This is a genomic window from Blautia faecis, from assembly GCF_027662325.1.
GTDB lineage: Bacteria > Bacillota > Clostridia > Lachnospirales > Lachnospiraceae > Blautia_A > Blautia_A faecis.
The window spans coordinates 1-57,671 of record NZ_JAQDKY010000003.1; the positions used below are offsets into that span (position 1 = coordinate 1).

General features: G+C 43.3%; 44 protein-coding genes, 1 tRNA gene and 3 pseudogenes (1 of these 48 running past the window's edge). 4 read left to right on the top strand and 44 right to left on the bottom strand.

Annotation, left to right across the window (positions count from 1 at the left end; all coding sequences use genetic code 11):
• Positions 1 to 80: 80 nt before the first annotated feature.
• The 4 genes from PGQ38_RS02445 to PGQ38_RS02460 all read right to left on the bottom strand — a co-directional run bounded on the left by PGQ38_RS02445 (position 81) and on the right by PGQ38_RS02460 (position 5,920).
• Positions 81 to 983 (bottom strand): undecaprenyl-diphosphate phosphatase, encoded by a 903-nt coding sequence (locus PGQ38_RS02445; protein WP_173719467.1) that lies wholly within the window; start codon positions 981 to 983, stop codon positions 81 to 83.
• Between the two features lie 325 nt (positions 984 to 1,308).
• Positions 1,309 to 4,524 (bottom strand): carbamoyl-phosphate synthase large subunit, encoded by a 3,216-nt coding sequence (gene carB, locus PGQ38_RS02450; RefSeq protein ID WP_187565431.1) that lies wholly within the window; start codon positions 4,522 to 4,524, stop codon positions 1,309 to 1,311.
• Positions 4,524 to 5,600 carry a carbamoyl phosphate synthase small subunit gene (locus PGQ38_RS02455; protein ID WP_195699137.1) on the bottom strand — a complete coding sequence of 359 codons (1,077 nt, stop codon included), beginning with the start codon at positions 5,598 to 5,600 and terminating at the stop codon, positions 4,524 to 4,526. Before PGQ38_RS02455 ends, carB begins: the two co-directional genes overlap by 1 nt.
• A gap of 236 nt (positions 5,601 to 5,836) precedes the next feature.
• A tRNA-Leu gene (locus PGQ38_RS02460) sits at positions 5,837 to 5,920 on the bottom strand.
• A 267-nt stretch (positions 5,921 to 6,187) separates the two neighbouring features.
• Between PGQ38_RS02460 and PGQ38_RS02465 the strand changes: the two genes are divergently transcribed.
• Positions 6,188 to 6,436 carry a helix-turn-helix domain-containing protein gene (locus PGQ38_RS02465; RefSeq protein ID WP_118579639.1) on the top strand — a complete coding sequence of 83 codons (249 nt, stop codon included), beginning with the start codon at positions 6,188 to 6,190 and terminating at the stop codon, positions 6,434 to 6,436.
• A 37-nt stretch (positions 6,437 to 6,473) separates the two neighbouring features.
• On the opposite strand, the gene PGQ38_RS02470 is transcribed toward PGQ38_RS02465, so the two are convergent.
• The 9 genes from PGQ38_RS02470 to PGQ38_RS02510 all read right to left on the bottom strand — a co-directional run bounded on the left by PGQ38_RS02470 (position 6,474) and on the right by PGQ38_RS02510 (position 18,039).
• Positions 6,474 to 6,938 carry a signal peptidase II gene (locus PGQ38_RS02470; protein WP_178090597.1) on the bottom strand — a complete coding sequence of 155 codons (465 nt, stop codon included), beginning with the start codon at positions 6,936 to 6,938 and terminating at the stop codon, positions 6,474 to 6,476.
• Between the two features lie 13 nt (positions 6,939 to 6,951).
• On the bottom strand, positions 6,952 to 7,476 hold the full coding sequence (locus tag PGQ38_RS02475) for a zinc ribbon domain-containing protein (RefSeq protein ID WP_270430746.1): 525 nt from the start codon (positions 7,474 to 7,476) through the stop codon (positions 6,952 to 6,954).
• Between the two features lie 107 nt (positions 7,477 to 7,583).
• A complete protein-coding gene (clpX, locus tag PGQ38_RS02480; RefSeq protein WP_118579648.1) occupies positions 7,584 to 9,017 on the bottom strand; it encodes an ATP-dependent Clp protease ATP-binding subunit ClpX in 1,434 nt (477 codons plus the stop codon).
• A 164-nt stretch (positions 9,018 to 9,181) separates the two neighbouring features.
• On the bottom strand, positions 9,182 to 10,867 hold the full coding sequence (locus tag PGQ38_RS02485) for a S1C family serine protease (protein WP_204453860.1): 1,686 nt from the start codon (positions 10,865 to 10,867) through the stop codon (positions 9,182 to 9,184).
• A gap of 216 nt (positions 10,868 to 11,083) precedes the next feature.
• On the bottom strand, positions 11,084 to 12,004 hold the full coding sequence (locus PGQ38_RS02490; RefSeq protein ID WP_195392036.1) for a glycosyltransferase family 2 protein: 921 nt from the start codon (positions 12,002 to 12,004) through the stop codon (positions 11,084 to 11,086).
• Between the two features lie 153 nt (positions 12,005 to 12,157).
• Entirely contained in the window at positions 12,158 to 13,558 is a 1,401-nt protein-coding gene (locus PGQ38_RS02495; protein ID WP_204453858.1) for an LCP family protein, read from the bottom strand.
• 14 nt (positions 13,559 to 13,572) lie between these two features.
• The gene (locus PGQ38_RS02500; RefSeq protein WP_173734901.1) at positions 13,573 to 14,976 is read right to left on the bottom strand and encodes an undecaprenyl-phosphate glucose phosphotransferase; all 1,404 of its coding nucleotides are present in this window, start codon (positions 14,974 to 14,976) and stop codon (positions 13,573 to 13,575) included.
• A 228-nt stretch (positions 14,977 to 15,204) separates the two neighbouring features.
• On the bottom strand, positions 15,205 to 16,161 hold the full coding sequence (locus PGQ38_RS02505; protein ID WP_204453856.1) for a glycosyltransferase family 2 protein: 957 nt from the start codon (positions 16,159 to 16,161) through the stop codon (positions 15,205 to 15,207).
• 9 nt (positions 16,162 to 16,170) lie between these two features.
• Positions 16,171 to 18,039 carry a glycosyltransferase family 2 protein gene (locus PGQ38_RS02510; RefSeq protein ID WP_187566224.1) on the bottom strand — a complete coding sequence of 623 codons (1,869 nt, stop codon included), beginning with the start codon at positions 18,037 to 18,039 and terminating at the stop codon, positions 16,171 to 16,173.
• Between the two features lie 262 nt (positions 18,040 to 18,301).
• Here PGQ38_RS02510 and PGQ38_RS02515 point away from each other — a divergent pair, with 262 nt between their 5' ends.
• The gene (locus tag PGQ38_RS02515; RefSeq protein WP_118579657.1) at positions 18,302 to 19,555 is read left to right on the top strand and encodes a D-alanyl-D-alanine carboxypeptidase family protein; all 1,254 of its coding nucleotides are present in this window, start codon (positions 18,302 to 18,304) and stop codon (positions 19,553 to 19,555) included.
• A 63-nt stretch (positions 19,556 to 19,618) separates the two neighbouring features.
• Here PGQ38_RS02515 and PGQ38_RS02520 read toward each other — a convergent pair whose 3' ends face one another.
• The 23 genes and pseudogenes from PGQ38_RS02520 to PGQ38_RS19675 all read right to left on the bottom strand — a co-directional run.
• Entirely contained in the window at positions 19,619 to 22,093 is a 2,475-nt protein-coding gene (locus PGQ38_RS02520) for a glycosyltransferase family 2 protein (protein ID WP_270430750.1), read from the bottom strand.
• Position 22,094: 1 nt separating this feature from the next.
• The gene (locus PGQ38_RS02525; RefSeq protein ID WP_204453854.1) at positions 22,095 to 23,330 is read right to left on the bottom strand and encodes a hypothetical protein; all 1,236 of its coding nucleotides are present in this window, start codon (positions 23,328 to 23,330) and stop codon (positions 22,095 to 22,097) included.
• The gene (locus PGQ38_RS02530; RefSeq protein ID WP_148461728.1) at positions 23,327 to 24,256 is read right to left on the bottom strand and encodes a class I SAM-dependent DNA methyltransferase; all 930 of its coding nucleotides are present in this window, start codon (positions 24,254 to 24,256) and stop codon (positions 23,327 to 23,329) included. The genes PGQ38_RS02525 and PGQ38_RS02530 overlap by 4 nt, the downstream gene beginning before the upstream one ends.
• A gap of 6 nt (positions 24,257 to 24,262) precedes the next feature.
• Positions 24,263 to 25,516 (bottom strand): ABC transporter ATP-binding protein, encoded by a 1,254-nt coding sequence (locus tag PGQ38_RS02535; RefSeq protein ID WP_270430752.1) that lies wholly within the window; start codon positions 25,514 to 25,516, stop codon positions 24,263 to 24,265.
• A gap of 137 nt (positions 25,517 to 25,653) precedes the next feature.
• Complete coding sequence (locus tag PGQ38_RS02540) at positions 25,654 to 26,469, bottom strand: ABC transporter permease (RefSeq protein WP_118579665.1); 816 nt, start codon at positions 26,467 to 26,469, stop codon at positions 25,654 to 25,656.
• A gap of 10 nt (positions 26,470 to 26,479) precedes the next feature.
• Complete coding sequence (rfbC, locus tag PGQ38_RS02545; RefSeq protein WP_118579668.1) at positions 26,480 to 27,034, bottom strand: dTDP-4-dehydrorhamnose 3,5-epimerase; 555 nt, start codon at positions 27,032 to 27,034, stop codon at positions 26,480 to 26,482.
• Between the two features lie 178 nt (positions 27,035 to 27,212).
• The gene (locus PGQ38_RS02550) at positions 27,213 to 28,790 is read right to left on the bottom strand and encodes a GH25 family lysozyme (protein WP_204453853.1); all 1,578 of its coding nucleotides are present in this window, start codon (positions 28,788 to 28,790) and stop codon (positions 27,213 to 27,215) included.
• Between the two features lie 261 nt (positions 28,791 to 29,051).
• Entirely contained in the window at positions 29,052 to 31,637 is a 2,586-nt protein-coding gene (locus PGQ38_RS02555; RefSeq protein ID WP_204453851.1) for a L,D-transpeptidase family protein, read from the bottom strand.
• A gap of 32 nt (positions 31,638 to 31,669) precedes the next feature.
• A complete protein-coding gene (locus PGQ38_RS02560; protein ID WP_118579680.1) occupies positions 31,670 to 31,933 on the bottom strand; it encodes an HPr family phosphocarrier protein in 264 nt (87 codons plus the stop codon).
• Positions 31,934 to 32,010: 77 nt separating this feature from the next.
• Positions 32,011 to 33,306, bottom strand: coding sequence for a CdaR family protein (locus PGQ38_RS02565; RefSeq protein ID WP_148461731.1), 1,296 nt, complete (start codon positions 33,304 to 33,306; stop codon positions 32,011 to 32,013).
• Positions 33,284 to 34,171 (bottom strand): diadenylate cyclase CdaA, encoded by an 888-nt coding sequence (gene cdaA / locus PGQ38_RS02570; protein ID WP_118579686.1) that lies wholly within the window; start codon positions 34,169 to 34,171, stop codon positions 33,284 to 33,286. Before cdaA ends, PGQ38_RS02565 begins: the two co-directional genes overlap by 23 nt.
• 44 nt (positions 34,172 to 34,215) lie before the next feature.
• Complete coding sequence (locus PGQ38_RS02575) at positions 34,216 to 35,334, bottom strand: hypothetical protein (protein ID WP_173719280.1); 1,119 nt, start codon at positions 35,332 to 35,334, stop codon at positions 34,216 to 34,218.
• On the bottom strand, positions 35,331 to 35,765 hold the full coding sequence (locus PGQ38_RS02580; RefSeq protein ID WP_173719279.1) for a hypothetical protein: 435 nt from the start codon (positions 35,763 to 35,765) through the stop codon (positions 35,331 to 35,333). Before PGQ38_RS02580 ends, PGQ38_RS02575 begins: the two co-directional genes overlap by 4 nt.
• A 92-nt stretch (positions 35,766 to 35,857) precedes the next feature.
• On the bottom strand, positions 35,858 to 36,598 hold the full coding sequence (locus PGQ38_RS02585) for a ComF family protein (RefSeq protein WP_204453849.1): 741 nt from the start codon (positions 36,596 to 36,598) through the stop codon (positions 35,858 to 35,860).
• The gene (gene recD2 / locus PGQ38_RS02590; RefSeq protein WP_270430755.1) at positions 36,495 to 38,771 is read right to left on the bottom strand and encodes an SF1B family DNA helicase RecD2; all 2,277 of its coding nucleotides are present in this window, start codon (positions 38,769 to 38,771) and stop codon (positions 36,495 to 36,497) included. The genes PGQ38_RS02585 and recD2 overlap by 104 nt, the downstream gene beginning before the upstream one ends.
• A 39-nt stretch (positions 38,772 to 38,810) precedes the next feature.
• Positions 38,811 to 38,864 (bottom strand): annotated as a pseudogene (locus PGQ38_RS20355) (DUF6783 domain-containing protein); the annotation flags it as partial.
• A gap of 126 nt (positions 38,865 to 38,990) precedes the next feature.
• Positions 38,991 to 39,980 (bottom strand): rod shape-determining protein, encoded by a 990-nt coding sequence (gene mreB, locus PGQ38_RS02595; RefSeq protein ID WP_148461733.1) that lies wholly within the window; start codon positions 39,978 to 39,980, stop codon positions 38,991 to 38,993.
• Positions 39,981 to 40,190: 210 nt separating this feature from the next.
• Positions 40,191 to 43,028 (bottom strand): excinuclease ABC subunit UvrA, encoded by a 2,838-nt coding sequence (gene uvrA, locus PGQ38_RS02600; protein ID WP_204453847.1) that lies wholly within the window; start codon positions 43,026 to 43,028, stop codon positions 40,191 to 40,193.
• Positions 43,029 to 43,187: 159 nt separating this feature from the next.
• Positions 43,188 to 44,324 carry a radical SAM family heme chaperone HemW gene (gene hemW / locus PGQ38_RS02605; RefSeq protein WP_195992025.1) on the bottom strand — a complete coding sequence of 379 codons (1,137 nt, stop codon included), beginning with the start codon at positions 44,322 to 44,324 and terminating at the stop codon, positions 43,188 to 43,190.
• Positions 44,325 to 44,380: 56 nt separating this feature from the next.
• Positions 44,381 to 44,812 (bottom strand): hypothetical protein, encoded by a 432-nt coding sequence (locus PGQ38_RS02610; RefSeq protein WP_148461736.1) that lies wholly within the window; start codon positions 44,810 to 44,812, stop codon positions 44,381 to 44,383.
• A 101-nt stretch (positions 44,813 to 44,913) separates the two neighbouring features.
• Positions 44,914 to 46,731 carry a translation elongation factor 4 gene (lepA, locus tag PGQ38_RS02615; RefSeq protein WP_148461737.1) on the bottom strand — a complete coding sequence of 606 codons (1,818 nt, stop codon included), beginning with the start codon at positions 46,729 to 46,731 and terminating at the stop codon, positions 44,914 to 44,916.
• A 138-nt stretch (positions 46,732 to 46,869) separates the two neighbouring features.
• Positions 46,870 to 48,117, bottom strand: coding sequence for a stage II sporulation protein P (locus PGQ38_RS02620; protein ID WP_226855025.1), 1,248 nt, complete (start codon positions 48,115 to 48,117; stop codon positions 46,870 to 46,872).
• Positions 48,118 to 48,259: 142 nt separating this feature from the next.
• Positions 48,260 to 48,334 (bottom strand): annotated as a pseudogene (locus PGQ38_RS19675) (DUF6783 domain-containing protein); the annotation flags it as partial.
• Between PGQ38_RS19675 and PGQ38_RS19680 the strand changes: the two are divergent.
• A pseudogene (locus PGQ38_RS19680) lies at positions 48,323 to 48,448 on the top strand (DUF6783 domain-containing protein); the annotation flags it as partial. The pseudogenes PGQ38_RS19675 and PGQ38_RS19680 sit on opposite strands and share 12 nt — an antisense overlap.
• Here PGQ38_RS19680 and gpr read toward each other — a convergent pair.
• On the bottom strand, positions 48,402 to 49,313 hold the full coding sequence (gene gpr / locus PGQ38_RS02625; protein WP_118579888.1) for a GPR endopeptidase: 912 nt from the start codon (positions 49,311 to 49,313) through the stop codon (positions 48,402 to 48,404). The pseudogene PGQ38_RS19680 and the gene gpr overlap by 47 nt on opposite strands.
• A gap of 296 nt (positions 49,314 to 49,609) precedes the next feature.
• On the opposite strand from gpr, the gene rpsT reads away from it, so the two are divergent.
• On the top strand, positions 49,610 to 49,873 hold the full coding sequence (gene rpsT, locus PGQ38_RS02630) for a 30S ribosomal protein S20 (protein WP_330382769.1): 264 nt from the start codon (positions 49,610 to 49,612) through the stop codon (positions 49,871 to 49,873).
• Positions 49,874 to 50,018: 145 nt separating this feature from the next.
• Here the strand turns inward: rpsT and holA are convergent, their stop codons facing one another.
• From holA to PGQ38_RS02665, 7 genes are all read right to left on the bottom strand, one after another.
• Entirely contained in the window at positions 50,019 to 51,005 is a 987-nt protein-coding gene (holA, locus tag PGQ38_RS02635; RefSeq protein ID WP_148461738.1) for a DNA polymerase III subunit delta, read from the bottom strand.
• A gap of 169 nt (positions 51,006 to 51,174) precedes the next feature.
• Positions 51,175 to 53,553: a ComEC/Rec2 family competence protein gene (locus tag PGQ38_RS02640; RefSeq protein ID WP_204453845.1), complete on the bottom strand. Its 2,379-nt coding sequence runs from the start codon at positions 53,551 to 53,553 to the stop codon at positions 51,175 to 51,177.
• 61 nt (positions 53,554 to 53,614) lie between these two features.
• Entirely contained in the window at positions 53,615 to 54,553 is a 939-nt protein-coding gene (locus PGQ38_RS02645) for a GerMN domain-containing protein (RefSeq protein ID WP_204453843.1), read from the bottom strand.
• A gap of 10 nt (positions 54,554 to 54,563) precedes the next feature.
• Positions 54,564 to 55,991 carry a sensor histidine kinase gene (locus PGQ38_RS02650; protein ID WP_195992018.1) on the bottom strand — a complete coding sequence of 476 codons (1,428 nt, stop codon included), beginning with the start codon at positions 55,989 to 55,991 and terminating at the stop codon, positions 54,564 to 54,566.
• Positions 55,992 to 55,994: 3 nt separating this feature from the next.
• Positions 55,995 to 56,684: a response regulator transcription factor gene (locus PGQ38_RS02655; protein WP_173734913.1), complete on the bottom strand. Its 690-nt coding sequence runs from the start codon at positions 56,682 to 56,684 to the stop codon at positions 55,995 to 55,997.
• A gap of 13 nt (positions 56,685 to 56,697) precedes the next feature.
• Entirely contained in the window at positions 56,698 to 57,534 is an 837-nt protein-coding gene (locus PGQ38_RS02660; protein ID WP_226855023.1) for a helix-hairpin-helix domain-containing protein, read from the bottom strand.
• Between the two features lie 126 nt (positions 57,535 to 57,660).
• Positions 57,661 to 57,671, bottom strand: partial view of a DMT family transporter gene (locus tag PGQ38_RS02665; protein ID WP_118579731.1) — the 3' end only. Its footprint extends 424 nt past the window's final position; 11 of the gene's 435 nt are visible here — the last part of the coding sequence; the start codon falls outside the window, past its right edge — the gene reads right to left on this strand; the stop codon is at positions 57,661 to 57,663.

Here is a 57,671-nt window from a genome sequence, read left to right on the forward strand (position 1 = left end):
TGACCAACACATTAAATAGCAAAAACGCCAGCCTGCAGATTTTCCCCTGCAGGCTGACGCCGAAATTTCTTATATGTAATTTATGCCAGTAAAGTCTTACCAATAAAGTAAACCAAAACCAGCGCACCAAGTACGATTCTGTACCATCCAAATGCCTTGAAATCATGTTTCTTGATATAGCCCATCAGGAACTTGATTGCCAGGATGGAAACTACAAACGCTACCACCATACCGATCACCAGGATCAGCACCTCTGTACCGGTAAATCCAAAACCGAATTTCACAATCTTCAGAAGGCTAGCTCCGAACATAACCGGGATTCCAAGGAAAAAGGTGAACTCAGCTGCAACGGTACGGGAAGTACCAACCAGGATTCCTCCAATGATGGTAGAACCAGATCTGGATGTACCAGGAATAACGGAAAGCACCTGAAAACAGCCGATGAGAAACGCCGTCTTGAAAGATAAATCTTCCAGACTTGTGCACTGCGGCTCTCTGCTTTTATTATAGTTTTCCACAATAATAAACAGAACACCGTAGACGATCAGTGCAATGGCAACAACCACATAGTTATTAAAATGTTCTTCAATGAAATCATCAAACGGAAGTGCGATCACAATGGTCGGCAGACATGCTACCACAATCTTAAACCACAGCACCCATTTCTCTTTATCGCAGAAGCGCTCCACAAAATTCAGGATCACCTGTGCCCATTTGGGCTTCTTCGCAATAGCCATCTGGGTTCTTCTTGGAAGCTTCTTTATGTAAAAAGGCCACAGCTTATTCCAATACAAAACAACAACTGCAAGGATGGCTCCAAGCTGGATCACAACCAGAAATACGTCCATAAAATCCTGTGAAACATTCAGATGAATAAATTCATCAACCAGGATCATATGCCCGGTGCTGCTGATAGGGAGCCACTCAGTAATTCCCTCAACAATACCCAGGAAAATTACCTTTAAAAGTTCGATAATATCCATTTCTACCCCTTTCTAACTTCAACAAAATGAGGACGGAGACCTGAACTTCTCCGTCCTCTTTAGTATATTACACAACTTTGCTTTCGTAAACTTGTATTTTGCATTTTTCGCAAAATTTAGCCTTTGTTTGTTACTGTTCACTGGTAACGTTCCGCGAGGCGTTTTTTGTGAACAAAGTTCACAGAAAACCCGAGAATTAAGTTTGCGCAGCAAACGCTACTTCTTGTGCTTGTCACAAGAAGGTTCGTCTTTCTGTGCATCGCGAAGCGCGTTACTGTGAACGGAGTGAACAGTAACCTTTGTTTAATGTCTTAGAGCGTGTTTATTACCTTCTTGCAATAGTCGCAATATCAATCAAGCTCAGCTTGTTAGCATCTGTGTTTTCCAGACTTGTTACCAGAGCCTCTGCAGTATCGAGGCTAGTAAGAACGTTTACTCCCGTCTCAATAGCATTACGTCTGATCACGAAACCATCCTTCTGATGCTCAACACCCTGGGATGGGATATCAATAACCACATCAATCTTATGACCAAGAATCAAGTCCATAAGGTTCGGTGCAGGCTGCTCCAGCTTGTTGGTACGGATCACCTTAACACCATGCTCTTTCAGAGTATTGGCTGTTCCTCTTGTGGCATAGATACGGTATCCAAGTGCCTCAAATCTCTTAGCGATCGGTACAGCGTCCTCCTGCTCTTCCGGTCTTACAGTCATAATCATGTTCTTATACTTCGGCAGACGGATTCCAGCTCCAAGGAATGCTTTGTAAAGAGCCTCATTGAAGGTCTCTGCAATACCAAGGCACTCACCGGTAGACTTCATCTCCGGTCCAAGGCTGATATCAGCGCCGCGGATCTTCTCGAAGGAGAATACTGGCATCTTGATGGCAATGTGTTTTGCCTCTGGCTGAAGACCAGGCTCATAGCCCATATCTTTCAGTTTGTATCCAAGGATTACCTTGGTTGCCAGCGGTACAATCGGGATTCCGGTAACTTTGCTGATGTAAGGTACGGTACGGCTGGAACGTGGATTAACCTCGATTACATATACATCATCCCCAAGAACGATGAACTGGATATTGATCATACCCACTACATGAAGTGCTCTTGCAAGACGTCTGGTGTACTCTGCAATAGTCTCTTTGGCTTTCTCGCTGATGGTTCTTGCCGGATATACGGAAATACTGTCACCAGAGTGGATTCCGGCACGCTCAATATGCTCCATAATACCAGGAATCAGGATGTCCTCGCCATCGCAAACGGCATCAACCTCGATTTCTTTTCCCATCAGGTACTTGTCAACAAGAATCGGATGCTCCTGTGCAATCTGGTTGATCACACCAATGTACTCTTCCACATCCTCATCGCTTACAGCAATTCTCATGCCCTGTCCGCCAAGTACGTAGGAAGGACGAACCAGAACCGGATAGCCCAGCTCATTTGCTGCTTTCTTCGCTTCTTCTGCGGTAAATACAGTGTGTCCCTTCGGTCTCGGAATCTGACATTTCTCCAGGATTTCATCGAACAGCTCACGGTCCTCAGCAGCGTCTACATTCTCAGCAGATGTTCCAAGGATCTTTACGCCCATCTTGGTAAGGGCTTCTGTCAGCTTGATGGCGGTCTGTCCACCGAACTGTACAACAGCTCCGTCCGGTTTCTCAATATTTACAATATTCTCAACATCTTCCGGTGTAAGAGGCTCGAAATACAGTTTATCTGCAATATCAAAGTCTGTACTAACTGTCTCTGGGTTGTTGTTGATAATGATAGTTTCATATCCTTCTTTTGCAAAAGCCCAGGTACAGTGTACAGAGCAGAAGTCAAACTCAATACCCTGTCCAATACGGATCGGGCCGGAGCCAAGTACCAGGATCTTTTTCTTATCCGGTGTGGCAATTGCCTCATTCTCAGTGCCTTCATCACCATATACAGAATAGTAATATGGAGTTGCAGCTGCAAACTCTGCTGCACAGGTATCTACCATCTTATAAGCAGCCTTGATACCGTAATCTGCACGAAGATCTTTGATCTCTTCTTCTGTTTTGCCTGTAAGACGGGCAATGATGTAGTCCGGGAACTCCATACGTTTTGCTTCCAAAAGAAGCTCTTTGGTAAGTTTTCTAGTCTTCAGGGCATTTTCCATTCCAACAAGGATTGCCAGCTTGTCAATGAACCAGATGTCGATCTGGGTAATGTCATGAAGCATGGACTGCGGCATACCACGGCGGATTGCTTCTGCAATCTTCCAGATTCTGCGGTCGTCCACGATTGCCAGCTCATCCAGCAGTTCCTCATCTGTAAGCTGTGTAAAATCGTAAGACATCAGACTGTCAACATGCTGCTCCAAGGAACGGATTGCTTTCATAAGAGCACCCTCAAAGTTATGGCAGATACTCATAACCTCACCGGTAGCTTTCATCTGAGTGGTAAGGGTTCTCTTAGCTGTGATAAATTTATCAAATGGAAGTCTCGGGATCTTAACAACACAGTAGTCAAGCATCGGCTCGAAACTTGCGTATGTTTTTCCAGTGATGGCATTTGGGATCTCATCCAGTGTATATCCAAGTGCGATCTTCGCTGCAACCTTTGCGATCGGGTAACCAGTTGCCTTACTTGCAAGTGCAGAGGAACGGCTTACACGAGGGTTAACCTCGATAACACAGTATTCGAAGCTGTCTGGTTTCAGTGCGTACTGAACGTTACATCCGCCTGTAATTCCAAGCTCTGTGATAATGTTCAGGGCAGAGGTACGGAGCATCTGGTACTCTTTGTCTCCAAGAGTCTGGGACGGAGCAACTACGATGGAGTCTCCTGTGTGGACACCAACCGGGTCAATGTTCTCCATGTTGCAGACAGTGATGCAGTTTCCTGCACTGTCACGCATTACCTCATACTCGATTTCTTTCCAGCCTGCGATACAGCGCTCTACCAGAACCTCTCCAACACGGGAAAGACGAAGACCATTCTCCAGGATCTCACGAAGCTCGTATTCATTGTGGGCAATTCCGCCGCCGCTTCCGCCAAGGGTGTAAGCAGGACGAAGAACAACCGGATAGCCAATGGTATTGGTAAATGCAAGACCATCCTCCACCGTGGTAACAACCTTGGAAGCTGCAACTGGCTCGCCGATTTTCTCCATGGTATCCTTAAATTCCTGACGATCTTCAGCTTTCTTAATGGTCTGGGCTGTAGTACCGATCAGTCTTACATTATGTTCTTTCAGGAAGCCTTTCTCATCCAGCTCCATGGCAAGGTTCAGACCTGCCTGACCGCCCAGGGTAGGAAGAACGCTGTCTGGCTTCTCTTTCAGGATCAGCTGCTCTACCACTTCTACGGTAAGAGGCTCAATGTAAACACGGTCTGCAATATCTTTATCTGTCATGATTGTAGCCGGATTGGAGTTCAGAAGAACAACCTCCAGACCTTCTTCTTTCAGGGAACGGCAGGCCTGTGTTCCTGCGTAGTCAAACTCTGCTGCCTGGCCGATGATGATCGGACCTGAACCAATAACAAGTACTTTTTTAATGTCTTTATTTCTTGGCATTATTTATTTCCTCCCATCATATCCATAAATCTGTCAAACAGGTAACTGGAATCCTGCGGTCCCGGGCATGCCTCCGGATGGAACTGTACAGTGAAAATATTCTTTCCAACGTATGCCATTCCTTCGTTTGTTCCGTCATTTACGTTCACAAATGCAGGATGAGCAATGTTTTTCTCCTCAAGGTCCTTGGCATCTACTACGTAGCCATGATTCTGGGAAGAGATGTAAACTCTGCCTGTTGTAAGGTCTTTTACCGGATGGTTTCCACCGCGGTGACCATATTTCATCTTATAGGTATCTCCGCCTGTTGCAAGTGCCATCAGCTGATGTCCAAGACAGATTGCAAAAATCGGAACATCGGAATCGTAAAGTTTCTTTACTTCTTTAATAATAGAAGCGCATTCTTTCGGGTCTCCAGGGCCATTGCTGAGCATGATTCCGTCTGGATGATCTCCAAGGATCTCCTCTGCCGGTGTAAGAGCCGGATAAATGGTTACCTGGCATCCGCGCTTGTTCAGGGAACGGGCAATATTACGTTTCGCACCAAAATCCATGAGGGCTACCTTCGGGCCATTTCCAGGAAGGATTTCTTTCTCACGGCAGGTTACTTTTTCCACTACTTTACCAGTTGTATATGCTTTTAACTTGGGGAGAATTGCGTTTAAGTCATAATTTTCATCCACTGTGATCATACCGTTCATGGTACCTTTCTCACGGAGGATCTTGGTAAGAGCTCTGGTGTCGATTCCTGCGATTCCAGGAATATCATGCTTAGTCAAGAAATGCTGAATGGTATCAACGCTTCTGAAATTGCTTGGAACACGGGATAATTCACGTACGATAAATGCGTCGATCCACGGTCTGGTGGATTCCTGGTCATCATAACAGATTCCGTAATTTCCTATTAATGGATAGGTCATGCATACCGCCTGTCCTGCGTAAGACGGGTCTGTCATTACTTCCAGATAACCGGTCATGGAAGTATTAAAAACGATCTCGCTGATGACTTCCCTTGCAGAACCAATGCTGGTTCCTGTAAATACATGGCCATCTTCTAATATCAGAAATGCTTTCATACAATCTCCCTTTCTTATGTCATTTTCTTTCTTATTTTATCCTAAATCTTCAAGATTGTATCATAGCAAAATGCTTTTTTCAACAAAATATGAGCAAAAAAAAATTCTGTTGTGCTTAAAAAAATTGCACAACAGAAAAAAGCTACTGGATCCGAGTCTGAATAAAAGAGACATCCTGTGCCTCACAGCCAACCTTATACGCAACTCTGGTATTCGTAACAAAAGAAAAAAAATAATGCAGGAGATGGGACTTGAACCCACACGATCTTGCGACCACAGGCACCTGAAGCCTGCGCGTCTGCCAATTCCGCCACTCCTGCATTTCTTATGTTTCAATCGCTCTCTCGCGACTGCTTGATTATAATACAACACATTCAGTCAAATGTCAACACTAATTTTCAAAAAAATTTGAAAAATTTAAAAAATATATTTTTGTATCTTTTAGGATTCCGGCATAGATTTGTTCTTAGTCCATTTTGGTCTTTTTAACTATTCCAAGGGAACCGCAATTTATAATGAAATCAACCGTTATCCACCTGTGGCTGACGGCTGATACTATTTATACTTTTACACCAGAGAAATGAAATATGACGTACAAAAGAATCAGAGAGCTGCGGGAAGATCATGATCTGACACAGAAATACATGGCTCACTATCTCAATGTGATCCAGCGTACCTACTCACGTTATGAACGAGGGGAAAGAATCATCCCTCCTGATGTCTTATGCAAAATTGCAGACTTCTATAATGTAAGTGTAGATTATCTGCTGGAACGCACAGATACAAAGCAGCCTTATCCTCCCTCACTGCTCTCCAGAAAAACAAAAGACACCTAGCGCACTGTGCCAGGTGTCTTTTGTTTTCTGTCTCAGATTATTTTTTCCTATATGAAAATAAATTTCCTGCTGCCCACAGAATGGTACCTGCAGCAATACATACGTCAGACAGATTAAATACGATCTTACGAATTTCTTTTTTCTTCACATTCAGGCTCACATAATCTGTAACATATCCTTTATTTCGACGGTCTGTGTAGTTGGCCATTCCACCACCCAGGATCATGGCAAGACCGACTCTGCTAAGCTTATTTCCGCCGTGGAGAAGCTGGTGCCAGTATTCCCCTGCCACACAGCCCATACCAGCTGCTGCAAGCTCCTGGCAATTCTCCCTGCCGATTTTTACCTTACCAAGAATCTTATCTTTATTGTGACAGTTCCGAAGGAGCAGTCTGCCTCCCAGTACTTCTTCTTTGCTTCCCTGAAGGCGGGTACTGTCAATATGTTCTTTTATCTTATAATCCAACAGAAAAATTCCGCCGGCAATTGTTAGCGAAAGCATAAATGCAGCCTCCTTATTTACCTGGAAAATCCTGACCACTTTCCTCAGTTTCTGTTGAGACCTTTTCTTCCTCTGTACCTGCCTCATTCTCTGCCTGCTTCTCTTCTGTCTCTTCTACAGGTTCTGCAGTCTCAGTGTCCACCACATCACCCTCAGCTTTCTCCGGTTCCGGAGTCGGGCATACAGAGCCACAATATGGACAAAAGGAGACACTTCTGTCTACAGATTTTCCACATGCCGGACAGATTTTCCGTCCCTTCATCTCCGCTGCTGCATCCTTATATCCATCAATAATATCCAGATGCTGCTCAATCTCTTCGCAGAACCCTTTAAGAGCTTCTTCTACTTCTGCACCTTCTTTGTACTTCTCAAAGATCACATTTCCAATGTCTGCTTTCAGTTTCTGTACCATCTGCTCTTCACTGGAAATCTTACTTTTGATCTTCTGTGCCTCATAAAGCTGACCGGCTTTTTTTCCAAGATCCTTGGTTGTCCTTGTAATTGTGTCACTTAACTCGTCAAAAAAATCGCGTGCCATAATACCATCTCCCTTTCATATAAAAAGTGTTGTAACTATTCAGTACTTTTACGGCTAAAAGCTGTCTCCTGAACAGCTGCAAAGTGATGAAACACCTGTTTCCCTGTCTACTGAGCCATCCCGATCAGGGGAATTTCCTGTCCGCGAAGCAGGATTCTCGGACCGCCTGTACCTTCAATATATTCTCTGGTAATGATCACCTGTCCAATACTGTCATCTTTCGGAATCTCATACATGATATCCAGCATATATTCCTCCAGAATGGCGCGAAGACCTCTGGCTCCAGTATGCTTCTCCAGTGCCTTGGCCGCAATCGCGTGAAGCGCATCCTCCTCATAATCCAGCTTCACCTCATCCAGGGCAAGGAGCTTCTGATACTGTTTCAAAATTGCATTCTTCGGTTCCTTCAGGATCTGCACTAACATATCCTCATTCAGTCCGTCCAGTGTATATATAATCGGCAGACGTCCGATAAATTCCGGAATCATGCCAAATGCACGGATATCATCTACTGTTACCTTCTCCAGAATATGTGGATCATTGTCATATTTGTCCTTCAGGTCTGCGTAAAAGCCGATAGATGCCTGCTTATTCAGTCTCTCCTTGATAATATTCTCCAGATCCGGGAATGCCCCTCCACAGATAAACAGAATATTTCTGGTATTTACCGTTACCATAGGAACCATGGCATTTTTGCTGTTGGCTCCGACCGGCACCTCTACCTCGCTTCCCTCCAGAAGCTTCAAAAGTCCCTGCTGAACCGCTTCACCGCTTACATCACGCTGATTGGTGTTCTTTTTCTTGGCCAGCTTGTCAATCTCATCAATAAAGACAATCCCATGCTCTGCTTTCTCCACATCATTATCTGCTGCAGCAAGAAGCTTGGAGATCACACTCTCAATATCGTCACCAATATAGCCTGCCTCTGTAAGAGAAGTAGCATCTGCAATAGCCAGCGGCACGTCCAGAAGTCTGGCAAGAGTTTTTACCAGGTAGGTCTTTCCGCATCCGGTAGGTCCGATCATCAGCATATTGGACTTCTCTATCTCAATCTCATCCATAGTGTCTGTAGCCACACGCTTATAATGATTATAGACAGCAACAGACATTACTTTCTTGGCTCTCTCCTGACCAATTACATATTCGTCAAGGCTTGCCTTGATCTTATGTGGTGCCGGGATCTTCTTAAGATCAATCTCTGGCCTGGCATCTTCTTTTTTCTTCTTTACTTTCTTCGGACGAGGAATTGCATCCTGAATACTGCCAAGATTGATCATACTCACATTAGGCATATTAAGAAGATCGTTCAGATTCAGTCCGTTATTCATCTGCTGGGTCATGGTGTCAAAGCTTTTCTGCATACAATCATTACAGATATGTATATTGTTAGGAAGCTCGATCATTTTGCCTGCCTGGCTCTCCGGACGATGACAGAGAAAACAGAATTTCTCATAATCGCTGTCATCTTCGTGATCATCGTTCTTCTCTGTTATATCGCCATCGATGATTTCGTCTTTTTCATCGTCAAAATGTTCAGTCATATAATTATTTCCTTTCCTGCTGCTGTTATCAGGCTGACCAGCAGTCTTTCCTATCTTATGTAAAAATCATTTTTGTTTTCTTATTGTACCATACTTTTCTCTGATTTAGAAATTAACTTTTTATAAAATGTGAAAAGGGGAGCCTTATCAGCTCCCCTTGCATATTACTGATTACCATCCGGTCTTGCACTCAATGTAACAGTTACTGTCGATTCCTCATACTCTCCGTTATTTAACCGTGCCACCTCAATTTCGATTTCTTCACCAGCTGAATAATACTGAAGCTTATCGTTGATATCAGCCTTACTTGAAACCTTCTGGCCATCCAGCTTGGTAATAATATCGCTTTTCTGGATTCCGGCATTATCTGCTGCCTCTCCCGGATACACATCCATAACAAATGCACCAGATGGCATATTATACATCTGGATTGCTTCTCTGGAAAGATCGGCGAATTTAACTCCCAGATAGCCAATCTGTGACTCATCTGAAACTTTATCCCTTGTCTTACGATTCATAAGTTCTTCCAGAATGGGCTGTGCCTTGGAAATCGGAATGGCATATCCGGTTCCCTCTATACTGCTTGATGCAATTTTGGCACAGTTAATTCCAATCAATTCTCCCTGCATATTTAAAAGGGCACCACCACTGTTGCCAGGATTGATTGCTGCATCTGTCTGGATCAGCTCCTCATAAGTATTGGAATCGGACTGAACAGTGCGATCCAGGGCACTTACCCAGCCAGATGTTACAGTCTGACCATAACCAAGTGCATTACCAATGGCAACCACCTGCTCACCAACAGCAAGATCATCCGAATTGCCAAGCTGGGCAATTTTAATCTGGCTCATGGTTTCTTCCGGAATGTCACTTTTTTCAACTGCAATCACCGCAAGGTCTGTATCCTCGTCAGTTCCTTTTATCTTTGCGGAAACTGCACCATCAATATTCAAGTCTCCATTTCCATTTATATAATTCTCAGTTTCCTGTTCTGCACTTACCACATCACTTCCGATAAAGCAGACACTCAGTGTAGTAGCGCCCTCCACTACATGATTGTTGGTAGCAATGAGAAGTTCATCATCATTCTCTCCGACAATAATACCAGAACCGCTTCCTGTACTGGGATATTCCATTCCATAGCCGAAAAAGCTGCGAATTTCCTGCATGCTTACTGAAGTGATTGCCACGACTGAGGGCATTGCAGCCTGGGCAACCCCTGCAACGGGACCTTTTTCATTTGCTACGATTTCTGCATTGATGCCTTCGCCTGCATCTGTGCTTTCTTCTGCCGTGGTACTTGCAGATGCTGAAGAAGTAAGTGTCTCTGCAGTTCCTACTGCAGTCTGAGTTTCTTTCTTAAAATATTTATCTGACACCATATTTACTGCCTGAAATACCAGACCTGCCACCAGACCAAAAATCACTGCCAGCGTAATGGTATTCCCTGCTTTTCTTCCAAAACCGGAAGATGCTGCCTTATCATTATGAAGTCTGTGATGTCTTCCTTTCTTCTTTTCCTCAGGATTCTTCTCCTGTTCATCAACCTGATAATGCGCATATTTGGGCTCCGAAGATTGGGACTGAAAACCGCTGTCTTTGGATGAATTTCCGGAAGTATCTGAATTGTTGCTGGAAGCGTAATAATTTCCATTGTCTGTGTTTCCTGCACCATCTGAATTTCTGCTGCTGGTATATTTGTAATGATAAGTTACATTTTCATTCAGTTCATCTTCGGGGGCCGCTGTCTGATCCGATACAACCGTTCCGGATTCATCTGTATTCTCTGGCTGTTGGGAGCCGCCATCCGATTTCTCTGGCTCCTGTCCCCAATTCCATTCATCACTCATATTCTGCTCCCTTCTATGTTCATAAACAGTGCTGCTGTTCACGTTGGAATTTGCAGCATTCTGTAACATTTTCTTTTATTTATGATACAAGTTTAGCAAGCAATTGTGTTGAAAATGTGATAGATTCATTAAGAAAAGGTGACACGAAAAAAAGTGTCACCTTTCATAGCCACAGTCCCTGTTCACGAAGTGCATAACTGTGAAAGCACTGAACAGTTACTCGTTTTTCCAATATTCACGGTTCATAGTACAAAACAGAATCACCTTTTTCGGCAGCTTTTTATATCTTTTCCCAAGAAAATATCCCATATATTTGAAGCCACTTTGCCCTGCCAGCTTGGGAACCAGCCATATATGCCCTGTTTTTATAAGATAAGCCAGGCTCTTTTTTACAAGGCGAAGTCCCTCTCCCTCTGACGGTACTCCCTCAAAAATCTCCGGATGATCTGCCTGGGAAACACCCAGATCAAAATTTCGGTGAAATTGCTGTCTGCATGAATAATTGTGTGAATGGATCACACAGGCATCTGCAGCATAGGCAATTCCATATCCCCGCTTTGCCATAGTTCCTGCATAGATCATATCTTCATTAAAGATAGCTTTTTTTACAAAACCGCCAATTTCCTCATAAATACTTTTCTTATAAGCTGCACACACATTGGAGCAAAAATAAGTTTTTATTCCATATGTGCCAGTATCTTTTTCCCATTTTATAGAAGAAGTTTCCGGATAATTAAATCTTCTGGTGTATTTTTCCAGATAAGCACAGTCCTCCCGCGCCAGTTGTCTTGCGTAGGCCGCTCCAACTTTGGAATTTGCCTGCAGTGGACGGATCAGATTTCCAATCAGATTTCTGTCTGCCGGAACTGCATCCTGAGTCATAAATACCATAATATCTGAATCAGACAGTCTTGCTCCCCGGCATCTGGTTCCACCGTGGTCAAAATCCGCCTTTTTCAAATGTACCACGTCCACTTTTGGAAATTTTTTCTCCCAGGCCGTGTTCCAGAATTTTTCTTCTGTATTCATAACAAGAATTTTTTCCACTGGATAATTCTGTGTGGAAAGAGAATCCAACAAATTTTCAAATTCTTTTCCCGGACGGTATGCGGGAATAATTATGTCAACTGTTTCCATAGTATCTCTCCTCTTTCAGGCTCTGCACGAATAAATATACTTTCGCAATATGGTAACAATGCTGGCAGAGAGCACATCCTTTTCGTGAAAAAGGGACCACTTCCTTTCGGATGGTCCCTTTAAATTTTCAATCATGGAATATTTATCTACTGATCAATATCCGCTTCCATCTTCGAAACCGCCATCGCCGGAGCTGTCTCCACTATAATCTCCGCCGCTGTAGTCTCCTCCATTATCGTAACTGCTTCCAGAATCACTTCCACTGTCATAACTGCCATCGCTATAATCGCCGCTATAGTCTCCACTATAGTCGTTTCCGCTGTCATAGCTATTGTCGTAGCTACTGTCAGAGCTGTTGTCATAGCTATTGTCGTAATCGCTTCCACCATAATCGTTATAATCATAGTTTCCGCTTCCGTCACCCTGCCATACAATATCAGAAGAATTTCCTGCTTCATTACTTGCAATCGGAGACTGGTCAACCAAGGTATCTGCACCGCCTACAAGCTCAATGATCCGGGCATTCGCCTCCACAATGTTCTGTGACGGCTGGTAATTCTCGTCAGCACCATACAGAAACTTATGAAGTTCCTTTACATTATCCTCCAGCGTGTCTGCAACAACCATGCTGGCCTTCTTCACATCCGCAAATTTGTACTTGGCTGGGAAACCGGTAGTATCCGCAATGCTATACCCCATCAAAGTCGGAATCAGGTTCAGAATCTCAGTCTTCGTGATAGATGTGGAAATCATAGGAAATACCTCGTCCATAATATTAAAAATGGTGGTAATTCCTGCTGCCTTTGCTTTGTCAACCATCATTCCGATCACACGGCGCTGACGCTCAGTACGTCCCATATCCATACTTGCAGTGTAACGGATACGACAGTAAGAAACTGACTGTACACCATTCAGATGGTATGTTCCAAGGATTTCCTCCTCGTTCTCCGGCTTGGGATCCGGCAGTTCTACTGGTGTGTAGCTTTTGCCAGTCTCCTGGGAGGTTTCTATACAATAGTCATTCATAAACACCATTTCCGCATAGGAAAGAGGAATATCAAGACCGCCAAGTGCATCTATTGCAGCTACCATTGCATTAAAATTAACAGTTACGTAATCCGTAATTTTCAGATCAAGCATGGTATTCAGCATGGAAATGGCCTGTTCCGGACCGCCATATGCGTAAGCAGCATTTGCCTTGGTGTAAGTATCATTTCCAATATCCAGAAGAGTATCACGATATACGGAAGCAAGCTTCACCTCTTTGGTATCATTATTAATACTTGCAATGATAATGGTATCACTGTTCTGTGCATCAAGCGCAGCATTCTTGGAACGCTGGTCGATTCCGAAAAGTGCATAAGTTGTATAGCCAGACATCTGTGGTGCTGTCACATTCGTAACAATCTTGCTCTCATCCAGCTGAGGTGTCTCAATCTTGTTCAATCTGGAATCAATCTGTCCATATACATACAATCCGCCAATAAACAGCAAAAGACAGATAATTTCCACAATAAACAAAGCAGTCCTCTTTTTTCTACCAGGTCTTGCCATTTTTCTTTCCTTTCTCAATACGCATTCTTATTAATGAATCCTTTAAAGATCGTCATAAACATTATCTTGATATCAAGCCCTACAGTCCAGTTCTCGATATAGTAAAGATCACACTCAATCCTCTTGCGGATGGAAGTGTCACCTCTGTATCCGTTTACCTGTGCCCATCCGGTCAGCCCGGGTCTTACCTGGTGCTTCACCATATATCTCGGAATCTCTTCACGGAACTTTTCCACAAAAAATGGTCTCTCAGGTCTTGGCCCTACCAGACTCATATCTCCCTTTAAAATATTAAAAAGCTGGGGAAGTTCATCAAGGCTGGTTCTTCGCATAAATCTGCCGATTGCTGTAACCCTGGGATCATTTTTTACTGTCCAGGCTTTCTTCTCCTCTGCCTCTGGCTGAATCTCCATAGAACGGAATTTATACATCCAGAAAGTCTGATTATGGAGACCCACACGTTCCTGACGGTAGATCAGCGGTCCAGGAGAAGTGAGCTTTATCAGCGCACATAGTACCAGCATGATCGGCGACGCCACAATGATTCCAATAATGGAGCCACAGATATCCATTATTCTTTTTATCATGGCATTAAAAGTATTACTAAGAGGAACATACCGGATATTGATCACCGGAAGTCCCAGAATATCCTCTGTATATGGTTTCGTAGGAATAATCTTATTATAATCCGGAATAAATTTTGTATGCACTCCTGATTTCTCACAAAGCGCTACAATCTCCTCCAGTCGGTAATATTCACTTAATCCCAGTGTAATCGCAATCTCGTCAAGCCTGTTCTCCGGCAGGATCACGTTCAGATTGGCAATTCTTCCGATCACCTTGACGCCTTTATACATGGTACCTGCAGTAATATTGTCATCCAGAATGCCTCTTACCACATATCCCCACTGAGGGTTCTGCTGAATGCGGTCAATATACTCTTCTGCTGCCCGGCTGTACCCAACCAGCACTACCTGTTTCTGGTTCAGTCCTTTCTTTCGCATTTTGCGCAGGCTGTAGAAAATGAACATTCTTGCTCCCCAGCTTGCTACAATGCAGATTCCGTAAAACATATACAGTACGGAACGGGAAATATCGCCTTCTTCAATGGTATACAAAATAAATGTAGTGATCAGAATACCAAGAGAATTGGCTTTCACAATATTAGACAACACAAGACGTCTTCCCTGCATCCGCATTGGTTCATACAGCGAAAACGCATGATACAGCAGAATATATGCCGGCAGGATAAATACCAGTGCAGACATATACTGCTGGAAGCTTCTGGCCCGGACTGCATTTGCCGCAAAAGGTCCGATAAATCTCAGCGCCCAGGCAAACATATAAGATAACGTAATTACACAGGCATCTATAACGACATGGAGCCGACTGAAGTTCTTCTGATTATCTTTAATCAATCTCTGCCACCTCTGCCCTTCTTCGCATGTTGCTGGCTCTGTCACTCACAGCAACCTTCACAAACCTGTTCCTGCTGCGCGTTTCATCCACATCTCACGCTTTAAGCACTATCTGGTCTGTGACTTTCTCTATCTTATAATAGATAAAACAGAATTGCAATAAATTCTTCATACATTAATGTGAAAAATAGTTACGAAATACTAACGAATCACTTCTGCACAAACTTTTTATACCATAAATCTGTAAATTATATTCCACCACAATTCCAGCTGGATTCTTGCATATCTTCCAAGATTTCTCATGTGGAACTTCACTTTTTTATTTCTGCGGCTGATCTGGAACCCATTTTTGATTCCTGCCACATATTCCCTGCCCATTCCCTTCTGGGAAAAAAACAGGATCTTCATGCCAAAGCCCGGCACCAGAAAAGGAAGATTCAAAATAATCTGAAGAACCGGCATATTTTTGTAGATCAGATAAATATTATTTCTTGAAGAATATCTGGTCTTAAACTGATTGTATCTGGATCCGCTTGTTCCGCTGCCTACATGATAGACCAGTGCAGCTGGCACATACCAGTTCTCATATCCAAAGATCCTGGCACGATAGCCCACATCAATATCTTCCAGATATGCAAAATGCTCTTCATCAAAATATCCGATTTTCTCAAAAACCTTCTTACGGTAAATAGCTGCGCCAGCGCATGAAGCAAATATCCGCCCTTCCTTCTCAAAGGAATGGATATCCTTTCCTTTGCCCCGGGCATATGCCCAGCCAAGAGCAGAATAATAATTTCCTGCATCATCCAGTTTATTCCGGTCATGATAACAGATCATCCTTGCACTGCAGGAGAAGGCCTTCTTATGACGCTTTATAGCTGCCAGCATTTCCCCCACAAAATTCTTATCTACTTCTGTATCGTTATTCAAAAGGAGCACATAAGGTGTCCGTGATGCATAAATCCCCTCATTTACAGCTCTTGAAAAGCCGAAATTATCTGGCAGCTCCACAATGTGTACCCAGGGAAAGTTCCCCATTACAAAGGCAACGCTTCCATCTGAGGATCCATTGTCCACCAGAATGGTCTCAAAATTCTGAAACGCCTGCTGCTCCAGGCTTGAAAGCACACCCTCCAGATATGCCATCCCATTATAATTGGGAATAATGACTGATACTTCCTGCATAATGTCTTCTTAGTCTTCCTCCTTTTTGCCGGTCATGCCCGGAAGTGGTCTTAAAGAATAATTCCACTTGGTCAGGGAAAGATTCTTATTATAATTGGGATCACCGTTCTTCAGAATATCGATCCAGTTACATCTCATATATTCGATTTCCCGCTGGAAACGTCTGACTTTCACCTCATTGTTCTCTGCTCCGCGGGTCTTGGATTCCATATGGTAAAGCCTTGCATAAGGATCATAAACCACCAGATAACCTGCTTTCGTAGTCTTCAGGCACAGATCCACATCGTTAAAGGCGACTGCAAGTTCTTCTGTGAAGCCGCCCACTTTGTCAAAAGCACTGCGCTTCATCATCATACAGGCTGCAGTTACAGCGCTCATATCCTGTAAAATAGACGCCTTGTGGAGATATCCGGTACGATCCGCAGGCATATCCACAAACATATGACCTGCAATTCCACCAATTCCGATCACACAGCCTGCGTGCTGGATGGTATTGTCCGGATAGATCAGTTTCACACCTACTGCTCCCACTTCTCTTCGCTGACACACCCCCAGCATTTCTCCCATCCAGTCCTCTGTAATGACCGTTACATCATTATTCAGAAAAAGGAGATATTCACCTCTGGCATTTTTAACCCCAAAGTTGTTGATCGCGGAATAGTTGAATTCCTTTTTCCAGCAGATCAGATGGATCCTGGGATCCTCTGAAATCTTCCTGTAATAATCAAAAATCTCATCTGTAGTGCTGTTATTCTCCACGATAATGATCTCATAATTGTCGTAGAGTGTGTTCTTCTTAATAGATTCCAGGCATTTCTCCAGAGTTTCCTTCTCGTCTTTATTGGGAATGATAATGGAAACAAGCGGATGTCCCTGTACCGGGTATTTCACTCTGTAAAATCCAAGATCCGGAGTATGGCTTACAGTGCCTTTTACTCCAGTCCTCTCAAGATGTGCCTCGATAGCACGTTTGCCTGCTTCAAAAGCGTACATCTTACTTGCAGGATTATCAGCAGTAGATGCCTTGTGGGTACGCCAATGGTACAAAATCTCCGGTACATGCACCACTTCCCTGGCTTTTTCCACACAACGGAAAATAAAATCATAGTCCTGTGCTCCGTCAAATTCCCTGCGGAATCCGCCCACTTCTTCTACAAGCTGCCGCCGCACAACAAAAAAGTGACAGATATAGTTATTGGAACGAAGCAGATCAATATTAAAATCTGGCTTCAGGTGCGGCTGAAAATGCTCATCCAGTTCAGCAGTCACCTTATCCTCATCTGTGTATACTGCATCCCCGTGCTCATGCTGGTTCAGTGCATTCACAACCTCGTAAAGAGCATTTGGCGCAAGAAGATCATCATGATCCAGAAGCCCCACAAATTCTCCCTTTGCCATGGCAAATGCAGCATTGGTGTTCTCTGCAATCCCTTTATTCTCAGTGAGTTCCTGCCAGCGTACTCTCCTGTCCCTGCTGCTGTATTCTTCCAGCACTTTTCTCATGGACTGATCTTCCGGACTTCCATTGGCAATGCAAAGCTCCCAGTCCTCATAGGTCTGTGCTTCCAGTGAATCGATCATCTGCCGCAAAAATAATTCCGGAGTACGATAAGCCGGAACTACCACGCTGATAAGAGGTGCGTAAGCAAATTTTTTCTTTCTTTGTTTGTCAAGGACCGTCTGGTCCGGCACATATGCCGCGTACCAGGGACCATAAGGGATCTCCTCCGGCTCAAAGCGCTCGTGCAGCCGTATCCAGAACTCCCTTGGACCATAATGCTTCAGATACAAAAGTCCCTTCTGGATCATGTAAGGAGATAATTTTTTGAAGAAACGAGACCACTGGATCCGTCCCTCTGATCCGTTTTTATCGCTCATATTAAAATCCTTTGCTTTTATAATGACCCTATTTTAACATTGAAGAAACAATTTTGCAAGGAAGCTGTAAAAGAAAGGTTGAATTGAACCACATTTTAGGATATGATTATATTTGTATTATATTTTTCTATTTTACAGGAAAAATATACTATATGTTATACTTGCAGCAGAATTGTATCTGCACTGTCAGAAAGAGTGTTACCATGTTGTTCACAGACAGCACTGCAGATACCCTTATTTTAATACAGGAGTTCATTATACTATGAAAAAGCGAAAGATAACCTCAGTTTTTCTGGCTCTTGGTCTTTTTGCATCTCTTCTTTTCCAGGTTCCCATATCTGCAGAAGAGGCAGACCAGAGTGCAGCAGTTGAAGCATCAGGTACCATATCTACCAATTCCATTTCCGGATGGCCACAGGCTTCCGATATTTCTTCTGAAGCGGCTGTAGTCATGGAGAATACCACCAATACCATTCTCTATTCCAAGAATGCAGACGAAGTACTTTTCCCTGGAAGTACAGTCAAGATCATGACCTGTCTTCTGGCTCTTGAGAATACACAGCTCACAGATGAGGTTACCATGACCGCCACCGGAGTTTCCGGTGTCACAGACGGTGGTGCCAGTATTTCCTCACAGGTTGACGAGGTCTTCACTGTAGAGCAGTGCCTGTATGCCATTATGGTTGCCTCTGCCAATGATATTGCACTGCAGATTGCAGAGCATGTAGGCGGTTCTGTAGACGGCTTTGTCCAGCAGATGAATACCCGGGCACAGGAGCTTGGATGTACCAATACCGTATTCACGAATCCCACCGGACTTCCGGATGACAACCAGCACACTACAGCCCACGACATGGCGCTGATCATGCAGGCCGCCATCCAGAATGAGTCTTTCAGAACCATCGCAGCAGCCACCAGCTACACGATCCCTGCCACCAATAAAGCGGCAGCCCGTAACCTGACCAGCAAATTCACCATGACAGATACTGGCAGCACCGGATTTTATGAAGGATGTATCGGCGGTAAGGAAGGTTATACGGAAGCCTCCGGAAGTACACTGGTATGTGCAGCCCAGCGAAATGGCATGACTCTGATCAGCGTAGTCCTGAAAGGTGCTTCCGGTCAGACAGCTCCTGATGCAGCCTCTATTCTCAATTATGGATTCGATCAGTTTGTAACTTTATCCCTTGGAGACAGCGATTTCAGCATTATCTCCGGCGGTGATGTAGTAGTTCCAGCCGGCACCGGTGCCGATAGCCTTACCACAGAAGATTCCCAGAACGGCGACCAGATTGACCGCACCTACCTTTTCAACGGCACTTCTGTGGGATCTGCAGTCCTTGAAGTTGTTCAGTCTGATGATACTGCCTCCGTCCAGGAAGGTCAGCAACACATGCAGGCGGCCAAGGACTACTCCGATAATCACACTGAAATTCCGTATTTTGTAATTGCCGGTGTATTCTTACTTCTTCTGATTCTTTTGATCTGGAGGATCGTGAAAATTGTAAAATCCTAATAAAAAACCCAGTCAGGACAGGGTATCTTCCTCTCCCGACTGGGTTTTTATGTTAGTTCTGCATCAAACTATTTCATCCTTCTTCTCATACGCCATCCTGAATGCACAATCTCCTCTCACAATACTCAGATTCGGATTGTAATACGGATCACCCTTTTTCAGAAAATCTCTGTAACGTTCCCGGAAATGATCCACCTCTTTCTGAAGACGCGCCTTCTTCTCCGGCGTATTCTCCAGTCCGCGTGACTTAGATTCATAATGGTACAGGCAGGCCTCCGGAGTAAATACAACCAATTTACCAAGTGCCCTTGCCCTAAGACAGAAGTCAATATCATTCAGTCCCACTGCAAAGCTTTCATCCAACCCATGAAGTTCCTCAAAAACGCTTCGCTTCACCATCAGACAGGCGCCTGTTACTGCGCTCTCATCCTGTGTAGTTGCCAGTCTCCACAAATATCCTGTGGCATATCTGTCATATCCGGTAAGAATATGTCCTGCAAAACCTGCGATTCCTACCACGACACCAGCATGCTGAACCGTATTATCCGGGTAAAGGAGCTTGGCTCCTACAATGCCCACATCCTCTCTCTGGCAATAGCCCATCATGTTCTCCAGCCACTCTGGAGTAATAACCTCTGTATCATTATTCAACAGAAGTAAATAATCTCCATCCGCATATTTTGCACCAAAATTGTTGATTGCTGAATAGTTGAAGGGACCATCCCATGTAACCACTTTTGCCTGAGGATACCGCTTCTCAAGTTCCTCATAATAGTGGAAGGTCTCTTCCTTCTCACTGTTATTCTCAATTACTATAATCTGGATATTTTTCCAGGTGCTCCTCTCCAGAATGGAAGTCACACATTTATTCAGATCCTCTGTATGATCCTTATTCGGAATCAGAATGGATACCTTCGGGTCACCCTCTATAACAAAATGGGTTCTGAAAACGACCGGGCATCCAGTGTATTCCACCTCTGCCTTAATTCCCATGCGCTCATAATGCCCTGCAAGAGCCTTTTCTCCTGCGATCACTGCATATGGCTTGTCATCCGGATTGCCCGCTGTGGAACCCTCATGGCTTCTCCAGTGATACAGAATTTTGGGAATATGGCGGATCTTCTCACTGTCTGTATGCTCCGTGCAGCGAAGCAAAAAATCAAAGTCCTGAGAACCGTCATATTCTGGTCTCAGAAGTCCTGTTCGGTCGAGAAGTGTTCTCTTTACAACCACCAGATGGCAGATATAATTTACGCAGCACAGATAATCAGGGTTAAAATCCGGCTTAAAATGAGGGAAAAGCCGATTTCCTCTTATATCAATAATATCCTCATCAGAATAAATAAGCTCCGCCTCCGGATGCTGTGAGATTTCCTTTGCCATCTGATAAAAAGCTTCCTCTGCCAGGGTATCATCATGATCTGCAAATGCAATATAATTTCCAGTGGCAATTCCAATAGCAGCATTTGTATTGTCTGAAATCTGCAGCTGTTTCTCATTGAAAACAACTTTGATCCTGGGATCCTTTTTCTGATACTCTTCCAGAATACTGCGGATCGGAGAATCTGCTCCACTTCCATCTGAAAGGCAAAGTTCCCAGTTGCTGTATGTCTGCGCCAGCACAGAATCCACAAGAGCCTTCAAAAGGTACTTATCCGTCTTATAGAGAGGAACCACAAGGCTAAACTTAATGTTCTCCTGAAAAACAGTCTTTCTCTGCTGATTCAGTTCTTTCTTAGTAACCCTGTTCTCCTTCAGCCAGGTCTGGTAAAGACCGTCTCCCTTGCTCAATGCTTCCAACTTGATCAGCGACTTCCGGATCACAGTATGAATGCCATTGGAACGATAATTCTCCATTGCCTTTTTCGAATAAAGGCTGGCTTTTGCCTTAAAGCGTTCGCCCTTTGAAATACCAATCTGGTAGACTGCCTTTTTTCCGTTCTCATCCTTTGCAACAAGATAAGCCTTCTTTCCAGATACATTTTCTGCCTGGATATGGAATCCACAATCCTTATTCACTTCGCATTCCCGAAACATTTCTGCCACGTCCATTCGGGTATTCCGCTTCAGGGTTATTTTCACAGGCTTTTTATTTTCATCATATACCTGCAGGGAAACCGGTGTGGTTCCTACTGCCCAGCCGGCAAGGATAACCTTCTTCTGTTCTCTGACTATAGATTCCCCATCAACAAAAAGCTGAGGTTTTCCCTGTTTTCTCATAAGATCCGGGGTTTTCATCTTATACCAGAGGAAACGCTCCTTTCCGTTAACAGCGTATACCTCAAGTTTTTTGTAATTCTGCAAATTTTCAGGCAGGGTAACCAGTACCTCCACCCATTTGCCTCCTGGATTTTTCGTCTCCACAGCCCTCATAAATCCGGTCATCACAGTAATCAGGTTTGCCTCAGAAAGAAGGCGGATACCATCCAGATAACACTCTATATCTGCTTCCTTTGAAACCCTTCCTGTGATCATATATTTGCAATTATCATTCAAAAGAAACCGTTCTTTTTCAACCAGCATTACCTTTTGATTCATTCTACTTTCCTTTCTTTGCAGAAGATTCCCGACCATTTTTCAGACGGTCCACTGCTTCTCTCGCCCGCTCTCCAAGCACTCCTTTAAGACTGTGGCTTCTCACCTCAAGGGCACGGATCTCATTCAGCATATCTTCTTTTGCCTCATCAATCTCCAGGTTCAGTGTAAGATTCTTAGCACCTTCCGGAACTTCTATATCTACAATGCAGGGATCAAACCGTGAAAGGAAGGCCCAGCTGCCGCAGATTGTTCCATCGGGTGTCAGAACCCCATCCATGGAAGCAGGCATCCTGTCAAAGCGGATTGCTGCAAGATGTACCGTACACGGATGATCACCTGGATCAATTCTTATAAACCTGCAGCTTTTCGGCAGATTCAAGGTGCATTTTACCTTTCCCGCCATAATAGGCCTTTTTACAGAACTTGCTTCGGAATACATACCTCTTTGTTCCGCGAAATATACCTGCAGCGGTCCCAGATTACTCAGGGACAAATATTCCACCCCTGGAGTCATTGTGGCATACATCTCCCTCATAGGAACATGCGTGCCTGTGATATATACCTGAAAACCGCTTTCCATTCTGGAAAAACTGGTTCTCATCGCTTCTGAAATACCAAATTTCTCATAAAGTCTGGCTGCATTCAGCACTTCACGCACTTTATGCGTCTGTATATAGTAATGGATGATCCGATACAGTACAAATTCACAGGGAACAGGAAACTCAAATGTCCATTCATAGTCCAGAAGCGTATATGGACTGGTCATTACAACATTGTCACAGATCATATCAATATTCGTAACATCTGTACATGTCAGTCCGCCAGGCATAGGCACATCACCGAAAACATTTTTGAATTCCTCAGTTATTGTGAACGGCTTCTTGCTGTGAAGCTTCTGTACATTTTCCAGATATTCTGTGAAAATTTTCTCAGCTTTTTCCTTTTCTCCCTTTCCCAGCAGATCATCCAGATATTCTGCAAGATTCTCCTGTTCCAGATACTCAAAATAAGCACAGTCTTCGCCAATCTCGCACTTGTTGCTCAGAAACGGAACTTCCCCATACATCTGATCAAGCTTCTGATTCCATTTTTTCATACGAAGAACGTGTTCTTTTCCTTCCGGATACAGCCATTTTTTCTCCAGCCATCTTTTCCCATCTTCTTCTGCAATGTCAGTGCGGATTGCGAAGGAACGGCTTCTTTCATTGGAATATTTACTGAAAATAATCTCTTTCATTTGTTTTCCTTCCTTTCCACAATCACCAGGAATGAATTGGAAAATTCCTGAAAAAGTCCTGCATCAGTGAGGGAATCGTATACTTTTCCCTCATTGAACAATTGTATTCTGTTACGGTCAAAATTGCAGAAATTATCCCGAAGCTCGCCTTTCTTCGGCAGACGCTTGTCTGAATAAATAGTCATCGGGAATTTATAATCCGGATATGGATAATAGAAAGTGGTCTTAAATTCACCAGCCTGGTCAATAATATCAGACAGTTCCTTTCTGGAAAAAGTCCGCACACTTCTGGTATCCGGATAGTTCTCCAGTCCTTCAAAATATTTTCCCACATGATCTTCGGTGCAGCCGGCCCAGTATTTCAGGCCAAGTCGGTTCTCAATCGCGATCACGATTCTGCCTCCCAGTGCCAGATGGCGGGCAATGCGTCGGAGCATTTCCACATAAGGCTGTGCTGTCCCGATATAGCCCTGGGAATATTCAAACACACCGATCAGGGTAATGTAATCATATTTCTCAGTAAGGCTACTCTCCACATCCTGAAAATTTCCTACCATAATTTTCACATTATCACATTCGCGATTTCGATATGCATTGATGGTGCTGCGCATTTTTGACAGATCGATACAGGTGACACTTTTGGCTTTTCGCGCGAGAACTCCTGTGATCGGTCCACATCCGGATCCGATTTCCAGAACCTTCTGTTCTTTTGTGATAGGGAGCCACTCCAGAATGTTCTGGCGAATATGTGAAAAATGATAAAGAACCGGCCAGCTGTTTCGCTCATAGATCAACTGGTTTAGTTCCTTCTCCTGATAATTTTTCGCAATTTCAAGAAGCTCTTCTTCCACAGGACCATCGCTGTACAGATCCTCGCCTGGGTAATATTCATAATCTAATGTTACGTTTCCGATTTTTTCCTGCATATTTTATTATTCCTCTATCCACACTTTGGAATTCATATCGTAGAATCCAACTGTATTTTTGGAAGAAACCACAGTTATGTTGCATGCATCATATAAACGATGGAATACGGTAAAATCTCCATTCCGATAACCGGTACATCCAAAGGAGAGAAGATATTCCCCGCCCTGCATATCCATTTTCTGCTCAAAAACCACTACACACTCATCCCCTGCGTCTGTGTGTTCCACATTCACACCTTCATACATAGTGTTGGTTCCTGTGATCTCAGTTCCCTGAATATTCTTGAACGTGAAAGCCATAATAGGCTGCTGAATGCTTTCATGAAAATGAATGCGCATTTTAATCTGAAATTTAGACCCCTTCTCGATCGTGTTGGTCTGAAGTCCCTTGGAATCCATTACAACGAAGTCTGTGATCTCAGCCTGTTTTTCCCCATACTCCAATGTGTTTGGGTTCACAAGGAATCCCTGTTTCCAGTCTTCTTTCTTTGTCTCTGAGCCTTCTGCCTGTTTCACCGGATCCTGATGTACCAAAAGCTGCTTATACATGTCTACCATAGCTTTAGGCGTGCCCTCGTCCAGCATGACACCCTGATTCAAAAGAATAACACGATCGCAGTATTTGGAAATGCTTCCCAGGTCGTGACTTACAAACAAAATAGTTTTGCCCTGTTTCTTAAATTCCTCGAACTTATGATAGCATTTCGCCTGAAAAAATACATCACCTACAGAAAGTGCTTCATCCACTACCAGGATCTCCGGATCTATGTTGATAGCCACAGCAAAGGCCAGGCGTACAAACATACCACTGGAGTAGGTCTTTACCGGCTGATGGATAAAATCACCAATATCAGCAAAACTGAGGATTTCATCCAGCCTTGCGTTGATTTCTTCTTCGGAAAAACCTAACATGGTACCATTCAGGAAAATATTTTCCATACCAGAATATTCCGGATTAAATCCGGCTCCCAGTTCCAGAAGAGCCGAAATTCTTCCATTTACGGTTACGGTTCCGGCTGTAGGAGCCAGTACACCGGTAATAATTTTCAGAATAGTGGATTTTCCGGAGCCGTTTGTTCCAATAATACCAACGCATTCTCCTTCTCCAATATCAAAACTAACATCCTTAAGTGCATAATGTTCTTTATACAGCTTCTTACGACTAAGCCCCAGAGAATCCTTCAGGCGGTCCAGTGGTCTGTTATAGAGCTTATACATCTTGGACAAATTTCTTATTTCAATGGCGTTTTTACTTTCCACGTTGTTTCCTTTCTTTTCTATCCGCTTTGTAACTGCCTAGTTCCTCTACAGTTCTGTACTTCATCGAACATGTCTCATGAACCGTTACCTTCCCTCTTCGCTGAATACATTTCGATTCATAACTGCTTTTCTCCTATTTACAGAACATCTGCAAAATGAACCCGAAGCCGCTTAAAGATCCAGTTTCCAAACAGGAAGCAGCAGATGGCAAATATCCAGAAATATAATGTCCAGACTGGTCTTTCGAAGAACCAGCGCTTGATAATAAATGCGTCACGATATCCTGATACAATATAAAATACAGGATTCAGCTGAAGAATTTTGTATAGAAGGCTGTTGGTACCGATCATGCTCTCTGACACCCACATAATAGGAGTCAGCCATACTCCAACCTGTAATCCGATACCAATAATCTGGTTCAGATCGCGGAAAAGGACTGCAATTGCACTAGTAGCATAGCAAAGTCCCAACACAAGAAAAAAGACGCATGCACTATAATACAATATCTGAAGGTAGTACCAGTCAGGAAATCTTCCGTTACATATATAAAGAATAATTGCCAGAAGTACAAAAAAGCCATGTACAAATAAAGCGGAAATTATTTTTACCACTGGAAGGACGCTAATGTTGAACACTACCTTTTTTACAAGGTAATTATATTCCAGAAGCGAATTGGTACCTCCGGAAAGCGCATCAGAAAAGAAAAACCAGGGCACAATACCAGCTACCAGATAAAGCACAAAAGGGACTCCCAGTTCATCTGTGTTGGACCGGAACCCCACTGAAAATACAAACCAGTATACCAGAATTGTTACCACCGGCTGAACGAAAGCCCAGAAGGTTCCAAAATAAGAACCTGCATATCGGGTCTTGAAATCATTTTTTGCCAGTTTCATAACCAGCCGGCGGTTTTTATATAAATCCGCCGGCAGGGAAAAAATAGACTTAAGCATTTACAGTCTCCTATCTGTTAAGTTCCTTAAAGCTGCCCCATTTCTGATCCTTGTCAGAGAAGATCAGCTCCATACCTTCCGGAATCGGCCACTGTACATTGATGTCCGGATCATTCCAGATCAGACCGCCCTCATCGTTTGGATGATAAAAATCGGAGCATTTATAAGTAAACTCCGCATTCTCAGAAAGAACCAGGAAGCCATGTGCAAATCCTTTCGGAATAAAAAACTGTTTCTTATTCTCTGCTGAAAGAACAACTCCGTACCATTTTCCATAAGTTTTGGAGCCCTCTCTTAAATCTACAGCCACATCAAACACTTCTCCGTTTACTACGCGGACAAGTTTGTCCTGTGGATAATGAAGCTGGAAATGGAGACCGCGAAGAACACCATAACGTGAGCTGGACTGATTATCCTGTACGAATTCTACGTCAATTCCTGCCTCTTTGAAGTCATTGTAATTGTAAGTCTCCATAAAATAACCTCTGGAATCTCCAAATACGGTTGGCTCGATTACTTTTAAGCCTTCAATATCATCACAATTTGTTACTTTAATTTTTCCCATTTTTTTTCTCCTTATTTATCTTTCATTTTATATTCAGTCAAATTTACAGTCTTATCGACTTCTTGGAACGTGTTTAAAAAGGTTTTCTGCAAGATGTGCGTCACAATTTGTGGGAGATCTTTCAAACACGCTCTAATATACATGATTCCGTCTGATAAATCAAGATTATTGGTTGCGGTTACTGTTCATCCAATCTGTACTGTTTGGTACATACACCATTTTTGTTAAATACGGAAACGAGTCCATCTGCACTGGTCAGGCTCACGTTCTGCGCACGTACTCCTGCGCCGGCACCCGTTCCGCGGTAGAAATAATATTTTTTTCCTTTGATGGTGTACCAGCCCTTATAAGCCTTTCCATTTTTTCCAAAATAGTAAGTATTCTTCCTGCCATTCTCTGTGAGGGTGATAAACTTGTTCTTTGCACGGTAACCTTTACTTCCAAAATAGTAAATGCTGCCGTTAGCTGCTACATATTTGTAATTCTTTTCCATAGCAAAGGATGTAGTGCTGAAATAATAATATTTCCTGCCCACCTTGCGCATACCTGTCAGGGCTTTGCCATCTGCTCCGAAATAGTAGGTCTTGCCTTTCTTTGTCACAACTTTATTTTCTACACGTACACCGTTTTTGTCCACGTAATAAGCAGTGCCGTCTTTCTTGATCAGCTTGCTTTTATATAAGTGTCCGTCTACGGAACTAAAGCAGTAATACTTGCCATCAATTTCCAGCCAGCCTTTGGCCTTTTTATCATTTGTGTAGTAATATTTTCTGCCTTTAACAGTGGTCCAGCCATTCTTGTGAAGCTTGGGATCTGAATATAAAGGCTGTTTTGCAGGGGTATAGCCTTCCTGAGAATTCCATCTGGGAACAATCTTGGTTGTATAATCTACATAGCCAAAGTTCAGATCCACATTGTTCTCTTTGGGAACTCCACTGATCAGCTTCTTGGTACTGATCATACCTGGAACTTCATCACCAGCTGTGCACTGCCAGATGGTGTATTTGTATTTGCTGGCGCTCGGTGCAAGAATTGTATCTCCGTAGCTTGCAATCCAGACATCCAGACCGGAGCCTTCCAGAACGTTCCAGTCTACAAAATTATTATACCAATTCAGATTCATGTAGAGAATTGGTGTATATCCTGCCTTGCGGATCTCATCACAGAATGTGAGAGCAATCTGGGAAATTTCCTTTCTGGTCAAGGTTCCCAATGTAGCTTCATCTTCCAGGTCAAAAGCTACCGGATAGGAAACCTTATGTCCCTGCATCTGACGAATGGCCAGCTGCGCTTCAGCAAGTGCTTCTTTGTTTGTCTTGGCAAGACTGTATACATAAGTTCCCACCGGCACATCTGCTGCTTCTGCCTCAGTCATATTATAGTCATAATAATCATCCAGATGTCTGGTTCCATAGGAAATACGCACAAAGGCAAAATCCAGATCTTTCTTGGCTTCCTTCCAATTGATTTTTCCCTGCCATTCTGAAACATCCATACCTCTGGTAATGGCTCCTTCTACTTTCTTTCCGCTTCCATTGTAGCAGACTCCGTCAATTTTGTGCCATGCCTTTGAGCTTGTCTTGGAAGAGGAATCTCCTACACTTGGTGCCAGATGCGCATCTGGTGAAACATTTTCAATATTATATGGCTTATTTCCTGCATTGGCACTTACATCTGCAGTTGGTCCTGCAATTATTGCAGTTCCAAGCAAAGCTGTAAATAAACCGGCAGACAGCCATTTTTTCCATTTTCCCATATCTCCTCCTGATAAACAGTTTCAGGTTACGTTCCTTACCGGACCAGTAGTGTTTACCGTTTTCCCTTATTCGCTTGTTTCTTACAAGATGTTAAAAATGTGTTACTTTGTTATTATACAGTTTCCATTTTCAAATTTCAATGTTATTCTCCAAAACAGTAAAAAGGTGCCTTAAAATCATCAAATCTGATAATTTTAAGACACTCTTTTTGGCTTTTTATGTCGTTTTTTTTATCAACAAATATCTTTCAGAGTAAGCTATTAAGCTGCTGGATCGGTCGGATCGTAGTATCCGCCATTCTTAATTCCCTTCAGCGGTGTAATTGCGCGACGTCCCAGCGGTCCTTTGAATACTTCGTCAGACTTATAGGTTCCATCGAAAATATAAATGGTGGAACCATTGCAGTTCTCATATACCCATTTTGCATCGGCAACACAGGTACGGATACAGCCATGGGAAGCCGGGCTTCCAAGCTTAAGATATGCACTAACCGGCAAATTATAGCTGTTTGCTGAGCCGCATGCAATAGAGTGGACGAAAATTCCGCCCTGACCAGCACCATCTACATGAGTACCATACTGTCCCCAGGACGGTCCCATAAGCGCCTGCCATCTGCTGTATCTTGTCAGTTTATATCTGCCTGTCGGAGTATCTGTTCCAGGATTGCCTACTGAAACACGAATGGTCTTAACCGGAATTGTACGGTTCGCATCTGCATAAATTGTCATAACACCATTTACACGATCCACTTCAACTGTATATCCTGATTTGTAAATATTTGTCACGTCATTGATTCTGTAACCATTCTTATCAAAGTAATACAGCTTGCCATCAATCCACTTGGATTCATTTTGCACAAAGCCCTTCTTATCCGGGTTAATGTAACGAACCAGATTCTGGGAATTGTCTACAACCACCCAGCCTGTAGTGAACTTACCAGTGGCATCTACATATCCGTATTTTTTGCCTTTCTTCACGAATGCATTCTTCACAAGACTCATATTCTTGAAGTAATACCAGTTTCCATCAATCTTCTGCCATCCGCTCTTGCGAAGTACACCTTTAGAGTCTGCAAAATATGTTTTTTTCTTGTAAACAAACATTTCATTCTTAACCATCTGGCCATTTCTTGTATTAGATGTAGATGGTTTAAAGAAATAACTCTTGCCATTGATCACGGTAACTCCGCTGGCAAGTCTTCCGTCAGCTTTGAAATAATATCCGTTTCTCAGTGTATTGGCATAATGCTTTCCTTTTTTATTGAACAGGAACCAGCCATAGAATTTCCCCTTAGAGGTGGTTACTTTCTGCCATCCGGTTTTCTTCACGATCCGGCCAGCAGTAGAACCAAAATAGTACATTCTGTTTCCAGCCCCAGGACAGCGATGCCATACCTTTTTCCAGTTTGCTCTTGCACCAGTTTCTGTTACATAATATTGTTTCTTTTTATAAGTGACAATACGATTCTTATAAATACAGCCATTCTTATCTGTCAGATAATATTTGCCATCTGTGGCTTTCTTCATAGTCTTCTTAAGAAGATAGCCATTCTTATCGATCAGATAGGAATTTTCCGCATCTTTACGTCCGTCAAGCTCTGTTACAATAACGCCATGAACCATAAGCTGTCCAATTTTACTGCTGTCCAGCTCACCGGAATCATAATATTTCCACTGCTCACCGGCTGTTCCTGCAAAACTCTTCCATCCATCACGGTACATCTTTCCTGGAATTTCCTGATCTGTTTCTGCTGGCTGGAAGTAGTACTGTGCAGCTACTCCGTTTACGGTCAGAGTAACATTCCCAGTACGTGGTGTTCCATTCTCATCCAGACAATAATACTCATCATTGATCTTATAATATCCTGTATATGTATTATTTGCCTTGGCGGCTTCATCTAACTGTGCAGTGGTTAGTGCCTTACCATCTGCGCCATAATAATGGAAGTTTCTGCTTTCTTTGTTCCACAGCCAGTAATCCTTCTTCATCTGACCAAGTGTGGTCTTCCACGGAACCAGTGCAGCACCCTGTCCATTATATTCTGTATATGCCTGTGCACTATCGGAAGCTGTAAAATAGAATTCACCAACAGCCCCATTTGCACTCTCCGTTCCAGCTAAAGTCTTAATGCCGGTAACCAAAAATCCATTGGCATCAAACAGATAACTTCCAGTATGAACTGCTCCAGCCTCGTTTCTTGTAGTAATCTCTACAATGCCATCTGCTGCGGTATAATATTCAGTCTGGACAGTTGTTCCTTCAGCCTCTGCACTTTCCGTACCTGCTGCTTCGCCATTCTCCTGGACTTCATCAAACGCCTGAATCTCATCAGAACCAGCCACATTCTGAGCCTCAGCAGCTGCACTTACAGCTGATTTCTTCTTGCGAAGCTTAAAACCATCAGCTGTCTGCTCCCATTCTTTCCAGTCAAATACTCCGTCTGAATTATCTGCCTGTACTTCCTGAGTCCCATCCAATGTGCCTTCAGGAACAGCTTCAAATCCATCTACCGGAGCAGTACTTCCATTCTCCTCCACTGTTTCACCTGAAGTAAAGCCATCGGAAAAACCATCTGTACTTTCTCCTGAATTTTCGCTGTCTGTATGTTCTTCCTTGTCCTGGCTTTCCTGTACCTGCTGCTCCTCAGCTGCTGCCGTATCTGCAGGCACCTCTGTATCCTCAGACGGCTGTACTGCTTCGGTTCCGTCTTCTGTTTGCACATCTGCTGCCTGTTCAGATGTAAATCCAGATTCAAATCCGCTATCCAAAGCTGCGGCTGGAACTTCCAGACCCATGGACACACTTAACATAATCCCTAAAACTGCGGCTGCTACTCTCTTTTTCACTTTTATGCCTCCCTATTGTAACGTTGTAAATCTTATTCTCCTAAACCATTGTTGATAACAGTTACAAGATTTCTTAAAGCCTCTGTTTCGTCCTCGCCTTCGCAAAATATAGTAATCTCATCACCACATTTCACACACGCGCCCAGAACACTGAGCACGCTTTTGGCATTGGCAGACCCCTGACCATACTGAAATGTTATAAGAGATTTATATTTCATAGCTTCCTTACAAAGAATGCCTGCCGGTCGTAAATGAAGGCCGGAAGGATTGTTCACCCTTACTTTCTCACTTACCATAGTTTCTCTCCCTTATTGCTGCTGTTCTCTGGATCCATGGCAATATATTTCGCCAAACGTTATCCGTAAACAACAGCTCATTCATTATTAGTATCTGAATTGGAAACTTCTGATATAGTCACATCTGCAACCACATCATCCAGAAGTTCAAATCCCTTAGGCAGCTTCACAGTCACAGGGATCTGATAGCTTCCTACTTCCATATCCTTCAGATCAACAGAAGCTTTCACTTCGTCAAGATTAAAGTCATCAAGCTCTCCAGCTGTTGCTTTCACGCGGATTTCAATCTTATCTGTTCCAAATGTTACCAGAAGATTATCAGCAAGGTTATCTACCGTAACCTGATTGGAGGGAAGACCATATGAATGACTTCCAATAGGTAAAATACTTACCTTCACCCAAACGTCCTCACTGGTTCCGCTTGTCAGCTTCACATCCTCAGGAAGCACATCTTTCAGACTGACTTTCTTCTCAATATCAGTTGTCTCTCCTGTAATATCAATATCAGTACCGCCTATCCAGATCGTGTTGTCATTCTGCTTCAGAGTCTCCAATGCCTCATCTGTTCCCGCAATACTTACAGTATCCGGAACAGTAGTCACACTCTCCACCTGATAGCCATCTGCCGGCACACCTACATAGTCCGCACCAATATTAACGCCTGTGCGAATCTTCCAAAATTTAGTTGTAACAACAACTTTGGTATTATCTATGGTGAGATAAGCCATTCTTCCGGCAAGACTGTCCTGATTCTTATCAATAATATTCAGTTCTGCCTCTTCGGAAAAATCCTTTGTTCGGCCATCAACATCAACGGTCGCATTTACTTTATCAATTTTATTCACAAGAGATTTCGGACCTGTAATTTTAACTTTCTCCGGACTTGCGGTCTGGGAACCAACCTCGTAGCCCTTGCCCGGCTGGCTGGAACCGTAATTTACATTAACCAGAAACTCCTGTGTTACTTTTTCTTCCAGTCTGACACTGAGATACTGTGGTGTCACTTTAATATTCTCGGGGCTGATTCCCGGACAGGAGGCAGTGATCGGAACCATAACCGGATCTGTATCAAGGCTTCCTGCCTGCTGCAGATCTGCCGTCAAGGTTATATTGGTCTGAGTAATCCTGGAAAGAAGTCTTCTCTCTCCTGTGATTGTAACCCTTATAGGATCCGGATCATCATCCTGCATACACATCATGTTTGCACTATCCACATAAGCCGTATTCTGGAGTTCTACATTTTCTCCGGCAATGGTGATACTTTTACTGGATACCGGATTGTCCACATTTACCACAATAAACCAGATCAGAAATCCGATGAAAACAGACATGATCTTCAAGGTAAAATTCCTAGTCAGCTTTGTCTTCTTCATGTCTCATTCTTCCTTTCAACAGATGACGCAGTTTACTGTTAGTTACAACCTTTTTATTCTGAGCCTTGATCAATGCAGATCTCAGTTCAGCACTGGTAAGCCCTCTGCTGAGCTGTCCGTTCTGGGCCATAGACACCTGCCCGGTTTCTTCTGAAACAATAATTGTCAGGGAATCACTTACTTCACTAATTCCCACACCAGCTCTGTGTCTGGTTCCAAGCTGTTTGCTCAGCTCCATATTATCGGAAAGAGGCAGATAACAGGTAGCTGCTACAATTCGATTGCCACGCACCAGGACAGCGCCATCATGGAGTGGTGTATTATGTTCAAAAATATTGATCAGGAGCTGACTTGTAAGAACTGCATCCACATTGATTCCTGTGCGCTCATATTCACTTAAGCGGATATTCTGCTCAATAACGATCAATGCGCCAGTTCTTACTTCTCCCATGTCAAAACATGCCTTCACAAGCTCATTGATTGTTTTATCTGTAAACCTTTCCTGTACCTCTTTGCCGGCATCCAAAGGGAAAATAGAAGCCATAAACTTCTTCTGTCCCAGCTGCTCCAGCATTTTCCGAAGTTCTGGCTGGAAAATAACAACAACACTGGTAAGAAGTATAGTAGAAAGATTCTTAATGATCCAGAGGATCGTATTCATTTTCAACACATATGCAAATAAAATAAAAAGGAGTACTATCAGAATTCCCTTCAACAGAGTATAAGCGCGGGTAAACTTGATCCACACCATAAACTGATAGATAAAGAAGGAAATCAGGGCAATCTCCAGTATGTCTGTTACTCCCAGACTGGGCAGGGAGAGTTTTGACAAATATCCTGATAATCTGACTGCCATATCCTGCATAGTGTACTCCTTTCTTTGTTACCATTCACTGCCAAGCAGTAACCTTAAAGATCTTTAAGAGATTCTTCAAGTTTTTTTTCAAAATCAATATCCTTAGCAGCAGGTTTCTCTGCCTGTCTTGGCTTTCTGTCTGCTGCTGGAGAAGCTTTCTTTCTTTTAGGCTTCTCATCCTGTCGGAAGATTGGATTGGCATAAGTACCAGAGTTGTCCTCTGCCTTGCGCTCTTCACGAACAGGTTCTGCATTTATTTTCTTAATACTTCTCTCGGAAGTTGCAACAGAAGCCTTGGGAACTGCTTTTACATAATAGAAGTACTCATCATCCTCATACTCCAGACGCTCTGCACGGCTGTAATCTCCTCCAAATGCAAAGAACTCAAGCACAAGTGCCAGGAGAACAGCTGCAATCGTACAGATCAGAAGCGGAATCATTGCAACAGTTGCATTCAGGTTCATTCCAAAACTTCCAACAAGCATTATAAACACATAGGCAACACCGCCTGTAATAATAGATATCCTCCATGCATGATCAAAAGAGCGGGTACGGATCAGATGTACCAGAAGGATAACTGCTACAAAAGCAACAACTGCAATCCACATTCCCCAGTTCTGTACCAGACCGTCAGCCATGATCTGCAGCTTATCTGTCATCTCCAGATCCGGATTCACAAGAATTGTTGACTGTGATCTTAAAAAACGGATAAAATAATACATAACCACACCGCAGCCAGCCGGAATTGCAGATAAACTGCTCTCCATAAGTCCGCTTCCAATAGGAAGTAATGCCGGAAGGCTGAATGCAAAGGAAAGCGGTGTAAATACAAATGTTACATTCTGTTCACCACTGAACCTCAGGAAAAAGATCATCATCAGAAGGATCAGAACAAGCATAAATGCCGCAATTTCAATTCCAAGTGCATAACTGTGAACAAGGATCAGCACAAAACCAATATACATCATAGCGGAAGACGGCAAAATGGAACAGATCAATGCCAGGATCAGTACTAAAAATACATTATTCAGGCGAGACATATATCCCATATTCGCATTGATCCACAGGAAATAAACCAGTGCAAGAACAAACTTCATTACAGGCAGGATATACATTTCATACTGTCCGTATATTTCTTTTATTTTCTGCTTTAACTCAAGTAATGCTGTCATTTTCTATATCCTCCTGACATTTCACGTCCTGCGAATTTCTTTTCTTCACGAGTATAGATTTTCTCTAATTTCGTCAGCTGAGTGTAATACTGTTTTACACTCTTCTTCGCCTTATGGTACTTCACAGTGTACTGGATATATGTCAGCACAGAATATAATACCAATATCCCTATATATCCCCCCAGGACTACAACTCCAAGAGAGATCAGATCCATCTTGTGCACATTATCCAGCAGATATTCCAAATTATACGCTGCAATCACAGCCAGTATCAATCCATATCCAATTGTTACAAGAAAGAAATTCTTAATCAGCGCCAGACCAATATAGTCACTCCTGTAGTACTTGCTTACTGGAAGATACTTTCTGCCTTCCTGTTTCTCATATACAGCAAGCTGATCCATTATCTTTACTTTTTCTTCGTTTATCATAAATGGCTCCTTATGCGTTTCTTTTAAAGCTGAAAAGCTATACTCATACAGGATGATTGTATCATATATCCCATGCCATGAAAAGCATTTTTTTACCTGTTGTTTCCAATACACAGCGTGAGAAAATATACATGGGATGCTCCCTTTTCCAGCAGAAGCTTTGCCAGCACATCCATGGTACTTCCAGTAGTATATACATCATCAATAAGCAAGATACGCATTCCTACAGGATTTCCTACAACCTGAAAAGCTTTTTGAAGATTCTTCTTTCTTTCAGCCGCATCCAGTTTTTTCTGTGATCGGGTAGCATGGCACTTTTTTAGAATAGCAGTATCTACAGGAATCCCAGCATAACGGGACAGTTCTTTCGCCAGAAGTTCAGCTTGATTAAACCCTCTTATGCGCTGTTTTCTTCTATGAAGCGGAACCGGAATGATTATCTGCGGCTTCCATAATGCAAGCATATCTTTTCCGTAGATATACAATGCTTTTCCATAAAAGCGGCTGTATTCCTGACAACCAAAATATTTATATTTCATTATAGAGTATCTCATCCGGTCATCATAGAGAAAAATCCCGCGTCCCTGGTCAAAAGCGCCTGGATGGGCGCCGCAGTCCCTGCAGTATTCTTCATCTCCATTTACCGGTTTTCCGCATTTGTAACACCGTGGCCCCGATACAGGTCTTAAATCTCCGGCACAGTCCAGACAGATCAACTGATGGCTGTTCCTAAGAATCCTGTGACACAGAGGACACCGTCTTGGATACAACAGATCCAGAAAGTTCCTGTATCCTTGCCCAAAGAGAGCTGTAACGTTTCTGCTGCTTCTCATTGCGGATCATCTCCCCGAAAGTCTCCTCACTTCCAACTACAGTAACACATTTCCGGGCTCTTGTAACACCTGTATACAAAAGATTGCGGTTCATCAGCATCTTGGGGCCGGAAAGGAGCGGCAGAATAACTGCCGGATATTCTGAGCCCTGGGATTTATGTATGGTTATAGCATAGGCAAGTTCCAATTCTTCCAGCTGCTTAAAAGAATAGTCAGCGAAACGGCCATCCTCAAATTCCACAGTGGCAGTCTCTGCAAATTCATTGATTTCCTTCAGAATGCCAGTATCTCCATTAAATACGCCCACCCCTTCTTCTACAGGAATTCCGTATTTCCCCCGGACTTCCCATTCCAGCTGATAGTTGTTCCGAATCTGCATAACCTTGTCTCCCTCACGGAAAAGCCGGTCTCCAATTTCTTTCTCTTTTTTACCTGATTCTGGTGGATTCAGGTATCTCTGTAAGATCTGGTTCATCCTCTCTACGCCCAGAAGCCCCTTTCGCATTGGAGTCAGAACCTGTATTTCAAAAGGTCTTGCATCCACATACTTCGGCAGTTTCTCCTGAATCAGTGCGATGACCACGCGGATAATAATATCGGCATCATATCTCTTCAGGAAAAAGAAATCGCGGCTTTTGTTATCAAGGGAAACCTGCTCTCCGTTATGGATCTTGTGTGCATTTACTACAATATCACTGTGAGAGGCCTGCCTGAAAATTTTCTTCAGTTCTACTACTGGAAAAACGCCGCTTTGAATAATATCCCGCAGCACATTTCCAGGACCTACACTTGGCAGCTGGTTCTCATCTCCTACCAGAATGATCCTGGTTCCCGCAGTCACCGCAAGAAGCAGTGAATGCATAAGAAAAATATCCACCATAGACATCTCATCAATAATGATTACATCTGTATCCAGCGGATTCTCTGCATTCCGTTCAAAATGAACACCCTGAGACTCTCTGCCATCCTCATCCGGCACACCGTTCAATTCCAGAAGCCGATGTATTGTCTGTGCTTCATAACCTGTAGCTTCTGTCATTCGCTTGGCTGCGCGTCCTGTAGGTGCTGCCAGACGAAGAGTTGCGCCTTCGCCCTCGAAAAAACGAATAATTGCATTGATCGTGGTAGTTTTACCGGTACCTGGTCCTCCTGTAAGTACAAAAAGGCCATTTCCAGCAGCCTCTACAACAGCCTTCTTCTGCATTTCCTCCAAAACAGTACCTGTTTCTTTCTCAATCTGGGCAATTCTTCGCTCCATCATCTGCTCATTCTGTGGATAACGGATATTTAATTCAGTGAGCATTCTTGCTGTATTCAGTTCCAAGCGGTTATACTGGCTTGGATAAACCAGTACCTCTCTGTCATTCTCTTTTAAAACAACTTTCCGGTCAATTGCCATATCCATCAGATGTTTCTCCATATAAGAAACATCTACCTGAAGCAGCTGGGAAGCTCTGTCAAACAGTTCGTCCTTCGGAAGATATACATGTCCTTCCCCTGAAGCCTGGAGAAGAGTATACATCATACCGCTGCGGATCCTGTAATCTGAATCTGCATGTATACCAATACGTGACGCAATGGTGTCTGCAATTTTAAAGCCAACTCCCGAGATATCATCTGCCAGACGATAGGGATTCTCCTGAAGCACACTGTATACGGACTGACCATATTTCTGATATATCTTTGCTCCAAGATTCAGGGAAATGCCATATTTCTGCAGAAACATCATGGCTTTTCGCATATCTGCCTTCTCAGTCACCTGTACTGCAATCTCTCTGGCTTTCTTCTCACTGATTCCCTTGACTTCCGCCAGCCTTTCCGGTTCTTCTTCCACTATTCTAAGGGTATCCTCGCCAAAACACCGCACAATTCTGGCAGCAAGTGCTGCACCTACCCCTTTAATCGCTCCGGAACCCAGATAACGTTCCATAGCCTGGGTGTCCTCTGGTGCCTTTTCCGCATAAGACTGGATATTAAATTGTCTGCCGTATATATGGTGCTGGGAAAACTGTCCCTCAGCTTCAATGGTCACCCCCTGTGTAACGTCAGGAAATGTTCCTACACAAGTCAGCTCTTCCTCTGAATCCGCGGTCTTAAGAACCATAACTGTATATCCATTTTCATCATTGCGGAATATGACATGATCTATATAGCCTGTAACTTTCTCACTCATTTGTTCTTCTCCTGCCGCCAGCACTAACCAAAGGGCACTGCTAGAATGTGTTTGAAAAAGTATTCCCGCAATCTGCACGCCCCACTTTGCAGAAAACCTTTTTCAAACACGCTCTAGAACGCAGTACCCTTTTCATTATAGTTTACATAATATTTTATCTTTTGCAAAACAGAATAGCCAAATTATATGTTACTGTTTACGCTTTTCAAAGCAATCAGATTATTCTTCCATCCTGGTAATTACTTCCGCATATTTACCGGTTCCCACCACAACCGCAGACATAGCATCCTGCACAGTAAGAGTGCTTACGCCGGTCTTCTGCTCAATGAGGGTGTCCATTCCATGGAGCAATGCTCCGCCACCTGTGAGAACAATTCCTCTGTCTACAATATCTGCAGCCAGTTCCGGCGGAGTTTTCTCAAGCACTCCGTGCACAGTCTCCACAATCTGATTGGTAGCATCCCTCAATGCAATACGGATTTCTTCTGAAGTCAGAGTTACAACCTTGGGAAGTCCGGTGATCACATTTCTGCCTTTTACCTCCAGCATCCGCGGAGATGCTTCCTGGCAGGCAGTTCCGATTTTTATTTTTATGTTCTCAGCGGCCTCTTCCCCAATAAAAAGGCTGTGATTTTTTCTCACATAGCTCATGATTGCCTGGTCGAAATTATCTCCGGCAACCTTTACAGAAGCAGACACAACAGAGCCAGCCATGGAAATCACGGCAACATCAGTGGTTCCGCCTCCTATATCCACGATCAGATTACCAAAAGGCTTCGTCACATCTACTCCGGCACCAATTGCAGCTGCAATCGGCTCTTCCACAAGAAACACTTCCCTTGCTCCAGCCTGATAAGTAGCTTCCTCTACTGCCTTTCTTTCAATCTCTGTGGTTCCGCTGGGGATACAGATACTGATTCTAGGCTTTCGAAAGGCATGGCGACCCATTGCCTTGGAAATGAAATACTTCAGCATCTTCTCCATAACCGTATAATCTACGATCACTCCCTGGCGGATTGGCCGGATTACTTCCATATTTGATGAAACATGTCCGGTCATCTGTCTGGCTTCCTCACCGATTGCTTTTATTTTCTCTGAGTTCTTATCATAAACCACTACAGACGGCTCACTGACTACCAGCCCCCGTCCAGTGGAATATACCTGACTGTTTCTGGTTCCCAGGTCAATTCCAATATCACTGGCAGGCATTAAATTCCCCTTTCTCTCAAAACACTTTGTCACACTTTCTCTGCAAGAATTGTGCAATAAATGATTACCATTCATATTCCGAACTGTAATCATAAACACCACATTCTGCAGATGTGACTTTATAATTGTCTCATAGATTTTTCATAATTAATAGTCTTCGTACCATTATAAACAAAAATGCTTCAATTGGAAAGAGGTTTATTATCAGAATCACTTCAAATATTTCGCAACATAACGTCCTGTATAAGAAGCTGGATTCTTCGCCACTTCTTCAGGTGTTCCCTTGGCAACAACTGTTCCCCCGCCATCTCCACCTTCCGGTCCGATATCAATTATATAATCAGCGGTCTTGATCACATCCAGATTGTGTTCAATTACAACAACCGTATTTCCACCATCCGAAAGTCGACGCAAAATCTCCACCAGTTTCTGAACATCTGCAAAATGCAATCCAGTGGTAGGCTCATCCAGAATATAAATAGTCTTACCTGTACTGCGCTTACTCAGCTCTGCAGCCAGCTTAATACGCTGTGCTTCTCCGCCGGAAAGAGTGGTGGAAGGCTGTCCGAGACGAATATAGGAAAGACCGACATCATATAAGGTCTCTATCTTCCTTCTGATGGATGGAACGTTCTCAAAGAACGTCATTGCCTCCTCAACTGTCATATTCAGTACATCGTAGATGCTCTTATCCTTATACTTCACTTCCAGAGTTTCCCGATTATAGCGCTTCCCCTTGCAAACTTCACAAGGGACATAAACATCTGGCAGGAAGTGCATTTCAATTTTAATAATACCATCACCACTGCAGGCTTCACAGCGTCCGCCTTTTACATTAAAGCTGAAGCGCCCTTTCTTATACCCCTTTGCCTTGGCATCTGCTGTAGCAGCAAAAAGATCTCTGATCTGGTCAAACACGCCTGTATACGTAGCAGGATTAGATCTTGGTGTACGGCCAATTGGAGACTGGTCAATGGCAATTACCTTATCCAACTGGTCTATTCCAATAATTTCATCATGCTTTCCCGGGATCACGCGGGCCCTGTTCAGATCCCTTGCAAGATGTTTATAAAGGATTTCATTGATCAGAGAACTCTTTCCTGACCCGGAAACACCTGTAATGCAGGTCATAATTCCAAGAGGAATATCCACGTCTATATGTTTGAGATTATTCTCTGCCGCCCCCTTAATAGTCAGATAACCGGTAGGTTCCTTTCGTACTTCCGGAACCGGGATTTTCAGTTTTCCGCTGAGATATGCTCCTGTAATGGACTTCGGATTCTGCATAAGTTCCTCAGCAGTGCCCATTCCAACAAGCTGTCCACCATGTTCTCCTGCTCCGGGTCCTATATCTACAATACAGTCCGCCGCGCGCATGGTATCCTCATCATGCTCAACCACTATAAGACTGTTTCCCAAATCTCTTAGGTGCATCAAAGCTCCAAGAAGTTTATCATTATCCCTCTGATGCAGACCAATACTTGGCTCATCCAGAATATAGGCAACCCCAACAAGGCCGGAACCGATCTGAGTAGCAAGACGAATTCTCTGTGCCTCTCCACCAGACAGAGTACCCGTGGCACGTGCCAGAGAAAGGTACTCCAGACCTACATCTGCCAGGAACCCAACTCTGGCTCTGATCTCCTTTAGTATCTGCTTTCCAATAAGCTGCTGCTGCGGAGACAGCTGCATTTCTGCCAGAAATCTCTTCAGCTTATCAATGGACATATTGGTAATTTCATAAATATTCTTATCCGCTACCGTAACCGCAAGTGACTCCTTCTTCAGTCGCTGTCCCCTACATGCTTTACACGGAGTGATCTGCATAAAGCTCTCGTATTCCTGTTTCATAGATTCAGAGCCAGTCTCTTTATAGCGCTGTTCCACATTCCTTATAAGGCCTGGAAAAGCCACATCATAAACCCCCTCTCCGCGCTGTCCCTTATAATAAACCTTCACAGAATGTCCGCCTGTGCCGTATAGAATAATATCCTGTATCTTCTTGGGATAATCTTTAAAAGGTGTATCCAAATCAAAACCGTATTCCCTGCAAAGGGCATTCAGAATAGCATTGGTAAAACTGCTCTTATCTGTGCAAGACTGCCAGCCCATCACTACAATAGCCCCTTCAGAAATGCTCAGAGACTTATCCGGGATCATAAGATCCGGGTCAAATTCCATCTTATAACCAAGGCCAAGACACTCCGGGCAGGCCCCAAATGGGTTATTAAACGAAAAACTTCTTGGCTCGATCTCATCAATACTGACTCCACAATCCGGACAGGAAAAGCTCTGGCTGAAATTCATATAATTTCCGTCCATGGTATCCACCACAGCCAATCCGTCAGCCAGATTCAATACTGTCTCAAGAGAATCTGTAAGTCTTTTCTCAATTCCAGGCTTCACGATCAGACGGTCTACAATAATGGCAATCGTATGTTTAATATTCTTATCCAGGGTAATCTCCTCTGAAAGTTCATACACATTTCCATCGATTTCCGCACGTACATAACCGCTGCGTCTGGCCTGATCCAGTAATTTCGCATGGGTACCCTTGCGTCCTCGTACTACCGGTGCAAGAAGCTGGATCCTGGTGCGCTCCGGCAATTCCATGATCTGATCCACCATCTGGTCTACTGTCTGCTTGGCGATCACCTTGCCGCATTTCGGACAATGTGGAATACCAACACGGGCGTATAAAAGACGGAAATAATCATAAATTTCTGTCACCGTTCCTACTGTGGATCTGGGATTGCGGTTAGTAGACTTCTGGTCAATAGAAATAGCCGGTGGAAGTCCCTCTATGCTCTCCACATCTGGCTTCTCCATCTGGCCAAGGAACTGTCTGGCATAGGAAGACAGAGATTCCATATATCTTCTCTGCCCTTCTGCATAGATCGTATCAAATGCCAGTGAAGACTTTCCTGATCCGCTTAAGCCGGTAAGAACTACAAACTTATCTCTGGGAATATCCACACTGAGATTCTTCAGGTTATTCTCATTGGCTCCTCTGATTCTGATAAACTGTTTCTTATTCTCTGCTGCCATCTGTTCCTCCATTTCTTAACCGGAAAGCACCGGCTGTAACTCCCTGTATCCTGATCTGATCCGGAATCCTCCGGCTCAGATATTTCTTAATGTGTTCTTCAAGAATATCACAAGAACATTTGTTCGTCAACCATTTCTAAATTCTTTTTCCACCAAAACTTACAGCAAAAAATCTGCCATCACTGCATTACTCACATGAATGCCTTCTCTTGATAAAAATATCCTGCCGCTTTCTTCCAACAGCAGTCCCTGTTTCTTATATTTTTTCAGAACTTCTCCATATATATTCTCTATTGCAGTGCCAAAATACTCCTGAAATTCCTTTTTGGACACGCCCTGTGTCATACGAAGTCCAAGAAACATAAACTCTGCCATCTCATCTTCTCTTGTAAGAAGTTCCCTGTTTTTTCGAATTTTTTCTGGTGCACTGCTGTTTTTCAGATATTCCTGCATATCGGAAGTATTGGAAAAACGTTCCTTTCCCAATAAGGAAGCCGCTCCAAGCCCAAGCCCCAGATAATCCTTTCTCTGCCAGTATCCTTCATTATGTCTGCATTCACACCCTGCTTTTGCATAGTTGGAAATCTCATACTGATGATAGCCATACTCTTTCAGAACTACAGCAACATCTTCATACATGCGGTACTCCGTATCTTCATCAGGCAAATCCAGCTTTTTTCTGGAAAAAGGGGTGCCCTCTTCAATAATAAGACTGTATGCCGAAATGTGCTCCGGGCCAAGTGCCGCCACCATCCGAAGGTTCTCTATCCAATCTTCATAACACTGTCCCGGAATGGCAAACATCAGATCCACATTTATATTGGAAAAGCCAGCCTCTCTTGCCATCTGAAAGCTTTCCAGAAACTGTGCATAATTATGAATTCTTCCAAGCATAGCCAGTTCCTTATTGTTTGGCGACTGTAAGCCAATGCTGATCCGGTTAATTCCGTATTTTCTGTAAATAGAAAGTTTCTCAGGCGTCAATGTTCCAGGATTTGCTTCAATCGTTACCTCCGCATCCGCCGAAAACAAAAAATAATCTCTCAGCCCCTGTAAAAGCTTTTCCATTACATCACATTCCGGCACAGAAGGTGTTCCCCCGCCAATGAAAACTGTATCTACCGGACGTTTTTTCAGATTCTTTGAAACCGTCTCCATTTCCCGTAAAAGTGCATAAATATAAGCTTCCTGCCCGGCCCTGGTAGAGGGACCTGACAGGAAGTCACAATAATCACATTTCTTTATGCAAAACGGGATGTGAAGGTACAATTCCAAACCATTCTTCTTTGTTCCCATTCTGATTTTCTCCACATTGTTTATTTTCTTCTGTTTACAATGCTGTTTCTGTAAAATTAATCTCCACTACCGGTCTCAGTTTCTTCATCTGTTGAATTTCCAGTAGCATCACTGCCGCTGTCAGACGAATCTGCAGCAGTCTGCTCTTCTGAAGAGCCGCTCTTACTGCTGCCTGCAGCCTTTCCCTCTTCTTTTTGAACCAGGTACTCATTCACCATAGTCACGCTTCCGCTTTGCGCTACCGCATCTTTATTTACCTGGCGAGGTACCGGCGTAGGTGTTGCTGTAGGGATCGGCGTGATCTTCATTACGCCCTGCGACTCTGCGTCTGGTGCTTTCACCGTTTTCTTCCCACATGCACAGCTGCCTGCAAAAATTACGATCACCAGCAGGATCACTGTCAAAATCCCGCCCTTGATCCACTGTTCCCTGTCTTTTTTATAACTTCTCTTTATTCTTCTTATCAAAATACGTATCTTAGCTTTCATCGGATACCTCCGCGTCTGATGCCAGCTGGCATATATCTTATGTCAATCAGTCACACTCAGACACCTTTATTTGTTGCTTTTCACCACAGGATTGACAACAATTAATTTTCATCCAGTTTCAGTACGCTCATAAATGCTTTCTGCGGAATCTCTACGTTTCCAACCTGGCGCATTCTCTTCTTACCTTCCTTCTGTTTTTCCAGAAGTTTCTTCTTACGAGAAATATCACCGCCGTAGCACTTGGCAAGAACATCTTTACGCATAGCCTTAACCGTCTCTCTGGCAATGATTTTGCTTCCGATTGCGGCCTGGATTGGAATTTCAAAGAGCTGACGCGGAATCTCATCTTTCAGCTTCTCGCACATCTTGCGGCCTCTTTCATAAGAAGTATCTGCATGCACAATAAAAGAAAGGGCATCCACTTCTTCTTTATTTACCAGAATATCCAGTTTCACAAGCTCACTTCTCTCATAACCACAAAGTTCGTAATCCAGAGACGCATATCCTCTGGAACGAGATTTCAGGGCATCAAAGAAATCGTAAATAATCTCATTCAATGGAAGCTTATATTTCAGAAGAGCTCGTGTCTCTTCCATATATTCCATGCCAAGATACTGACCACGGCGCTCCTGGCAAAGATCCATAATGGCACCGATAAATTCTGTAGTTACCATAATCTCAGCATTCACGATTGGCTCTTCCATATATTCGATCTCAGATGGATCTGGAAGATTGGTCGGATTTGTCAGATCAATCACTTCGCCGTTTGTCTTGTGTACTTTGTAAATAACGCTTGGAGCTGTAGTAACAAGATCCAGGTCATATTCACGTTCCAGACGTTCCTGAATGATTTCCAGATGAAGCAATCCAAGAAATCCGCAGCGGAAACCAAATCCAAGAGCAACAGATGTCTCCGGCTCATAGAATAAAGAGGCGTCATTTAACTGCAGTTTCTCCAAAGCATCACGAAGATCCCCGTATTTCGCTCCGTCAGCCGGATAAAGGCCGCAGTAAACCATTGGATTTACTTTCTTATATCCAGGCAAAGCCTCCTCACATGGACGGTTATTGTCCGTAATAGTATCACCAACACGAGTGTCTCTTACGTTCTTAATGCTGGCGGTAATATAACCTACCATTCCAGCTGTCAGTTCCTCACATGGAATAAACTGCCCAGCTCCAAAATACCCAACTTCCACAACTTCTGCCACAAATCCAGTGGCCATCATACGGATGGTTGTGCCTTTGCGGACTTTTCCATCTACCATTCGGCAGAAAACAATGGCACCCTTATAAGAATCATAAATGGAGTCAAAAATAAGCGCCTTCAGCGGTGCATCCGGATTTCCTGCAGGTGCCGGGATCTTAGCCACTACCTGCTCCAGAACCTGATCTACATTCAGACCTGTTTTTGCAGAAATCTGCGGTGCGTCCTGGGCTTCAAGTCCAATCACATCCTCAATTTCATTGATAACACGCTCTGGCTCTGCACTTGGAAGATCAACCTTATTGATTACTGGAATAACCTCAAGATCATGATCCAGTGCCATATAAACATTTGCCAGCGTCTGCGCTTCAATTCCCTGTGCAGCGTCAACTACAAGGATGGCACCGTCGCAGGCTGCAAGGCTTCGTGAAACTTCATAGTTAAAATCCACATGTCCAGGTGTATCGATCAGATTGAAAATATACTCTTCTCCATCTTTTCCATGATATACCGTGCGGACAGCCTGGGATTTGATGGTAATTCCACGTTCTCTCTCCAGTTCCATATTATCCAGAACCTGGGCCTGCATTTCCCTCTCAGTCAAAAGTCCTGTCATCTCTATAATTCTGTCGGCCAGTGTAGATTTACCGTGGTCAATATGTGCAATAATACAAAAATTTCGAATTTTACTCTGGTCTGTCATTCCAGACATTCCTCCTCTGGTTATGCTTTACTGTTTATTCTATCAAGAGATTATAGCACAGATTAAATCTGTTTGTCACTTCCTTTTATATGGTTCCTGTTCACTCCGTTCACAGTAACATTCTTGACGGGATAAATTATATTATTTTTATCCTGTTCCGCAGCCCTTTAACACTCTGTTCAAAATGTCTGCAAAGGGTTCCATGGCGTTTTTTACTTCCTGCACCGTATTTGTCTGGGCACCGGCTTCCAGAAGCAGGGCTCTTTTTCGTAAATGAAGATTGTAGCGCAAGCCCGCCAGGTAAATCCCTCTGTAAAAATCAGGATAATACAACGCCGCCTGATATTCCAGCTGAAAAGAAAAAGCAAGATTGTCCTGTATGTAAGGATTTGGCAAATAAGAAACCTTCCCCTGGTCATTCGTGTAGCTAAGGCCATTATAAAAAAGAATCTGCGCAGTATCTTTTCCGTTTATTTCAGTTACCAGCCGTCTGTCTTCATCGATGCCATCTCTGTGCAGATCAATAACCACCTCCACAGACGGATTTTCTTCCAAAACCTTTTCTACGTAATCACAAGCATAATTATAGGCCTTATTCCGATCCAGTTCTCCGCTCATCATATCAAAAGCTTCTTTTATATGGATCACCTGATAACCATATTTTTCTGACAGCAAACTGGTCAGATAATTTCCAACACCCACAATCGTATCTTCCTCTTCTCCTTCCCTGGAATCGGAAAACGTTTCCTGGGAGTGACTGTGATAAATAAGAATCTGCGGCTCCAACGGTCCATGACTCAAGGAAAAATCCTCTGCCAGAAATTCAGCAGCATTTATTTTTACGGCAGATGCATCTGTGTTCTCATCTACAATGTAAAAATTGTTCATTAGATAATCGTAATCCGACAGCTTGTCTCTGGACAGATCCAGAATTGGATGCGGGAGAACGATGTTAGACTGAGGAAGGGTATTTGCAGGCTGAGTTTCTGAATTTAAGTGATTTTCACTATTTTCTATGATTTCTGACATCTCAGAGTTATCTTTATTTTCTATTTTATCTGTATTATTTATTTTTTTACTTTCCTCAGAAACACTGCTGTTTTTTTCCAGATTGGCTTCCTTGGATTTCTTTGCATTTTCCTCTCGCAAATTACGCTCATTCTCTGCAACTTCTTCTAAATATGCTCCATTTCTCTTCCCAATCTCAGCCAGAGTTTCCCCATCCATTTCCATCCAGGTTTCCTGTGCTTTTTCCTCTGTAAAATAATAGAACGGAAACTGCCTGTACACATTATGCACAATTTCCCGCATGGAAAAAGGTCCTGGCAGCATAGCCAGAACCGCAAAAAAACACAGACAAAGAAACACGCAGAAAACCTTCTGGACTTTTGTCACGAAATCACCTCTTTAAGGTTATCCTATGACAGATTTTTCCTCCGTATGTTTCTTTTTTTAGGCTAACTTTCCATATTTTCAGTATTTTTCCACAGCTCACCACCTTTACATCAGCTTCATGCGCCAGAGCGTGTTTGAAAAATCATTCCCGCAATCTGCACGCCCACTTTGCTGGAGATTTCACCCGAATTCGGTTGCCGTAGCCCGCTACGACGCCCTCATCTAGGCACAATCTCCCACAAATTGTGACGCACATCTTGCAGAAAGCCTTTTTCAAACACGCTCTAATAGATCTCTGCAAAAGTCATATTTAATCCTTCTGAAATCGTAAAACTCAGATATTTTATGGTCTCGTCCACATCTTTCGGCGTCACAAACATTCCATGAAGATGTGGGGAAATCATTTCTTCCAAAAATTCTTTCTGTTCGGCCTCGTCCAGTGTCTCAAGCAAATGAGCCATAGAATCATGAACAATAGTCGCCGCATCCACCACCGTAGGCACTCCGATCCCAATCACTTTTACATTCAGATTTTCTTCTGTAAGACCATTTCTGTGGTTTCCCACCCCTGATCCCGGAGTAATTCCTGTATCCGTGATTTGAATGGTCCGATTAAGGCGCCTGGTATTTCTTGCGGCAAGAGCATCCACAGCGATCACTACATCTGGCCGTGTTATTTCCACCACGCCCTCCACGATTTCCGAAGTTTCCATTCCAGTCTGCCCCATTACTCCTGGAACAATTCCGCTGATTGCATGAAGAATCTGCTTTTCTGTACTTTTCAGTCCATACTCGCGGATCAGATGGCGTGTCATATGAAGATTCCCAATTACTTCCGGTCCCAATGAATCCGCCGTAATACCCGGATTTCCAAGCCCAACAATAAGCACGGACTTTTCCTTTTCCAGACCGATCAGCTGGCGTAAATGTCTGGAAAGTTCTTCAGACACTTCCCTGTGATAGTCCTCATCTGGCGCTGAAAGCCCTTCCGATTCAATTGTAATATATGTCCCCTGAGGTCTCCCCATCGCCCTGGCACCATTTTCCGTGGTTATTTTCACCACAGTGGTTCGAATGTCTTTTTCCTCATTATAATCTTCCTGAACCTCCACCCCGCGCACTTCTACATTGTCCTCTGTAAAGCGTTCTCTTGCCTCTACCGCCAAATCGGTTCTGATCTTATAAGTTCCCAGCATATCAGTTCCTCCATACTTTCCCAAATTCTCCCATATCACCGGCTCCGCCCTGCTGTTTTCTATGTGCAAAATGTATTTCTCATTGCAATTCATACCTTTCACAGCCACACCTTTCGATTTTTATATAATCTCCCCACTTTTTTGCAAAAATATGTATGTCAAGCATTTTTGTAAAAATATGTATTGACAATCCAAGGTAATTATTATAAACTATATAAGCATGTTCATAGGAACGCCCGTGTCTGTTCTTATGATGCAAAAAATTAATCATCATTCACGAATTGGAGGTGTACGAATTGGCTAACATCAAATCTGCAAAAAAGAGAATTTTAGTTAACAGAACAAAAGCTGCGAGAAACAAATCCATCCGTTCTGCTGTTAAGACTTCCATCAGAAAAGTTGACGCGGCAGTAGCAAACAACGATAAGGCAGCAGCAGAGGTTGCATTAAAAGAGGCTATCTCTACAATCAGCAAAGCAACTTCCAAAGGTGTTTATCACAAAAACAACTGCGCAAGAAAAGTTTCCCGTTTATCCAAAGCCGTTAACAGCATTGGCTAATAGATATCTGAATTTTTAGTTATAAGCTTATAAGTGAAAATTAAGGCAGTCGAACCGTCATCGACTGCCTTTTTTCTGTATTTTTTTTGCATTCCTGTTCAGCCCACTGCCTATTTTTGCAAACATCATAGCCTGCACCAAAACGTCATCTTCTGGCTGAACTATACTTCACGATCAGTAATTCCACACTAAGCACATCCTGCAATCTGCCTGTCTTCACAGCTTCCTCTGCATCCACAAAATCCGTCACTGCCTGACGAAGTTCACTGATTCTATAGGATCTTGCACAGACTGCAATATTTTTCACCACAAAAGACGGCACTCCCAGTCTTGATGCCATCACCGGCTGAGGGATTCCTTCTTCTGCATATTCTTTTACCAGAAGCAGCTGTCGAAACTGTTTCGCCAAAAGAAAAAGGATTCTCATCGGGGGCTCCTTCAGCGTGAGAAGATCATAATACAGATCCAGTGCTCTCTTCTGATTTTTCTCCGTTACTGCCCGGACCATATCAAAAATCTTATTCTGAGTCTGAGTGGTACAAACCTGCTGAATGTCCTCTCCCGTTACCACATCCCGGTCACCGGTATAGGAAATTATCTTTTCCAGTTCCATCCGCAGGTTTCCCATGTCCACGCCAGTCATGGTAAGAAGGAGTTCCATATCCCGCTGGGTGATCATCTTGCCTTCTTTTTTCAGAAGCCCGGCAGCCCAGCGCATTAGCGTTTTCTCATCCTGCTGCACAAATTCTCCGATTCTACCTGCTGCCTTTACGGCTTTATACATACGGTTTCTTTTATCCACCTCATTTTCTACAAAAATAAGGCAAAGATAGTCTGGCAGTTCTTTCATATAATCAGCCAGTTCATCACATTTATTCTTAAAAAAGCCGGTATCTTCCAACAAAACCACCCTACGGTCTGCAAAAAAAGGCATGGTCTCACAAAGGTCGATCAGTTCCTTCACATCAATGTTCCGACCCTCATAATGATTAAAATTCATGGTGTCATCTTCTGGATTCAGCGCCTGCACCAGTTTATGTTTATACTGCTGTTTCAGGTAAGCTTCCTCACCATACAGCAAATACGCCTGTTTAAAATTGCCCGTCTTTATATCTTCCTGGATATTCTTCAAAATATACGCTCCTGTCATCTTCTTGTCGGTCAGGACATTCCCCAAAGGTTACTATTCACGATCTGACCAGTAGCCCCCCAGACTCTTTCAGCCAGGGTGATAGCGCTGTACTCGACATTCTACTAAACCATACCACAAATTGTGTCTTTATAAAAGTGCCTTTTTCGCTCTACATACTATTTCCCTTTTCCAAAAATTTCTTAATCCTTATCCCCTCTTTCTCCCAGCAAACTTTCACAGCACCGCTCTCCATAGTAAAACTGGTCTGGCACCCGGTTTCTTCCAGGCGTTTCGTAATTTCCGGTGACGGGTGGCCATAGGTATTGGTAGAAGAGCAGGAAATCACAGCATATTCCGGGCGCACTGTATCAAGAAACTGTTGACAGGTAGAGTAATGGGAGCCATGGTGTCCCACCTTCAAAAAGTCCACATCTTCCAACATTCCCAATTCCAGCAATTTCTTTTCCGTTTCTTCCCCGATATCACCTGTCAAAAGGCCAAGAAACTCCTCATATTTTACTTTAATCACCATACCATCTTCATTTACGTCTGCGCCAGAAGCGCTGACAGCAGGAGCAATTATCTGCAATTGCAATTTACCTGCATTCAGGCAGTCTCCTTCCTTCAGGGTTCTCACTGGAATTCCGGCCGCTTTTGCTGTCTGTTTCAGTTTTTCCCATGCAGCAGGAGGATTTTCCCACTCAGGCAGATACAAGCATCCCAATTTTACTGAATTCAGTTTTTTTACAGCCATCTCCAATATTTCCTGTACACCACTGATATGATCCTGATCTGTATGAGATATAAAAATTCCATCAATCTGAGAAATCCCCTGATTTTTCAGATACGGTAAAACCTGATATTGTCCCACACCTGATTTGTTTGTGCTTCCACCATCCACCAGAAAGCAATTCCCTTCCGGCGTCCGCAGCACAAGCCCGTCGCCCTGTCCCACATCCAGACAGCTGACAGAAAATGGTTCCGGCTCACGCCATATAAGAATAGACATGGCCAGGCATACAACTACGAAAGCAATTATTTTTCTCTCCCTCTTCCCTTTCTGTGTAAGTATCCAGACTGCTCCTGCAAACAAAATATAATATACAGCCACCTGCCACAGCTTTGGTTGTCCTGTGATCCAGATGCCAAAAGGCAGATTCCCAGATAGTTTACATAACTCTTCATAAATTCCAGCAAGAACCTTTCCAGGCAAAATCACAACACGCCCAACGGAAAAGCTTACACACCCAGCAAGCAATCCAATAACTCCGCTTCCCAGAACAACTCCTACTGTAGGAAGCACCAGCAAATTTAAAAAAATTCCAACCAGTGAAACTTCTCCGAAAAAATATAAGGAAACAGGAAGCATGGTCAGCTGTATTCCTATAGATGCGCCTAAAGCCAGATTTGCTTTGCAAAAACCTCCGGCAAATTTTTCATATATTTGCCCTGTATGTTTTCCTAAAATCATACAGCAAATATTTTTAAACTTTTTTCCAGCAGGTCTTTTCCATGCACTCTTTTTTCTCCGCACATTTTCCCCTTTTTCAATACGGGATAAATCCATACTCTTTGTTAATGCAGGAACCACTACGCCAGCTCCTGCTACCGCGCTAAATGACAAAAGGAACCCACTGTTATATAAATATGCTCCTGAATCTCCAAGAATTAACATAGCCGAAACAGCCAGCGCCGTTGGCAGATCATAAATCCTTCCGGTTATTTTCGCCCCTACAGATATCAAAAACATACAGACTGCACGCATAGTAGACACACTTCCACCAGTCATCACGCCGTATTGAAGCAAAATCAACAGGGCAATTATCCCAGACGGCCAGATTCCCATTCCAGTCTTCATCAGAAGATTATAAATTCCCATCCCAATCACACTGATATGCAGCCCCGAAATTGCCAGAACATGCACAATACCAGCCATCTGGTAGCGAAGCTTTACTTCCTCATCCAGACTGCTTTTATCCCCGAGAACAATTGCCTGAAAAACCCCGGCTTCTTTTCCACCAATTCCATTCAGAACTTTACTGAGATATTTCCTTAGATCATTCATACCTTGTCGATAAGCAGAATAATTTTCCGATTTTTTTAACAATTCCGCCTTTTTCATAAAATAGAAAATATGCTGGCTGGCATAATACTGTCTGGCATCAAATTCTCCTGGATTTCGCATCTCACCTACTCTCTCCAGATTTCCAGACACCAAAACAACAGTTCCTGCCGGAACATCTTCTTTTTTCTTTAAAAATACTTTTACATTTTCAATAGATATTTTCTTCGGTTGATTTTCCTTTGATTGATTCTTCTTTGGTTGATAAATCAGATATGTATTGCTAAGATAAACAGATTGTGAAAATTCATTTTCTGTGGTCTGTGTCACTTCTCCGCAGATTGTGACCTTGGGATGTTCCCGGATCCAGGAGTCCACATTTTCCGGAACAGGATTTCCTCTGATCAGTGGAAATCCTGCCCGGTCGGCCACACACATAAGGAGCATCAAGACCAGACACACCATGCAAAGCGGTCTTTTCGTCATTTATAAACTCCTTTAGTATTTCATTTTATAAGCGTTATTGATTGATTTTTTCAAACACGCTCTAATTCTCTTTCAGGATCAGATCTGTATTTTTACTGAAAAGACTGTACAAAGATGTTCCATCACTTAACTTAGCCTCTGTATCACCTTCGATTGAAATCTGCACTTTATCAGCAGATGTCGTATCCAGAAGAGAATTTACCACGGAATAGATCATGGTGTTCACCGGGATATCAATTCCTGAATCTGAAAAAGCGGAACTAAAATCCACATAGCACACATTATCAGACACCTCTATTCCCAGAATATCCGTATTCTGCGGAATTGTTGGATAATGCCCTTTCACCATCGGTCCTTTGGCAAGCTGTTCCAGTATTACTCTCTCTCTTGGCAGAATTCTCTTATAATATACATTTCTCTGTTCTGCCACAAGATGCTCTCCTGTCTTGTCTGTAAAATACAGAGTAAAAGTATCATACCGATACGCATCTTTATCAGAGCCCCACATTTCTACAAAAGTGTTGCCGTCAAGCAAGCCTACAGCCTGTCCCTTGGAATCGGTAAGCTCCTGATTTCCTATAAAAATCTTTATGCCGGTGATTCCTGGAATCTGAAGAAAAGTTCTTGCCACACCTGCGCGCACCAGAATCTCCCTGGTTCGGGAAATATTACTGTAATCAGCATTAAACTCCAATTCCAGAAGGGATTCATTTAAGCGGTAAGTCACCAGCTGAACTCCTGCTGGAAGCAAAGGCAGGTTCTCTCCGCTGCTCTCCTGTCCATTCAGGATTCCCATTAAATCCTGGAGCATAAATTCTGCACTTTCCTGCTTCGGATAATATCTTGTCTTTGTTACTTTCGTTTCATCTTTGTTCAAGTAATATAGATAGTACTGATTGCTGACACTTTCAGTCTTCTCTCCCTGGCTTTCCACCGAGCATCCGGTAAGAAGGCCAATGATCAGAACCAGAGCCATCGCTGTACTCAACAATTTCTTCATCTGGCACCTCCTACGGAATATATGATAAAGGAATGCGGACAGTAAAGGTAGTTCCCTCGCCTTCCTTACTTGCCACCTGAATAGTTCCATGATGCATGGTCACAGCACTTCTGGTAATCGCAAGTCCAAGACCTGTGCCGCCAATTTCTTTGGAATGGGATTTGTCCACACGGTAAAAACGTTCAAAAATTCTTCCGATGGACTCCTCCGGAATGCCCATTCCGGAATCTGAAACCTTCACATAGAAATATTTATGGTCAGCGTCAAGGGTTACACGAACCCAGCCATCATCCACATTGTATTTAATACCATTCTCAACCAGATTGCTCACGGCAAGAGTAAACTTTACCTCATCCACATCTGCTTCAACAGGGCGGAAACTGTCCAGGATCAGATCAATGTGCCTCTTATCTGCAATTGGACGGAGTCTCTTCAGGATATCCTCCAGAAGCTGATTGATATTCAGGTGCTCCACATTCAGATCAGCTGCTTTCTTATCCATTTTTACAAGAGAAAGCAGGTCTGTGATGATCTTATTCTCCCGATCAATCTCTGCAGTGATATCGCCCATAAACTCCTGATACAGCTCCTCCGGCACCCCTTCCTGGCCCACCAGTGAATCGGCAAGTACCTTCATGGAGGTAAGCGGTGTCTTCAGCTCATGGGACACATTGGAAACAAACTCATTTCTGGACTCATCCAGAATCTTCATTCTGGAAAGCATTTTGTTGAACGCATCCGTAATAAGTGCTGTCTCTGTATAATCCGGGACAGAAATCTCCTCATTCTGGTATCCATCTGTCAAATCCTCAATGGACTTGGTAACTCTGGCAAACGGCTTTACAAGAACCGTAGAAAGCACATATCCAAGAAGGACCGCCAGCACAATAATGATTCCTGTGATCAGAAGACTCTTCTGTTCCAGCTCCAGAATATTCTCTGCAATTTCATTGGAGGAAAAGCTGATCAGCATAGCACCCTGAAGCTGCTTCACCTCCGGGCTTTTCACAGGGAGAGCCATCTCAATCTTCTGTGTCTTACTATTATAGCGGCTGGCTTCCTCACCTTTGAAGCATTTGATCACCATAGTGGAGATCAAAGTTTTTCCCTCATCTACGCCATAGGTATCCTTGATAATCCTGTAATCCCTGTCAACTAACAGAATTCTGCCATCATACACATTAGACAACAACTCCAGCTTGCTGTTTACATTCTGCGAGCTGGAGTCATTCATATAATTCTCTTTAATTAACAGGTTACACAGAATGTCACACTGCTTCTCAACAGTCTGCTTACGGACAGCCACAGCCTTGCTCTCATAGGCTGCCACCATCACATGAGCAACAATGACACTTGGTACGATTCCCAGAATGACCAGAATGATCAGAATACGAAAACGCAGACTTTTTAAAAAGCTTGGTTTCTTTTTCTCTGGCATGGCTTATGCCTGGAAATAATATCCCACACCCCATTTGGTGTGTACATATTTGGGCTCACTGGGATTCGCCTCAATTTTTTCACGTAAACGACGGATATGTACATCCACTGTACGAACATCACCAGGATATTCATATCCCCATACAATATTCAGCAGGTTCTCACGGCTGTACACTTTATTGGGATTAAACACCAGAAGTTCCAGCACATCAAATTCTTTGGCAGTCAGATTGATTTCCTTACCAGAAATAAACACGCGACGGCTCTCACAATCCATCTTCAGGTCACCAGCCTCTATTGTCTTCGCCTTGTCTTTTTCTTCCTGATTGCTGCCTGCACGGCGCATAATGGCCTTGATTCTTGCCTTTACCTCAAGAATATTAAATGGTTTGGTGATATAGTCGTCCGCGCCATACTCAAGGCCGAGGATCTTATCCATATCCTCACCTTTCGCTGTAAGCATTACAATAGGAACATTTGAAAATTCCCTGATCTGCTGGCATACTTCAAAGCCATCCATCTTGGGAAGCATAAGATCCAGAAGAATAATGTCATATTTCTTCTCTTTGGCCATCTCCAGGGCTTCTTCGCCATCGTAGGCACAATCCACATCCATTCCATCCTGTTCCAGACTGAAACGGATACCCTTTACTATCAGTTTCTCATCATCTACTACCAAAACTTTCCTGCTCATTTAAGAATCTCCCTTATCCAGTTGATATCTTGTCTTTTATCTTTGAAAAGGTACCCTCTTTGATACCTTCTACATTCATAATCTCTTCGATAGAAGCAAAGTCTCCATGCTCCTCTCTGTATGCAACAATGGCTTCTGCCTTTGACTGCCCGATTCCGCTTAAAGTGGAAAGCTGTCCGGCATCTGCAGTATTCAGATTAATTCGTGTATCATCGCCTACGCCATCTCCGAAACTTCCTGTATCTCTTCCAACAGTTCCCGATGGATTTTCTACTGAGCTGCCTTGAATTTCTTCCAACCCTAAATTCCCAGAATTGTCACCATCGTTCAATGCCTCTGGCACTTTCGCCATAGCAAGTTCCAGGTTCTCAGCCACTTCTTTCTCAGTAGGCACATAAATCTGCTGCCCATCTCCAATACTTCTGGCTCTGTTCAGATAATTTATGGCTGCCTCTGGCAAATATCCTCCTGCTGCATCAACAGCCTGGAAAATACGTGCTCCTTCATCCAGCTCATAAACGCCTGGATTTACAACGGCTCCGCATACATCAACGAATATTTTCTGTGGAATTGGCGTTTCTAGTGGCAAATCCAAAGCTGAATTTTCTGTATTCCCCTCTGATCCAGCATCTGAAACAACAGACTGTTTTTCGGGATTTTCCCCTGCCGCCACGTTATTCTCATACGCAGTGCTCTCTTCTCCTGCTTTTCTATTCGAGTTCTCTTCATCTGAATCCATCTCTTCCAGAAAAACCTCTTCCCGACGTGCGCAACCTGTCATTGCAGACGCCGTCCAGAGAAAGAACAAAACTGTCCAGATTCCACATCTGTATTTTATTTTTCTTCCCATGCAGGTTCCCCTTTCGCTTTATGCGCAGGTTCCCCTCCACTCATGCTTTACCTAATCTATTTTAACGAAACTTTACATTTTTTACAATACCATTTCTAAATTTTATCAGTCTTTTATCTATTTGCCTTATTTCTCCC

Coding starts and splice junctions, on each gene's coding strand:
- PGQ38_RS02560 (WP_118579680.1), bottom strand. CDS start 31,933: ATGGTAAGTGAGAAAGTAAGGGTGAACAATCCTTCCGGCCTTCATTTA.
- carB (WP_187565431.1), bottom strand. CDS start 4,524: ATGCCAAGAAATAAAGACATTAAAAAAGTACTTGTTATTGGTTCAGGT.
- PGQ38_RS02470 (WP_178090597.1), bottom strand. CDS start 6,938: ATGCTTTCGCTAACAATTGCCGGCGGAATTTTTCTGTTGGATTATAAG.
- PGQ38_RS02475 (WP_270430746.1), bottom strand. CDS start 7,476: ATGGCACGCGATTTTTTTGACGAGTTAAGTGACACAATTACAAGGACA.
- PGQ38_RS02525 (WP_204453854.1), bottom strand. CDS start 23,330: ATGAAAGAGATTATTTTCAGTAAATATTCCAATGAAAGAAGCCGTTCC.
- lepA (WP_148461737.1), bottom strand. CDS start 46,731: ATGTCTGGAATGACAGACCAGAGTAAAATTCGAAATTTTTGTATTATT.
- PGQ38_RS02645 (WP_204453843.1), bottom strand. CDS start 54,553: ATGAAGAAATTGTTGAGTACAGCGATGGCTCTGGTTCTGATCATTGGC.
- clpX (WP_118579648.1), bottom strand. CDS start 9,017: ATGACTGAACATTTTGACGATGAAAAAGACGAAATCATCGATGGCGAT.
- PGQ38_RS02550 (WP_204453853.1), bottom strand. CDS start 28,790: ATGGGAAAATGGAAAAAATGGCTGTCTGCCGGTTTATTTACAGCTTTG.
- PGQ38_RS02640 (WP_204453845.1), bottom strand. CDS start 53,553: ATGACGAAAAGACCGCTTTGCATGGTGTGTCTGGTCTTGATGCTCCTT.
- PGQ38_RS02520 (WP_270430750.1), bottom strand. CDS start 22,093: ATGAATCAAAAGGTAATGCTGGTTGAAAAAGAACGGTTTCTTTTGAAT.
- PGQ38_RS02530 (WP_148461728.1), bottom strand. CDS start 24,256: ATGCAGGAAAAAATCGGAAACGTAACATTAGATTATGAATATTACCCA.
- PGQ38_RS02515 (WP_118579657.1), top strand. CDS start 18,302: ATGAAAAAGCGAAAGATAACCTCAGTTTTTCTGGCTCTTGGTCTTTTT.
- PGQ38_RS02495 (WP_204453858.1), bottom strand. CDS start 13,558: ATGGCAAGACCTGGTAGAAAAAAGAGGACTGCTTTGTTTATTGTGGAA.
- mreB (WP_148461733.1), bottom strand. CDS start 39,980: ATGCCTGCCAGTGATATTGGAATTGACCTGGGAACCAGAAACAGTCAG.
- PGQ38_RS02465 (WP_118579639.1), top strand. CDS start 6,188: ATGACGTACAAAAGAATCAGAGAGCTGCGGGAAGATCATGATCTGACA.
- PGQ38_RS02540 (WP_118579665.1), bottom strand. CDS start 26,469: ATGCTTAAGTCTATTTTTTCCCTGCCGGCGGATTTATATAAAAACCGC.
- PGQ38_RS02650 (WP_195992018.1), bottom strand. CDS start 55,991: ATGCCAGAGAAAAAGAAACCAAGCTTTTTAAAAAGTCTGCGTTTTCGT.
- uvrA (WP_204453847.1), bottom strand. CDS start 43,028: ATGGCAGCAGAGAATAAGAAACAGTTTATCAGAATCAGAGGAGCCAAT.
- PGQ38_RS02565 (WP_148461731.1), bottom strand. CDS start 33,306: ATGAAGAAGACAAAGCTGACTAGGAATTTTACCTTGAAGATCATGTCT.
- PGQ38_RS02505 (WP_204453856.1), bottom strand. CDS start 16,161: ATGCAGGAAGTATCAGTCATTATTCCCAATTATAATGGGATGGCATAT.
- PGQ38_RS02485 (WP_204453860.1), bottom strand. CDS start 10,867: ATGAGTGATGAATGGAATTGGGGACAGGAGCCAGAGAAATCGGATGGC.
- PGQ38_RS02575 (WP_173719280.1), bottom strand. CDS start 35,334: ATGACAGCATTACTTGAGTTAAAGCAGAAAATAAAAGAAATATACGGA.
- cdaA (WP_118579686.1), bottom strand. CDS start 34,171: ATGCAGGATATGGCAGTCAGATTATCAGGATATTTGTCAAAACTCTCC.
- rfbC (WP_118579668.1), bottom strand. CDS start 27,034: ATGGGAAAAATTAAAGTAACAAATTGTGATGATATTGAAGGCTTAAAA.
- PGQ38_RS02660 (WP_226855023.1), bottom strand. CDS start 57,534: ATGGGAAGAAAAATAAAATACAGATGTGGAATCTGGACAGTTTTGTTC.
- PGQ38_RS02655 (WP_173734913.1), bottom strand. CDS start 56,684: ATGAGCAGGAAAGTTTTGGTAGTAGATGATGAGAAACTGATAGTAAAG.
- PGQ38_RS02610 (WP_148461736.1), bottom strand. CDS start 44,812: ATGAAAGCTAAGATACGTATTTTGATAAGAAGAATAAAGAGAAGTTAT.
- PGQ38_RS02445 (WP_173719467.1), bottom strand. CDS start 983: ATGGATATTATCGAACTTTTAAAGGTAATTTTCCTGGGTATTGTTGAG.
- PGQ38_RS02455 (WP_195699137.1), bottom strand. CDS start 5,600: ATGAAAGCATTTCTGATATTAGAAGATGGCCATGTATTTACAGGAACC.
- PGQ38_RS02580 (WP_173719279.1), bottom strand. CDS start 35,765: ATGATAAACGAAGAAAAAGTAAAGATAATGGATCAGCTTGCTGTATAT.
- PGQ38_RS02585 (WP_204453849.1), bottom strand. CDS start 36,598: ATGAGAAGCAGCAGAAACGTTACAGCTCTCTTTGGGCAAGGATACAGG.
- PGQ38_RS02510 (WP_187566224.1), bottom strand. CDS start 18,039: ATGAGCGATAAAAACGGATCAGAGGGACGGATCCAGTGGTCTCGTTTC.
- PGQ38_RS02490 (WP_195392036.1), bottom strand. CDS start 12,004: ATGGAAACAGTTGACATAATTATTCCCGCATACCGTCCGGGAAAAGAA.
- recD2 (WP_270430755.1), bottom strand. CDS start 38,771: ATGAGTGAGAAAGTTACAGGCTATATAGATCATGTCATATTCCGCAAT.
- hemW (WP_195992025.1), bottom strand. CDS start 44,324: ATGGGAACAAAGAAGAATGGTTTGGAATTGTACCTTCACATCCCGTTT.
- gpr (WP_118579888.1), bottom strand. CDS start 49,313: ATGCTGGGAACTTATAAGATCAGAACCGATTTGGCGGTAGAGGCAAGA.